The organism is Leifsonia sp. (assembly GCF_051955155.1).
Classification (GTDB): Bacteria; Actinomycetota; Actinomycetes; order Actinomycetales; family Microbacteriaceae; genus Leifsonia.
Map to the genome: position 1 here is coordinate 1 of NZ_JBQCGZ010000127.1, position 46,318 is coordinate 46,318.

The 46,318-nt window shown below is 71.5% G+C and carries 39 protein-coding genes and 1 pseudogene; 8 read left to right on the forward strand and 32 right to left on the reverse strand.

Annotation, left to right across the window (positions count from 1 at the left end; translation table 11 throughout):
* The 5 genes from ACTHMF_RS13665 to dusB form a co-directional block, all read right to left on the reverse strand.
* A partial coding sequence (locus ACTHMF_RS13665; protein WP_440318324.1) for an ABC transporter substrate-binding protein occupies positions 1-539 on the reverse strand: 539 nt, incomplete at its 3' end.
* A gap of 225 nt (positions 540-764) precedes the next feature.
* Complete coding sequence (dnaG, locus tag ACTHMF_RS13670) at positions 765-2,657, reverse strand: DNA primase (protein WP_440318326.1); 1,893 nt, start codon at positions 2,655-2,657, stop codon at positions 765-767.
* 57 nt (positions 2,658-2,714) lie between these two features.
* Positions 2,715-3,872: a DUF4282 domain-containing protein gene (locus tag ACTHMF_RS13675; protein WP_440318327.1), complete on the reverse strand. Its 1,158-nt coding sequence runs from the start codon at positions 3,870-3,872 to the stop codon at positions 2,715-2,717.
* Between the two features lie 81 nt (positions 3,873-3,953).
* Positions 3,954-5,243, reverse strand: a complete 1,290-nt coding sequence (locus ACTHMF_RS13680; protein ID WP_440318330.1) for a deoxyguanosinetriphosphate triphosphohydrolase — start codon at positions 5,241-5,243, stop codon at positions 3,954-3,956.
* Positions 5,233-6,450 (reverse strand): tRNA dihydrouridine synthase DusB, encoded by a 1,218-nt coding sequence (gene dusB / locus ACTHMF_RS13685; protein ID WP_314147439.1) that lies wholly within the window; start codon positions 6,448-6,450, stop codon positions 5,233-5,235. Before dusB ends, ACTHMF_RS13680 begins: the two co-directional genes overlap by 11 nt.
* 33 nt (positions 6,451-6,483) lie before the next feature.
* Between dusB and ACTHMF_RS13690 the strand changes: the two genes are divergently transcribed.
* Both ACTHMF_RS13690 and ACTHMF_RS13695 read left to right on the forward strand, forming a co-directional pair.
* Positions 6,484-7,026, forward strand: a complete 543-nt coding sequence (locus ACTHMF_RS13690; RefSeq protein ID WP_440318332.1) for an aminoacyl-tRNA deacylase — start codon at positions 6,484-6,486, stop codon at positions 7,024-7,026.
* Positions 7,027-7,336: 310 nt separating this feature from the next.
* A complete protein-coding gene (locus ACTHMF_RS13695; RefSeq protein ID WP_440318334.1) occupies positions 7,337-8,059 on the forward strand; it encodes an endonuclease domain-containing protein in 723 nt (240 codons plus the stop codon).
* A gap of 136 nt (positions 8,060-8,195) precedes the next feature.
* Here ACTHMF_RS13695 and ACTHMF_RS13700 read toward each other — a convergent pair whose 3' ends face one another.
* The 3 genes from ACTHMF_RS13700 to recO are packed head-to-tail and all read right to left on the reverse strand — an operon-like array spanning position 8,196 to position 10,461.
* Positions 8,196-8,867, reverse strand: coding sequence for a DsbA family oxidoreductase (locus tag ACTHMF_RS13700; protein WP_440318336.1), 672 nt, complete (start codon positions 8,865-8,867; stop codon positions 8,196-8,198).
* A 29-nt stretch (positions 8,868-8,896) separates the two neighbouring features.
* Positions 8,897-9,724: an isoprenyl transferase gene (locus ACTHMF_RS13705; RefSeq protein ID WP_440318338.1), complete on the reverse strand. Its 828-nt coding sequence runs from the start codon at positions 9,722-9,724 to the stop codon at positions 8,897-8,899.
* Entirely contained in the window at positions 9,721-10,461 is a 741-nt protein-coding gene (recO, locus tag ACTHMF_RS13710; protein WP_314147444.1) for a DNA repair protein RecO, read from the reverse strand. The genes ACTHMF_RS13705 and recO overlap by 4 nt, the downstream gene beginning before the upstream one ends.
* A 32-nt stretch (positions 10,462-10,493) precedes the next feature.
* Here recO and ACTHMF_RS13715 point away from each other — a divergent pair, with 32 nt between their 5' ends.
* Positions 10,494-11,243, forward strand: coding sequence for a trimeric intracellular cation channel family protein (locus ACTHMF_RS13715; protein ID WP_314147445.1), 750 nt, complete (start codon positions 10,494-10,496; stop codon positions 11,241-11,243).
* 127 nt (positions 11,244-11,370) lie between these two features.
* Here the strand turns inward: ACTHMF_RS13715 and leuA are convergent, their stop codons facing one another.
* From leuA to hrcA, 15 genes are all read right to left on the reverse strand, one after another.
* Complete coding sequence (gene leuA, locus ACTHMF_RS13720) at positions 11,371-13,146, reverse strand: 2-isopropylmalate synthase (protein ID WP_440318341.1); 1,776 nt, start codon at positions 13,144-13,146, stop codon at positions 11,371-11,373.
* A gap of 137 nt (positions 13,147-13,283) precedes the next feature.
* Complete coding sequence (locus tag ACTHMF_RS13725) at positions 13,284-15,860, reverse strand: bifunctional lysylphosphatidylglycerol flippase/synthetase MprF (protein WP_440318342.1); 2,577 nt, start codon at positions 15,858-15,860, stop codon at positions 13,284-13,286.
* On the reverse strand, positions 15,857-17,137 hold the full coding sequence (locus ACTHMF_RS13730) for an alpha/beta hydrolase (protein WP_440318344.1): 1,281 nt from the start codon (positions 17,135-17,137) through the stop codon (positions 15,857-15,859). The genes ACTHMF_RS13725 and ACTHMF_RS13730 overlap by 4 nt, the downstream gene beginning before the upstream one ends.
* Before the next feature lie 108 nt (positions 17,138-17,245).
* Positions 17,246-18,685 (reverse strand): FtsX-like permease family protein, encoded by a 1,440-nt coding sequence (locus tag ACTHMF_RS13735; RefSeq protein ID WP_440318346.1) that lies wholly within the window; start codon positions 18,683-18,685, stop codon positions 17,246-17,248.
* Positions 18,682-19,431, reverse strand: a complete 750-nt coding sequence (locus ACTHMF_RS13740; RefSeq protein ID WP_440318348.1) for an ABC transporter ATP-binding protein — start codon at positions 19,429-19,431, stop codon at positions 18,682-18,684. Before ACTHMF_RS13740 ends, ACTHMF_RS13735 begins: the two co-directional genes overlap by 4 nt.
* A 94-nt stretch (positions 19,432-19,525) precedes the next feature.
* On the reverse strand, positions 19,526-20,200 hold the full coding sequence (locus tag ACTHMF_RS13745) for a response regulator transcription factor (protein WP_314147451.1): 675 nt from the start codon (positions 20,198-20,200) through the stop codon (positions 19,526-19,528).
* Positions 20,197-22,053, reverse strand: a complete 1,857-nt coding sequence (locus tag ACTHMF_RS13750; RefSeq protein ID WP_440318350.1) for a sensor histidine kinase — start codon at positions 22,051-22,053, stop codon at positions 20,197-20,199. Before ACTHMF_RS13750 ends, ACTHMF_RS13745 begins: the two co-directional genes overlap by 4 nt.
* Positions 22,054-22,129: 76 nt before the next feature.
* The gene (gene era / locus ACTHMF_RS13755; RefSeq protein WP_314147454.1) at positions 22,130-23,023 is read right to left on the reverse strand and encodes a GTPase Era; all 894 of its coding nucleotides are present in this window, start codon (positions 23,021-23,023) and stop codon (positions 22,130-22,132) included.
* Complete coding sequence (locus ACTHMF_RS13760; RefSeq protein WP_440318352.1) at positions 23,020-24,456, reverse strand: CNNM domain-containing protein; 1,437 nt, start codon at positions 24,454-24,456, stop codon at positions 23,020-23,022. Before ACTHMF_RS13760 ends, era begins: the two co-directional genes overlap by 4 nt.
* 8 nt (positions 24,457-24,464) lie before the next feature.
* On the reverse strand, positions 24,465-24,926 hold the full coding sequence (gene ybeY / locus ACTHMF_RS13765; RefSeq protein WP_314147456.1) for an rRNA maturation RNase YbeY: 462 nt from the start codon (positions 24,924-24,926) through the stop codon (positions 24,465-24,467).
* A 10-nt stretch (positions 24,927-24,936) separates the two neighbouring features.
* Positions 24,937-25,947, reverse strand: a complete 1,011-nt coding sequence (locus ACTHMF_RS13770; RefSeq protein WP_314147467.1) for a PhoH family protein — start codon at positions 25,945-25,947, stop codon at positions 24,937-24,939.
* Between the two features lie 109 nt (positions 25,948-26,056).
* Positions 26,057-26,419 (reverse strand): histidine triad nucleotide-binding protein, encoded by a 363-nt coding sequence (locus ACTHMF_RS13775; protein ID WP_314147457.1) that lies wholly within the window; start codon positions 26,417-26,419, stop codon positions 26,057-26,059.
* A gap of 71 nt (positions 26,420-26,490) precedes the next feature.
* Positions 26,491-27,219, reverse strand: a complete 729-nt coding sequence (locus ACTHMF_RS13780; protein ID WP_440318355.1) for a 16S rRNA (uracil(1498)-N(3))-methyltransferase — start codon at positions 27,217-27,219, stop codon at positions 26,491-26,493.
* A gap of 1 nt (position 27,220) precedes the next feature.
* Positions 27,221-28,330, reverse strand: a complete 1,110-nt coding sequence (dnaJ, locus tag ACTHMF_RS13785) for a molecular chaperone DnaJ (protein ID WP_314147459.1) — start codon at positions 28,328-28,330, stop codon at positions 27,221-27,223.
* A gap of 31 nt (positions 28,331-28,361) precedes the next feature.
* Positions 28,362-29,381, reverse strand: coding sequence for a heat-inducible transcriptional repressor HrcA (hrcA, locus tag ACTHMF_RS13790; protein WP_440318357.1), 1,020 nt, complete (start codon positions 29,379-29,381; stop codon positions 28,362-28,364).
* A gap of 157 nt (positions 29,382-29,538) precedes the next feature.
* Between hrcA and ACTHMF_RS13795 the strand changes: the two genes are divergently transcribed.
* On the forward strand, positions 29,539-30,072 hold the full coding sequence (locus tag ACTHMF_RS13795) for a DUF4870 domain-containing protein (RefSeq protein WP_440318359.1): 534 nt from the start codon (positions 29,539-29,541) through the stop codon (positions 30,070-30,072).
* A gap of 87 nt (positions 30,073-30,159) precedes the next feature.
* Positions 30,160-30,540 (forward strand): DUF4870 domain-containing protein, encoded by a 381-nt coding sequence (locus ACTHMF_RS13800; RefSeq protein ID WP_314147462.1) that lies wholly within the window; start codon positions 30,160-30,162, stop codon positions 30,538-30,540.
* On the opposite strand, the gene hemW is transcribed toward ACTHMF_RS13800, so the two are convergent.
* The 4 genes from hemW to ACTHMF_RS13820 all read right to left on the reverse strand — a co-directional run bounded on the left by hemW (position 30,533) and on the right by ACTHMF_RS13820 (position 35,704).
* Positions 30,533-31,780 carry a radical SAM family heme chaperone HemW gene (gene hemW, locus ACTHMF_RS13805; protein ID WP_314147463.1) on the reverse strand — a complete coding sequence of 416 codons (1,248 nt, stop codon included), beginning with the start codon at positions 31,778-31,780 and terminating at the stop codon, positions 30,533-30,535. The two genes, ACTHMF_RS13800 and hemW, sit on opposite strands and share 8 nt — an antisense overlap.
* Positions 31,780-32,427, reverse strand: coding sequence for a DUF1990 family protein (locus ACTHMF_RS13810; protein WP_440318361.1), 648 nt, complete (start codon positions 32,425-32,427; stop codon positions 31,780-31,782). Before ACTHMF_RS13810 ends, hemW begins: the two co-directional genes overlap by 1 nt.
* 92 nt (positions 32,428-32,519) lie before the next feature.
* Positions 32,520-34,370: a translation elongation factor 4 gene (gene lepA / locus ACTHMF_RS13815; RefSeq protein WP_440318363.1), complete on the reverse strand. Its 1,851-nt coding sequence runs from the start codon at positions 34,368-34,370 to the stop codon at positions 32,520-32,522.
* Positions 34,371-34,483: 113 nt separating this feature from the next.
* Positions 34,484-35,704: an amidohydrolase gene (locus ACTHMF_RS13820; protein WP_440318365.1), complete on the reverse strand. Its 1,221-nt coding sequence runs from the start codon at positions 35,702-35,704 to the stop codon at positions 34,484-34,486.
* 65 nt (positions 35,705-35,769) lie between these two features.
* Between ACTHMF_RS13820 and ACTHMF_RS13825 the strand changes: the two genes are divergently transcribed.
* Complete coding sequence (locus ACTHMF_RS13825; RefSeq protein ID WP_440318367.1) at positions 35,770-36,657, forward strand: NAD-dependent epimerase/dehydratase family protein; 888 nt, start codon at positions 35,770-35,772, stop codon at positions 36,655-36,657.
* Positions 36,658-36,840: 183 nt separating this feature from the next.
* Positions 36,841-37,101, forward strand: coding sequence for a 30S ribosomal protein S20 (gene rpsT / locus ACTHMF_RS13830; protein WP_348787766.1), 261 nt, complete (start codon positions 36,841-36,843; stop codon positions 37,099-37,101).
* A gap of 127 nt (positions 37,102-37,228) precedes the next feature.
* Here rpsT and holA read toward each other — a convergent pair whose 3' ends face one another.
* From holA to pabB, 5 genes and pseudogenes are all read right to left on the reverse strand, one after another.
* Positions 37,229-38,266, reverse strand: a complete 1,038-nt coding sequence (holA, locus tag ACTHMF_RS13835) for a DNA polymerase III subunit delta (protein WP_440318368.1) — start codon at positions 38,264-38,266, stop codon at positions 37,229-37,231.
* Between the two features lie 260 nt (positions 38,267-38,526).
* Positions 38,527-40,635, reverse strand: a pseudogene (locus tag ACTHMF_RS13840) (ComEC/Rec2 family competence protein); the annotation flags it as partial.
* A complete protein-coding gene (locus tag ACTHMF_RS13845) occupies positions 40,635-41,270 on the reverse strand; it encodes a ComEA family DNA-binding protein (RefSeq protein WP_440318370.1) in 636 nt (211 codons plus the stop codon). The gene ACTHMF_RS13845 and the pseudogene ACTHMF_RS13840, both read right to left, overlap by 1 nt.
* Before the next feature lie 111 nt (positions 41,271-41,381).
* The gene (gene leuS / locus ACTHMF_RS13850) at positions 41,382-43,976 is read right to left on the reverse strand and encodes a leucine--tRNA ligase (protein ID WP_440318372.1); all 2,595 of its coding nucleotides are present in this window, start codon (positions 43,974-43,976) and stop codon (positions 41,382-41,384) included.
* Between the two features lie 88 nt (positions 43,977-44,064).
* Entirely contained in the window at positions 44,065-45,408 is a 1,344-nt protein-coding gene (gene pabB / locus ACTHMF_RS13855; protein ID WP_440318374.1) for an aminodeoxychorismate synthase component I, read from the reverse strand.
* Between the two features lie 17 nt (positions 45,409-45,425).
* On the opposite strand from pabB, the gene ACTHMF_RS13860 reads away from it, so the two are divergent.
* The gene (locus tag ACTHMF_RS13860) at positions 45,426-46,211 is read left to right on the forward strand and encodes an aminotransferase class IV (RefSeq protein WP_440318375.1); all 786 of its coding nucleotides are present in this window, start codon (positions 45,426-45,428) and stop codon (positions 46,209-46,211) included.
* Positions 46,212-46,318: the final 107 nt, after the last annotated feature.

Here is a 46,318-nt window from a genome sequence, read left to right on the forward strand (position 1 = left end):
ACGATCGGGCCGGCGGGGCTGGAGAGCACCTGCGCGAAGGTCTGGTCGTTCGGCACCTTGAGCTTGAAGACGGCCGTGGTCTTGTCCGGCGTGCTCACGCTGTCCAGGTTGCCGAGCAGCGAGGCGGGACCGTTCGGGTCGTTGATCTTCAGCTGGCGGTCGAAGGTGAACTTGACGTCCTCCGAGGTCAGCGGGTGGCCGTTGGCGAACTTGAGGTCCGGCTTGAGCTTGACCGTGAACTCGGTCGGCGAGGTGAACTTCGCGCTCTCGGCGATGTCCGGCTTGACGTCGGGGCTGCCGTACGGGCTGTTCAGCAGGAACGGGTAGACCTGGTTCATCACCGCGAACGAGCCGTTGTCGTACGAGCCGGCGGGGTCGATCGACGTGATCTTGTCGGTCGTGCCGACGGTCAGGGTGCCGCCGCCTCCCCCGGAGCTGTTGTTGTTGCTCCCGGAGCAGCCGGCGAGCACCAGCGCCGCGGCCGCGAACGCGGCCGACACGGCGAGCAGGCGCCGGCCGCCGATGTGTGCGGATCTCATATCCGATTACCTCTTCCTGGTGTGGGGACACTGACGCGGCGTGGGCGCACGGGAAGAGCGCCATCGCCGGATCGCGTAGGACTGTCCTAGCATGAAACGCTGGTATTCCATGCATTCGGTGAGGAATCGAGCCGAGATCTTTACCTCCGCGCAACAATCCCGCGCTCGTTCGCGCAATCGGGTGCGGAATCCGTCGTGGCGCGCTCGCGTCGCGCCGGTGCCGTGCTACTCGCCGCGCAGGCGCATCCGCTCGCGGTCGATCGACGCGAGAGCGGTCTGCAGCGAGCGGCGCAGCTCGGTCTCGGCGGGATCGGTGCGGGCCAGCCGCCCGGTCAGCTCCGCCTTCTCGCGCAGCAGGTCCCTGTCGATGAGCCCGTCGAGGATCGAGCGGGCGTAGCGGCCGGCCTCGCCCGCCGCCTGCGGCAGCGCGGCGACGGCGAGCCCGTTGACGGTGGACGCGTACGCGGCGGGGACCTCCGCGAGCACCCGGTCCACCCATCCCGGCTGGTCGATGGTCGCCAGCTGGCTGGCGATCGCGTCCTTCACCACGGCGTGCGTCGGGTTCACGAACGGCACCTGCACGGCGCGTGCTGCGCGCTCCGCGCCCACCTCGCCCGGGAGCTGGAGCAGCACCATCAGGCTCTCGCGCTCGGTGCGCTGCGTCGGGTCGGTCAGGTCGGCGGGGCGGATGTGCGCGACGGCGGCCTCCGGAGCCCCCGCGTCCTGCGCGTCCGCGTACGGCCGGTCCTGGCCGGGCTGCTGGCGCTGGCCGCGGTTCTGGGCGTCGCCGCGCACGCCGCGCTGGGCGGACCGGACGGCGCGGACGGCGTCCTGCAGGTCGGCGCCGGAGAGCCGCGCGAGTTCGCGCGTGTAGCCGTTCTGCGAGGCGGGGTCGCGGATCGAGGCGACGATCGGCGCTCCGGCCCGCAGCGCCGACATCCTGCCCTCGACCGAGTCGAGGTCGTAGCGCTCCACCACCTGGCGGATCATGAACTCGAACATCGGCTTCTTCGCGTCGATCATCCGGCGCACCGCGTCGTCGCCCTTCGTGAGCCGCAGGTCGCACGGGTCGAGCCCGTCCGGGCCGACGGCGACGTAGGTCTGGGCGGAGAATCGCTGCTCCTCGCCGAACGCGCGCGCCGCCGCCTTCTGACCGGCCGCGTCCGGGTCGAACGTGAAGATGACGGAACCGGAGCTGTTGTCGTCGCCCATGATCCTGCGGATGACCTTGATGTGGTCGACGCCGAACGCGGTGCCGCAGGTCGCAACGGCGGTGGTGATGCCGGCGAGGTGGCACGCCATCACATCCGTGTACCCCTCCACGACGACCACCTGGTCGTTGCGGGAGATGTCGCGCTTGGCGAGGTCGAGGCCGTAGAGCACCTGGGCCTTCTTGTAGACGGGCGTCTCCGGCGTGTTGAGGTACTTGGGGCCGTTGTCGTCCTCGAGCAGCCGGCGGGCGCCGAAGCCGATGGTCTGGCCCGTCACGTCGCGGATCGGCCACACCAGCCGGCCGCGGAACCGGTCGTAGACGCCGCGGTCGCGCTGCGAGACCAGCCCGGCGGCGAGCAGCTCCTCCGGCGTGAAGCCCTTGGAGCGCAGGTGCTTCGTCAGCTCGTCCCAGCTCTTCGGGGCGTACCCCACGCCGAAGTGCGCGGCGGCGGCCGCGTCGAAGCCGCGTTCGCCGAGGAACCGGCGTCCCGGATCGGCGCCGGGCGTGCTCAGCTGGTCGCGGAAGAACTCCTCGGCGGCGGAGTTGGCGGCGAGCAGCCGCGCGCGGTTGCCGCCGGACTCGCTCGGGCCTCCTCCGCCCTCCTCGTAGTGCAGCTGGTAGCCGATCCGGCCCGCCAGCCGCTCGACGGCCTCGGTGAAGGACACGTGGTCCAGCTTCACCAGGAACTCGTAGACGTCGCCGCCCTCGCCGCAGCCGAAGCAGTGGTAGCGGCCGACGCCGGGCCGGACGTTGAAGCTCGGGCTCTTCTCGTCGTGGAACGGGCAGAGACCCTTGAGCGAGCCGACGCCGCCGGGCTTCAGGCTCACGTAGTCGCCGATGATGTCCGCGATGTTGGTGCGGGCCTTGACCTCTTCGATGTCGCTCTGTCGAATCCGGCCGGCCATGCCTTCGATTCTAGTGAGCCGGACCGACGTCCATCGCCGCGGGGGTCGTCGTGAGCGTCACCGCGGCGGGCGTCTGCGGCCCCTGGTGTTCTGCGCGATCTCGATGATGGCGCAGAAGACCTCGATCGTGACGCGCAGCAGCAGGACGCTGAGGACGGCCGCGACGAGCGTCACGAGCACACCGAGCAGGAACACGAACGCGCCGACGGGCGAGTTGGTCGCGATGGCGATGCCCAGGCTGTTGGCGAACCCGACGACGATGCCGAGCCCGATCAGCACCAGCCCGACCACGTACACCGGACCGGCGAGCTTGCGGGTCACGTAGGAGGTGAACGTGAAGTCGAACAGCGACGAGAAGAACCGCGAGTCGTCCAGGCGGTCCGCGATGTCGTTGACGCTGCGGTAGCCCGCGGCGTGCGCCTCGTCCTCCGCGCTCGGGGCGGTGGGGGCCGTTGGCGTCGACGCGGCGCCCGCCGTGGGCACCTCGGTGGGCGCGGCTGCGGGCACCTCGGTGGATGCGGCAGCAGGGACTTCGGTGGACGCGGCAGCAGGGACTTCGGCGGACGCGGCAGCAGGGACTTCGGCGGACGCGGCCACAGGGGCCGGCTGCGCGGCATCGACCGGAGCAGCCTCATCAGCCTGGTTCGCAGCGACCGCCTCCGCGGGGTTCAGCACCTCGGTCGTCTGGGTCGGGGGCGTCGTCGCGGCTGCATCCATCTCGGCCGCATCGGCCCCGGTCGTCGTGCCGGCGGCGTAGAACTCGCTCGCGGTCGGCAGCACGGCGGTCTGGGCCGCGGTGTCGACGGTCGCGTCCTGCTCCGTCGGAACCGGCTCCGCGGGCGACGAGGACGTGTCCGCCGTCGGGGTCGTCTTCCCGAGCATCGCGTCCAGGATCTCCGGCGCCTCGCCCGCGGGCGAGATCGGGGTCTTCGCCGTCGAGCGCTTGCGCGGGGCCGGCGTGCGCTTGGCGGGCAGCTCGGCGTCCTCCGGCTTCTTCGCGGCGGCGCCGCGGGCGGCCGTCGTCCGGCCGGTTCCCGCACGCGAGCCGCCGGCAGCGGGCGAGGACGTCGCGGACGCCCCGGCGCGCGGCGTGCGCTTCGCGGGTGCCCGCTTGGCGGCGGGTGGGGTCACGGCCTCGGGCGCCACCGTCTCCGGTGCGGCCTCCTGACCCTCAGCGGGCCGGTCGCCGTCCGACGGTGGCTGTGCGGTGCTCATGCGTCTCCCTCCGATGCCGTTCCTCAAGCATTCTGCACGCGGCCCCGGGTTTCAAGCCCGCACGCCGCTCGGCTGCGCGCCTCAGTGCTGAACGAGCCGCTCGTACCAGCTGAGCGCGGACTGGTCGGTCAGGCTCGCCACCTGGTCGACCACGACGCGCTTGCGCGCGGCGTCGTCCCTGGCGAGCCGCCAGTCCTCCTGGAACCCGGGATCGAGCTCCTCGGGACCACGCGAGAGCAGCAGGTCGGCGAGCGTGGTGAGGATCTGCCGCTGCTGCGCGTAGATCGGCTGGCGGGTGTTCCGCGACATCACGAACGTGGCGACGATGCCCTTGAGCACGGCGATCTCGGCGCGGATCCCGGCCGGCACCACAACGTCGGCGCCGAAGCGCAACAGGGCCGTCCTGCCGGAGGTCTCCTTGGTGGCGTGCACCGCCGCGTGTGCGAACCGGCCGATCAGCTGGCTCGTCAGGTTCTTCAGGTGCGCCTGGGCGCGCCTGCTGCCGTCCCAGCTCTCCAGCCAGATGTCCAGGCTGTCGAGCCGGTCGAACGCCGCGATCAGCTCGTCGTGGCTGAACTCGCCGCCGACCCACTCGTACATCGAGCGGACCAGGTCGTCGTGGTCGACCCGGCTGCCGAGCGCGGCGACGTCGATGTAGCCGTTGACCACCGCGTCCTCGAAGTCGTGCACCGAGTAGGCGATGTCGTCGGAGAGGTCCATCACCTGCGCCTCGATGCAGCGCTGCCGATCAGGCGCGCCGGCGCGCATCCACTCGAACACCGCGTGATCGTCCGCGTAGAAGCCGAACTTCGCGCGGCCGCTCGGGTCGGCGACCGAGGTCGACTCGGGCCACGGGTACTTGCAGCTCGCGTCGAGGCTCGCGCGCGTGAGGTTCAGGCCGTACGGGTGCCCGTCCCTGCCGAACACCTTCGGCTCCAGCCGGGTGAGCAGCCGGAGCGTCTGCGCGTTGCCCTCGAAGCCGCCGATATCGGCGGACCAGCTGTTGAGCGCCCGCTCGCCGTTGTGGCCGAACGGGGGATGCCCGATGTCGTGCGCGAGGCACGCCGTGTCCACGATGTCCGGGTCCAGCCCGAGGCTGTTGGCCAGCTCGCGGCCGACCTGGGCGACCTCGAGCGAGTGGGTGAGCCGGTTGCGGGCGAAGTCGAGCCCGGCGGTCGGACTGAGCACCTGGGTCTTGGCCGCGAGCCGGCGCAGTGCGCTGGAGTGCAGCAGCCGGGCGCGGTCGCGTGCGAAGTCGCTGCGTCGGTTGGAGTGCTGCTCGGGCAGCCACCGCTCCCGGTCGTGGTCCGTGTACCCCGCGGCGGGACCGGACTCGGTCCGCACCCCGGCGGCCGTCGCGCTATCCGCCACTGTTGTGCACCTCCGCCTCGGCGACCTCGGCGCGGGATGCGCCGTCCAGCTCGCGGCTGTTCAGCCAGCCCTCCGGCAGCGCCGGCTTCTTGGGCGAGCCGGCGCGCCCGCGCTGGCCCTCCGCCGCCTCGCCCGGGTACTCCTGGTCCCAGTCGAGGGTGGCGAGCAGGTCGTCCAGGTGCGCCAGCGTGTCCACCGTCGCCAGGCTCGCGCGCAGGTCGCCGCCGACCGGGTAGCCCTTGAAGTACCACGCGACGTGCTTGCGGATGTCGCGGCAGCCGCGCTCCTCGCTCTCGAAGAACTCGACGAGCAGCTCGGCGTGCCTGCGGAACGTCGCGGCCACCTGTCCGAGCGTCGGGTGCGCCTGAGCGCGCTCCGCCTCCTCCGCGCTGATCTCGCCGGCGCGGGCGCGGAACGCGGCGGCCAGGTCGCCGAACAGCCACGGCCGGCCGAGGCAGCCGCGGCCGACCACGACGCCGTCGCACCCGGTCTCCTCGACCATCCGGATGGCGTCCGCCGCCGACCAGATGTCGCCGTTGCCGAGCACCGGCGTCCCGGTGATCGTCTCCTTGAGCTTCGCGATCGCCGACCAGTCGGCGTGCCCGGAGTAGAACTCGGCGGCGGTGCGGGCGTGCAGGGCGATCGACGCGACGCCCGCGCCCTCCGCGGCCTTCGCCGCCTCGATGTAGGTGAGGTGGTCGCTGTCGATGCCCTTGCGCATCTTGACCGTGAGCGGGATGCTCCCGGCGGCCGCGACGGCGCCCTCCACGATCTCGCGGAAGTGCGTGAGCTTCCACGGCAGGGCCGCTCCCCCGCCCTTGCGCGTGACCTTGGGCACCGGGCAGCCGAAGTTGAGGTCGATGTGGTCGGCGCGGTCCTCCGCGACGAGCATGGTGACGGCCTCGCGCACCGTCTTCGGGTCGACGCCGTAGAGCTGGATGCTGCGCGGCGTCTCCGATTCGTGGTGCGTGATGAGCCGCAGCGACTCCGGCGTCCGCTCGACGAGCGCGCGCGAGGTGATCATCTCGCTGACGTAGAGGCCGGCCCCGAACTCGCGGCAGAGCCGGCGGAAGGCGGTGTTCGTGATGCCCGCCATCGGCGCGAGCACGACGGGAACGTCGAGCGCGAGCGGTCCGATGGACAGCCGCGACGACGGCGTGGTGCCCGTTAGAGTGGCACCGGGAGTGAAAGTGGCGGTAGTAGACATCTGATTCGATTCTCCCAGAAAGCGCGGCGGTGCATGTCCGAGAGCCCGGAACCTGTGGATGTCGTGCGCGAGTCGTCGGCTGTGGAGGACTCGGCGCCCGCCGACGCCGCCGACGGTCGCGCCCGCGTCGAGGCCGATGCCCGTGCGCGGGGCGTCGAGATCCGGATCGTCGAACGACCGGCCGCCCGCAGCCTGGAGGAGGCCGCGAGTCTGCTGGGAATCCAGCCATCGGACATCGTGAAGACGCTCGTGGTCAAGCGCAGCGACGACACCTTCGTGTTCGCGCTGGTCCCCGGCGGTCGCAAGATCTCCTGGCCGAAGCTGCGCCGCGTCCTGTCGGTGAACAAGCTGCAGCTGCCGGACGCGTCCGTCGCGCTGGCCGCGACCGGCTACGAGCGCGGCACCATCACGCCGTTCGGCAGCACGACGGCGTGGCCGGTCGTCGCCGACGCCAGCATCCCCGGCCGCACCGTCTCGATGGGCGCCGGAGCGCACGGCTACTCGCTCTTCGTCGACGCCGACGCTCTGGTCGCCGCCTTCGACGCCACCGTGGCCGACATCACCGACCCCGAGTAGCCCGCCGGGGGCACGACACGCCGCGCCCCCTCAGTGCAAACGGCGCCTCGCGCCCCCTCTGTGAAAGCCGGCCTGTGGATAACGGGGGAACCGTTGCACGAGGGTGCCATGGTGAGGCATGCCGACACCCGCTCCGCTCCCCGACCACCTGCCACTCGACGGATTCTCCACCCGCGCCGCCCGCGAAGGTGGCGTGCCGGCGGGGCGCTTGCGCCGCTCGGACTTGATCGCACCGTACCGGGGGACTCGGGCGGCTCGTGCCGAGTACGACGCTGGACTCCACGCACGCTGCCGCGTGTACGCGGCGCGAATGCCTCCGTCGCAGTGTTTCAGCCATGCGACGGCGGCGCACCTTCTCGGCATCGTGGTGCCGCCGCGGGTGGTCACCCCAGACCGGTTGCACATCGCCAGCACCGCATCCGGGCGTACTCCGCGAGGCGGTGGCATCGTCGGGCACCGGCTCGCCCTCGAGGCGGGTAACACTGCGATCGTGGACGGGTGCAGGGTGCCGCCAGCCTGCGAGGTCTGGTGCCAGCTCGCGGCCGAGCTGACGGTGGCCGAGCTGATCGTCGCCGCCGACTCCTGCCTTCGCAGACACGATCCCCTGACGACCCTCGGAGCGCTCGCAGACGCCGTTCATGCGTCGGCACGCCGCGTGGGCGTCCAACGCCTGCGTGCAGCGCTCCCTCGGGTTCGTGCCCGCACCGACTCGCCCATGGAGTCCATCCTCCGCCTCGCGATCGTCGATGCCGGGCTTCCGGAACCGCTGGTCAACCACCCGGTCGATGTCGGCGCTCGGATGCTGCACGGGGACCTTGTCTACCCCGCGCAGCGGATCATCATCGAGTACGACGGCGATCATCACCGCACAGACGAGCGTCAGTACCGCGTCGACATCGACAGGGTATGGGCACTCCAGTCGCACGGTTGGACGGTTCTGCGGATCAACCGCAGCCACCTGGCCGGCCGCGCCCGCGTCGCCCTCCACCGCATCCAAACGGCGCTCACACAGGGGGGACTGGACACGCCGTGAGACGGTCAAGCCCGCGGCGTGTCCGGTCCCCTCTGAGCGGCCTACTCTGGCGTCGCCGCGGGCGGGAGCTCGCAGCTGTCGCCGTCGCAGACGACGGCCGCGGGGTCGCCCAGCGGGATCAGGGACGGCCCGCCGGTCATGCTGACACCTCCTCGCGCTCGGACCAGACCTGCTCGAGGACCTGGGCGAACGTCTGCGCGTCCTGCGCGCCGGACACGCCGTACTTGCCTTCGATCACGAAGAAGGGGACGCCGTTGATGCCGAACTCGGCCGCCGTGCGCTGGTCGTCGCGGACCGCCTCCAGGTACTCGCCCGACTCCAGCGCGGCGAGGGCGGCGTCGCGGTCGAGGCCCACCTCGGCGGCCAGATCCGCGAGGTCCTCGGCGCGGCCGACATGACCGCCCTCGACGAAGTAGGCGCGGAACAGCCGCTCGGCCAGCTCCAGCTGCTTGCCGTTCGCCTTCGCGAAGTGCAGCAGCTCGTGGGCCTTCACCGTGTTGGTGTGCTTGAGTTTGTCGAAGTCGTAGTCGAGGCCGACGGAGGCCGCGATCCCGGTGACGCGCTCGAGCATCTGCTGGACCTGGCCGGCCGGCATGCCCTTGTGGCCGGCGAGGAAGTCCACCTCGCTGCCGTCGAAGTCGACGGGGGTGTCCGGCGACAGCTCGAAGGAGTGGTACTCGACCTCGACGCCACGGCCATCGCCGCCGCCCGCGAACAGGCCGCTGCCCGCCTCGAACTTGCGCTTGCCGATGTAGCACCACGGGCACGCGATGTCGGACCAGATGTCGATCTTGATGGGTTCGCTCACACCGAGGTCAACATCGTGCAGTGCTGCAACTATTCCGCGAGCCGGGCGGCGTCCGCCGGATCCGGCGCGTCCACCGCGCCGCCGAAGCGCCGGTTGCGGCGCGCGAACAGGTCGATCGCCTCCCACAGGTCGGTGCGGCTGAAGTCCGGCCAGAGCCGGTCCAGGAACACCATCTCGGCGTACGCGCTCTGCCAGAGCAGGAAGTTGCTGGTGCGCTGCTCCCCCGAGCTGCGCACGAACAGGTCGACGTCCGGCATGTCCGGCAGGTAGAGGTGGCGCTGGATGGTCTTCTCCCCCACCGCGGACGGCTTCAGCCGGCCGGCGGCCACCTCCTCCGCGATGCCGCGGACGGCGTCGGCGATCTCGGTGCGCCCTCCGTAGTTCACGCACATCGTCAGCGTCAGCACGTCGTTGCCAGCGGTCAGCCGCTCCGCGTACTGCAGCTCCTTGATGACCGAGGACCACAGCCGCGGCTTGCGGCCGGCCCAGCGGACGCGCACGCCCCACTCGTTGAGCTGGTCGCGCCTGCGGTGCAGCACCTCGCGGTTGAAGCCCATCAGGAACCGGACCTCGTCCGGCGACCGCTTCCAGTTCTCCGTGGAGAACGCGTACACGCTGAGGTGCTTCACGCCGACCTGGATGGCGCCGGCCACCACATCCAGCAGCGACGCCTCCCCGGCGCGGTGCCCCTCGATGCGGGTCAGCCCCTGCCGGTTCGCCCACCGGCCGTTCCCGTCCATCACGATCGCGACGTGCTCGGGGACGGCGCTGGGCGGGAACGCGGGCGGGTAGACGCCGGTCCAGTCCACGGGGCGGTACGCGACCGCGTCCTTGTGCGTGTACGGCTTGGGGGTCATCCACTCGCCTTCTGATCGTGCTGGACATGCTGCAGGGAGCGCAGGCCGCGTTCGAGGTGCCACTGGGTGTACGCGGCGACGATGCCGTTCGCCTTCGACCGGGTGGCATCGTCCGCCGCCTCCGCGGTCTCCCAGTCGCCGCTGAGGAGGGCGCCGAGCAGTCCGATCGTCTGCGCGTCGACGCGCGGCGCACCCTGCGGTGCGCAGTCCGGGCAGACGACGCCGCCGAGCTGGACGACGACCTGGTCGTGCGGGCCGGGGGTGCCGCAGCGCGAGCAGTCCAGGAAGCTGGGCGCCCAGCCCGCCAGGGACAGCGCGCGCAGCAGATACGAGTCGAGCGTCAGCCCGGCGCCGTGCTCGTGCCGGGACAGCGACCGCAGCGCGCCGACGAGCAGCAGGTACTGCTGGAGCGACGCCTCGGCATCGGTCAGCCGGTCCGCCGTCTCCACCATCGCGTTCGCGGCGGTGTAGCTCGCGTAGTCGTCTGCGATCAGCGCGCCGTAGGCACCGAGCGTCTCGGCCTGGGTGATCACGTCGAGGCTGCGGCCCTCGTACAGCTGCACATCCGCGACCATGAACGGCTCCAGCCGGGACCCGAACTTGGACGCCGTGCGCCGCACGCCCTTGGCGACCGCGCGGATCTTGCCGTGCTGCCTGCTGAGCATGGTGACGATGCGGTCGGCTTCCCCCAGCTTGTGGGTGCGGAGCACGACGGCTTCATCACGGTAGACAGGCACGACTCCAGTATCCCGCGTGATACAAGTGTCAGGTGACAACCGCCGCCTTCTCGATTCCCCTCTGGGGCGACCTGGTGGCCGTCGGCGTCGGCAGCCTGCAGGGCGCCATGTTCGCCTCCGGCTTCCGCGACCGCAGGCTCGACCTGCTCGGCGTGGCGATCATCGGCGTCGCGACCGGGGTCGGCGGCGGTCTGCTCCGCGACCTGGTGCTCAACGTGACGCCGGTGGCGCTGCAGTCCAACTGGTACCTGCCGGCCACCGTCGTCGCCGCGCTGGTCGGGATGCTGCTGATCCGGCTGTTCCGGCGGCTGGACCCGATCATCACCTTCCTGGACGCGCTGACGATCGGGCTCTTCGGCGCGATCGGCGCGACCAAGGCGCTGGCGCTCGGGCTGCCGGAGGTGCCGGCGGTGTTCGTGGGGGTGGTGTCGGCGGTCGGCGGCTCGATCCTCCGCGATGTGCTGCTCAACCTGCCCATCGCGCTCATGCACGTCGGGTCGCTGTACGCGGTCGCGGCCGGCGCGGGGACGGTGGTGCTGGTCGTGCTGGTGGACCTCGGCGTCCCGGCCACGATCGCGGCGCTGGTGTGCGTGATCGTGACGCTGATCATCCGGCTGCTGGCGGTGCGGTTCGGCTGGAGCCTGCCGGAGCAGCGCGAACTGGGCCGCATCCGCACACCCCGCTGGATGGCCTTCGGCCGCCGCCCGAGCGACGAGCGCACGTTCGAGCGCACCGACACCGGCGCCATCCCGCGCTACCGCATCGACAAGCCGGACGCCTGAGGGCCCGACCCGTCGATTACGGAGGACTCTGCACCCGATCCCGGCCCGAACGCGACGAAGGGAGGAGATTCACGGCCGGAATGGCCGGAGCTCCTCCCCTCGTGACGGGCGACGGATGCCGGGACGGTTACGCGCCGACCAGCTCGGCCTCGGAGGCGTGGCCGGAGGAGGCGCGCACGGCGCGGTTGACCGCGGAGACGACGGCCTTGAAGGAGGCGGTGGTCGTGTCCGCGTCGATGCCGACGCCCCACAGGCGCACGCCGTCCACGTCCAGCTCGACGTAGGCCGCCGCCGACGCCGACTCGCTCGCGGAGAGCGTGTGCTGCGAGTAGTCGTAGAGGTGCGCGTTGATGCCGCGGGCGTTCAGGATGTCGAAGAACGCCGCGATCGGGCCGTTGCCCTCGCCGGTGGCCTTCGACACCGAGTCGCCGTCGCGCAGCGTCACCGTCAAGGTCACGTGCTCGCCGGACTCGTTGGTCGTGCTGGTGCTGCCCAGCTCGAACCGGCCCCACTTGGCGTCGGCGTCCGACGCTGGCGCCGGCAGGTACTCGTCCTGGAAGATCGCCCAGATCTCGTCGCTGGTGATCTCGCCGCCCTCGGCGTCGGTCTTCGCCTGCACGACACCGGAGAACTCGATCTGCAGTTTGCGCGGCAGGTCCAGCGCGTGGTCGTTCTTCAGGAGGTACGCGACGCCGCCCTTGCCGGACTGCGAGTTGACGCGGATGACCGCCTCGTAGCTGCGGCCCAGGTCCTTCGGGTCCACCGGCAGGTACGGGACGGCCCAGACCAGCTCGTCGACGCTCTTGCCCTCGCGCTCGGCCTGCGCGGCCATCGCCTCGAAGCCCTTCTTGATCGCGTCCTGGTGCGACCCGCTGAACGCGGTGAAGACCAGGTCGCCTCCCCACGGGCTGCGCTCGCCGACCGGCAGCTGGTTGCAGTGCTCGACGGTGCGCTTGATCTGGTCGATGTCGCTGAAGTCGATCTGCGGGTCGATGCCCTGCGTGAACAGGTTGACGCCCAGGGTCACCAGGTCCACGTTGCCGGTGCGCTCCCCGTTACCGAACAGGCAGCCCTCGATGCGGTCGGCGCCGGCCATGTAGCCGAGCTCTGCCGCCGCGACGGCGGTGCCCCGGTCGTTGTGCGGGTGCAGCGACAGGATGACGTTCTCGCGGTGGTTCAGGTGCCGCGACATCCACTCGATCGAGTCGGCGTAGACGTTCGGCGTCGCCATCTCGACGGTGGCCGGCAGGTTGATGATGACCTTCCGCTCCGGCGTCGGCTCGAAGATCTCGAGCACCTGGTTGCAGATGTCCGCCGCGAACTCCAGCTCGGTGCCGGTGTACGACTCGGGCGAGTACTCGTAGTAGATCTCGGTGCCGGGGACGGTCGACTCGAACTGCTTGCACAGCCGGGCGCCGGAGAGGGCGATGTCGATGATGCCCTGCTTGTCGGTGCGGAAGACGACGTCGCGCTGCAGGATGCTCGTCGAGTTGTAGAGGTGCACGATGGCCTGCTTGGCGCCCACCAGCGACTCGTACGTGCGCTTGATGAGGTGCTCGCGGGACTGCGTCAGCACCTGGATGGTGACGTCGTCCGGGATCGCGTCCTCCTCGATGAGGCTGCGGACGAAGTCGAAGTCGGTCTGGCTGGCCGACGGGAAGCCGACCTCGATCTCCTTGTAGCCCATGCGCACCAGCAGGTCGAACATGATCCGCTTGCGCTCGGGGCTCATCGGGTCGATCAGCGCCTGGTTGCCGTCGCGCAGATCGACGGCGCACCAGCGCGGCGCCTCGGTGATGCGGGCGGACGGCCAGGTGCGGTCGGGCAGGTCGACGCGGATCTGCTCGTGGAAGGGCCGGTACTTGTGGATCGGCATGGCGCTCGGCGCCTGGGTGTTCTTCATGGTCTTCGATCTCCTCGCGGTGTGGTGTGGAGAGCCAACGACGAACTCCGCGACGAGGGAGGCCCGGAACTAGGACTCGTCGCGGCAGCTAAGAAGGAGCAGACCGTACACAGAAACAACGGTACCACGGCGGTTCATCAGCCGCGTCCCACCGCCAGCGAGGCGGCCTGCGCCACCGACAGGTCGGGCAGGTAGGCGCGCACCAGCGCGACGCCGATCGTCGGCAGCGCGACGGGATCGGGGTAGGCCATGATCACCGGATGCAGCTCGGGCTGGAACTTCTGCTTGAACTTCAGCAGCGAGCGGAAGCCGTACACCGGCTCCAGCGAGCTGCTCAGGTAGCCCAGGATGCGGTCCATGCCGCTGGGGTCGCCGTCGCCGGCGCCGGCGGTGTGCGCGAGCGGTGCCGCGGACAGGCTCATGAACTCGACACCGTCCTCCTTCATCCTGGTCGCGGCCTCGGCGATCAGGAACTCCATCACGCCGTTGATGCTGCCGGGGCGCCTGCGCATGAAGTCGAGCGTCCAGCCGATCACGATGCCCTCGCGGTAGCTCGGCAGCCAGCTGGTGACGCCTTCGATGCGGCCGTTCTCGTCCACGGCGAGCATCAGGCGGACGGCGGGGTCGCGAAGCTCGTCCAGGCCGCCGAGCGTGAAGCCCATCTCCGGCAGGTCCTTCTCCGCCACCCACTGCTCGGAGATGTCGGAGAGCTGGACGGCGGCGCTCAGCGGAAGCGCGGCGTACGTCGTCCACTCCGACCGGATCCCAGCCCGCTGCGCGCGGTTGATCGAGCTGCGGACGTCCTGCCACTTCTTGCCGGTGGTCGCCCACTGCTGCGGGCGGATCACGGTCTCCTCCGCGACGGTCATCGTCGACCAGCCCATCCGGTGGAACAGCGGCTCGTAGGTCGACTCGACGCTGTAGAAGACCGGGATCCAGCCGTGGTCGTCGCAGAACTGCGCGAAGTGCTCGATCGCGGCGTCGTGCGGGGGCGGACCGCCGAACGGGCCGCCGGTGGTGAGCGCGACGCGCCCGACGACGCGGTACGCGATCCCGCGCCCGTCGACCGGGTCGAACCAGTAGCTGTTGCCCGGCCAGGTCGCCATGAACGAGATGGCGTCTCCCCCGCCGCGCTCCAGCAGCGCCCTGGCCCGCGCGCTGTCGCCGCTGGTCCTGCGCCACGAGCCGGAGCCGAGCATGAGCGGGATGGCCGCGACGATCACCACGAGCCAGAAGACGGTGCCGATGTTGTGGTAGACGAAGGTGGCGAGCGGGGTGGTCGGCAGGTACTGCACCGGCTCCCTGCGCAGGAAGCTCACCGGGACGAAGCGCTCCAGGACGTCGTCGAACAGGTCGCTGAGCTCGATCGGCCGGGTGAACCCGGTGTCCTTCTGCAGCCAGCCGATGAGGACGTACGCGACCACCAGGCCGATCCCGGTGAGCACGACCGTGAGCACGTACCTGCGCACCGCGCGCGCCGAGGGCAGCACCGTGAAGTGCCTGCGGTAGACGATCAGCAGCACCGCCATCGTCAGCGGGACGAGGGACGACAGCGACAGGATCGCGGTCACCTCCCAGTAGCGCGGCGAGAAGTCGGGGTGCGCGTTCGCGAGCGGCAGGATGCCGAAGTACAAGGCGGAGAGCACCGCGAGCAGCCCGTTCACGGCGACGCCGAGCCACACCGCGAAGCGCCGGCCGCGCAGCAGCCCGTAGGCGGCGACGAGCAGTACGAGCAGCGGCAGCACCGACAGCAGCACCGGCCCGAGGCCGTTGATGCGGACCAGGGTGAGGTCCTGCACGCAGTCGCGCGTGACCGCCCAGGCCTGGCAGCGCTCCAGGACGCTGCCCTTGTCCGGGACGCCGGAGGTGAAGAGCAGCCCGATCGGGGACAGCATCCCGTAGCGGGACTTCGACAGCAGGCCGATCACCGGCCCGAGCGCCGAGATGGTGACGGCCGAGGCGAGCAGGACCCTGACCTCGTGATGGGAGCTGCGCCGCCAGCCGGCGATGCGCTTGCTCGGCCGCAGCAGCACGCCGAGGCCGAGACCGGCGAGGACGGCGAGCAGCCGGTACAGGTCGGACGGCAGCCCCGAGTAGAGCACGTACATGATCGCGACGAGGAGCGTCACCACCCGGATCCGGCGCCGCCACAGCGTCCCCGCGAACGCGCTGGCGGCCATGATCGTGCCGCCCAGGGCCGTGAACACGTCCAGGACGACGAGGTGGTGCACGTTGCGCGCCCACATCTCCCCCGCGTGCGAACCGAGCAGCTGGAGCCCGGCCCCGACCGCGATGCCGGCGACCGCCGTGCCGAAGAACGCCAGCGCGGTCCGCCAGGTTCCCATCAGGCGCTCGGCGGCGCCGACCAGGACGACCGTGAGCGCGAGCGCGACCAGCAGCTCCCCGAGGTTGTCGGTGAACAGCACGGCAGTGACCGGCGACCACCAGTGCCCGGCGGCGAGCTGGTCTGCGCCGGTACCGAGCCACCCGCGCAGCGGCCGGTGCGGGCCGTGCAGCGGGCCGGTCGCCAGCGCGAGGACGAGGACGAGGAGCGTGATGCCGGTGGTGAACGGGTGCCGCGCGACCAGGCGCCCCGTGCGGCCGAGCCACGCGGGGGCGCGTCGCGGGGTGCGCTCCGGGGCCGGGGCGGGAGCGCCCTCGGCGCGTCCCTCCGCGGCCGGGTCGTCCGCGGTGGAGGTGGCGGGATCGGTCATCGGGTCAGCCCCATCTGCGCGGCCATGAACGGGAAGCCGGCCACGATCGTGTGGCGGACGGTGTTCCAGTCGTGCGCGGTGCCTGGCGAGACAAGCAGTTCGCTGCGCATCCCGGCCTGCAGCGCCTGCGCGTTCAGCGTCCGGGCGAAGGCCGTGTACTTGGCGTCGTTCTGTCCGACGCCGAACACGATCAGCGAGTCCTGGTACGGCGTGTGCGCCTTCATCATCGCGGCGGGCTGGGCGCGTTCGTACGCGGACCTGGAGCCGTCGAACCCGGTCTGGATGGTGAGGTGCTCATCCCCCAGGGTCGGTCCGAGCTCGGTCGAGGAGGCGATCGCCGAGCCGAAGAGCTCGGGGTGCCCGGTGGCGAACTGGGTCGCGCACGTCGCCCCCTGCGAGTAGCCGACGATGCCCCACGCCCGCGGATCGCTGCTGACCCGCAGGTGCGAGGTGATCCAGTCGCGCACGTCGGTGAGCAGGTAGGTCGCCGAGTTCCCGTACGCGCGCGAGTCGACGCACATCGGGTTCCTGCCGGGGCCGCCGAGCTGGTCGGGCGCGACCACGATCGGCGCGTAGCCCCCGTGCGCGGCGGCGAAGGTGTCCATGACCGCGCCGACGCGTCCGGCGGTGAACATGTCGGCGGGCGCGCCCGGCTGCCCCGAGAGCGCGTACAGCACGGGCAGGGCAGGCGGGTTGGGTCCGAGCGCGATCGGCGGCAGGTAGACGACCGCCGGGCGCGCGGGGAACCCGGAGCGCGTCGCGGGGATGCGCACCGTGCCGATCTCGCCCTTGGCGGGCGGGTCGGTCTGCGGGGTGGTCGCCCGGTAGTCGACGCCGGCGACCACCTCGCCGCGCTCCGCGTGCAGGTCGAGTGCACGGTACGGCACCACCCCGAGCGCGTCGTTCAGGTTGCGGTAGGCGCCGAAGTCGACGTTCACCCCGGCGAACGCCGCGAGCAGGAACACCGGGATGCTGACCACGGCGATCAGCTTCCGCCACCACCGCGAGCGGAACAGGTTGGCGACGGCGAGGCAGACCCCGGCGAAGCCGAGCGCGACCCACATGGTGGTGACCGGGGTCAGCCCGACGCCGAACACGTTCATGACGTCGTCCGTGTACCAGACGATCAGCCAGCCGAGCAGCCCGCCGCCGACGGCGGCGATCAGTCCCGCCAGGGTGCGGCGCCAGGTGGGACGGATCAGCAGGTAGAGCGCCAGGACGGCCGCGATGGCGTACACCGTGATGAGGAACGGCGGCTTGTCGATCCTCAGCGTCATGAGCCAGTTCAGGGCGGGTCCTCTCTCTCAGCCGGCAGGGGTCAGTATGGATCACACAGCCTGCGGAGAGCTGAGGCTTGATGAGCGTCCAGGAACCTTGGAGCGCACTCACTCCACCGCGAGGGCCTCGACCGGCGAGACGCGCGTGGCCCTGCGGGTCGGGGCGATGGAGGCGCCGACCGCCAGCACCGCCGCCGCGACGACGATCAGGGCGAGGAACAGCCACGGCACGGCGGGCACGACGAGTCCGCCTCCCGGGATCTGACCGAGCAGCGCCTGGGCGCCGATCCAGCCGTACGCGGTCCCCAGCACCAGGCCCGTCAGAACGGCCGCGACGGTCAGCTGGACGCTCTCGGCGAGGATCATCCTGCGCACCTGCGCCGCGCTCAAACCGAGGGCGCGCAACAGCCCGAGCTCCCTCCTGCGCTGCAGGACGCTGAGCGAGAGGCTGTTCACGACGCCGACGGCGGCGATCAGCGCCGAGAAGCCGACGAGCACGCTGAAGACCAGCATCGTGACCATGAGCACACTCTCAGTGCCGGCGTAGAGCTCCGGTTCGTTGCGGGCGGCGGCACGGATCATCTCGAGCCAGGACTGGATCGCGACGACGAACATCGTGACCAGCGTCACGCCGATCACCAGGCCGATCGCGGTGCGCGAACTGCGCTCCGGGTTGCGGACGGCGTTGGCGGCGGCGAGGCGGCCGGCGGCATCCCGGCTGAAGGCCATCCCGACCAGGCGCAGCACGGCGGGGAGGAACAGCGGAGCGGCGAGGATGATGCCGGTGAACGAGAGGATGCCGCCGAGCATCGCGACCAGCACGCCGTACGGGCCGAGCTCGATCAGGACGACGATCCCCGTGCCGTCGAAGGCGCCGAGGCCGAGGAGCACGCCGGCGACGAGGAGCACGACGCCGGGCAGCAGCAGGACGAGGGAGACCGTCACGCGAGCGCGGCTGCGCACGGTCTCGGCCGGGCGCTCCTGCGCCGCCCCGAGCGCCTGGATGGGCGTCACGGTCAGCACGCGCCGGCTGCCGACCCACGAGGCGAGCCAGGTGGTGAGGACCACCGCGGCGACCGGCACGATCAGCACCGGCGTCAGCACCGGATACTGCAGGTCCGGCAGCACGCCGGCCGCGGTGAACCCGCGCACGGCGACGAGCGCAAGCACGGCCGCAGCCGCTCCGCCGGCCACCGCGCCGATGAGGCCGACCGCCAGTCCCTCCCCCGCGACCGAACGGCGCTGCGCCGTGGCGCTCGATCCGATCAGTCGCAGCAGGGCGATCGTCCTGGTGCGGCCGGCGATGACCGTCGCGAACGTGTTCGTCGTGACGATGGCGCCGACGTACACCGCGATCACGAAGAAGATCCCGGCGACGATCGCGAGCACGATCGTCACGGTCTTGCTGGCGCCGAGCTCCGTCGAGCGGATGTAGGCGGACAGGACGTTCGTGGTGGCGAGCAGGGCGACGCCGAACGCGGAGCTCAGTGCGGCCACGAGCACGCTCGCGCGGTGGTCGCGGGCGTTGGCCCGGAACGCGGTGATCACGCGTTCGCCTCCATCCCGAGCATGAAGGCGGAGATGTCCTCGGCGCTGGAGCGCTCGCGCTGCGCGGCGATCCGGCCGTCCGCCAGGAACACGGTGGTGTCGGCGTAGCTGGCGGCCACCGGGTCGTGCGTGACCATCGCGATGCTCTGGCCGTAGCCGGCGGCGGCCTCGCGGAGGATCGTGAGCACCTCCCTGCCGGTGCGGGAGTCGAGGTTGCCGGTCGGCTCGTCCGCGAAGATGAGGTCGGGCCGGGTGGCGAGCGCCCGCGCGATGGCGACGCGCTGCTGCTGGCCGCCGGAGAGCTCGTGCGGCCGGTGGGTGAGCCGGTCGGCGAGCCCGAGCGAGTCGATCAGCTGGTCCATCCAGTCCTGCTGCACGACGGTCGGCCTGCGGCCGTCGATCTCGAACGGCAGCCGGATGTTCGCCCGCACGTCGAGGGTCGGCACCAGGTTGAACGACTGGAACACGAACCCGACCCTCCGTCGCCGGAGGACGGTCAGCTCGGCGTCGCCGAGCGTGGTGATCTCGGTGTCGCCCAGGAACACCCGGCCGGCCGTCACGCTGTCCAGGCCCGCCATCACGTGCATGAGCGTCGACTTGCCGGAGCCGCTCGGGCCCATGATCGCGGTGAAGCGACCGGACTCGATGCCGAGGCTCACCCCGTCCAGTGCGTTGACGCGCCCGGCGCCGTTTCCGTAGGTCTTGGTGGCGGCCTCGACGCGGGCCACGAACGCAGGATTCTCCATGCCTCAACGCTAGGAAGCGCGGCGGGCCCGGCGGATCGGTCTGAGGTTTCTGCCGCGTCCCTCCCGAGGATGATTCGCCGTGGGACCCGGGACCTCAGGCGGCGTCGGTCAGGCCGTGCTCGAACGCGTAGACGACCATCTGCACGCGGTCGCGCAGCCCGAGCTTGGCGAGGATGCGGCTGATGTGCGTCTTCACGGTCGCCTCGCTCAGGAACTCCGACCCGGCGATCTCCGCGTTGCTGAGGCCGCGGGCGGCGAGCACGAAGATCTCGCGCTCGCGCGAGGTCAGCGTCCCGAACTCGGCGGGCTCCGGCTTCACCCGGCGGTCGTTCGAGAAGTGCTCGAACAGCTCGCGCGTCGCACCAGCGGCGATCACCGCGTTGCCGGCGTGCACGGTGCGGATGGCCGCCAGCAGGAACTCGGGCTCCGCGTCCTTCAGCACGAACCCGCTCGCGCCGCCGCGGATCGCCCGCGCGGCCGCCTCGTCCAGGTCGAACGTGGTGAGCACCACGATCCGCGGCGGCGTTCGCCCCTCGCGCTCCGCCTCGGCGACGATGGTGCTGGTCGCCGCGATGCCGTCCATCACGGGCATCCGGATGTCCATCAGCACCACGTCCGGTCGCGCGGCCCTGGCCAGCTCGACGCCCTCGCGGCCGTCCGCCGCCTCGCCGGCGAACTCGAGGTCCGGCTGCGAGCCGACGAGCATCCGCACTCCGGCGCGGAACAGGGCCTGGTCGTCGACGAGAGCGACGCGGATCGGCTCGCTCATGCGCCCGCCCCCCGCGCTCCGGCGGGAAGGAACGCGGAGACGAGGAACTCGCCGCCCGTCGTTCCCGCCGAGAGCGTGCCGCCGGCGAGGGCGGCGCGCTCGCGCATCCCGGGCAGGCCGTGCCCGATACGCGGCACCGAGCCGGTGGCCGATGGTTCCTGGACCTGGGTCTTCATGGTGTTCCTCACGGTGATGTGGATGCCGGGGCCGCCCGCGTCCGTTCCGACCTCGGCGAGGCCGACGGTGGCGGGGCGGGAGGTGTCGCCGTGCCGGAGCGCGTTGGTCAGCGCCTCCTGCACGATGCGGTACCCGGCGATCTGCTGGGCGGAGCCGAGCCCGGCGAAGTCGCCCGACCGCTCCAGGACGACGTCGAGGCCCGCGGCGCGGATCTGCTCGACGGTCTGCTCGATGTCCGCGAGGCCCGGCTGGGGCCCCTCCGGCTGCGACTGCCGCAGCTCGGCGAGCAGGACGCGCACGTCGCCGAGGGCGCTGCGCGCGGTGGCGGCGATGGTCTTCAGCGCCTCGTCCACCGCCTCCGGGTCGCCGTGCCTGGCGTACCGGGCGCCGTCGGCCTGCGCGATGACGACGGCGAGCGAGTGCGCGACGACGTCGTGCATGTCGCGGGCGATCCTGGTGCGCTCCTGCTCGACCACCACGTCCTGCTCGGCGCGGTTCCTGTCGATCTCCGCGGTGATCTGCGCCTGCCGGGAGAACCGGGCGTTGCGCCAGGTGCGCATCAGCAGGCCGAGCACCCAGGACAGGCCGAGGACGGTCGCGCTGACGACGAAGAGGAAGGCGAACTGCAGCGCGAAGCTCGTGAACGCCGTGGACAGCAGGTCGAAGTAGCCCTGGCCGAGCGCCGCGGTGAGCGAGAGGTAGAGGGCCGCGACGAAGGCGCCGATCCCTGCCGAGATCAGGCCCGCGTACCTGACCACCCGGTCGCCGTACGCCGCCGTGGCGTACAGCACGATCAGCACGCCGATGTCGCTGACCAGGATGTTGTGCCCGGTGACCATCTGCAGGACCGCGGCGAGCCAGGCGGTCGCGAGGGCGACGACGGGCGCCATCCTGCGCAGCGCGACCGCGACGGCGAACATCATGAGCACGATGAAGGTGCTGCGCCCGCCGTCGGAGAGCGCGAGCGGGAAGTCCACCACGAGGCAGAACGCGACGAACGCCACCGCACCGCCGACGTCGAAGCCGAGCTGCCGCCGGGTGAGGCGGTGCACGAGCCCGGCGCGGTCGGGATCCTCCGGCGTCACGGCGACTCCGCCGGACGAGGCGAGCCAGACCAGCACGGACGATCCCTGCGTCGCGGTCGCCCGCTGCCGGGCGACCAGGTAGCCGAGCAGCCACGCCGTCACGAACACGACGGCCAGCAGCAGGCTCATCAGCAGCAGCCCGACGCCCTGGCTCGTGTAGTAGCCGCCGATCACCGGGCCGAACTGCGGGAACTTGATCTCGCCGCGCACCGTGAACAGGTACGCCATCGCCGGCGCCCAGAGCAGGCCGGAGGCGAAACCGATCCAGCGCACCGCAGCCCCGCCGTGCGAGGCGAGCCCGAACAGCGCGATGAGCACCGCGACCGCCGAGATCACCCGGAACGGGGCCGGCATGACGGCCGACTCGGTCAGGTCAGCGAGCACCGCGAACCAGATCAGGCCGAGCGAGACCCCCGGCAGCACCCGGGAGACGGCCACACCCGCGCAGTAGAACAGCACGGCGAGCGACGCACTGAGGTCGAACGGCAGCCCGCTCACCAGCCAGGCCAGGAACAGCGCGAGAGCGAGCGCGGGCTCCAGCACCCAGCGGTGCGGGGCGAGCGCGCTCGTCAGGCGGGTACGGTCCGGCATCCCTCTACGGTACGCAGAACGGCCGCCGCGACACGCATCGGCGGCGCGGAATCATCCTGCGGATGTACGCGCGGCATCAGAAGCCGAGCCGGCCGAGCTGCTTCGGGTCGCGCTGCCAGTCCTTGGCGACCTTCACCCGGATCGACAGGAACACGTGCCGGCCGAGCAGCTGCTCGATCGGGACGCGCGCCGCCGCGCCGACCTCGCGGATGCGGCTGCCGCCCTTGCCGATCACGATCGCCTTCTGGCTGTCGCGCTCGACGAACAGGTTCGCGTACACCTCCACCAGGTCCTTGTCGTCGCGCTCCACCATGTCGTCGATCGTGACGGCCAGCGAGTGCGGCAGCTCGTCCTCGACGCCCTCCAGCACCGCCTCTCGGATGTACTCCGCGATCCGGTCCTCCAGGCCCTCGTCGGTCACCGCGTCGTCCGGGTAGAGCGGGCCGGGCGACTCCGGGAGCAGGCGCACCAGCTCGCTGGTGAGCGTGTCCAGCTGGATGCTGCTGGCCGCCGAGATCGGGATGATCGCCTCCCACTCGCGCAGCGCAGAGACCGCGAGCAGCTGCTCCGCGACCTGCGGCTTGCTCGCGCGGTCGATCTTGGTGACGATCGCGACCTTCTTCGCGTTCGGGTAGTCGTCGAGCTGGTCGTTGATGAAGCGGTCGCCGGGGCCGATCTTCTCGTCGGCGGGGACGCAGAAGCCGATCACGTCCACATCGCCCAGCGTCGACTGCACGAGCGTGTTCAGCCGCTCGCCGAGCAGGGTGCGCGGGCGGTGGATGCCCGGGGTGTCCACCAGGATCAGCTGGCCGTTCTTCTGGTGCACGATGCCGCGGATCGCGCGGCGCGTGGTCTGCGGCTTGGAGCTGGTGATCGCGACCTTCTCGCCGACGAGCGCATTGGTGAGCGTCGACTTGCCGACGTTCGGGCGTCCGACGAACGAGACGAATCCGGCGTGGTATGCGGTCACGAGCGTGCCTCCTTGGGCTGCTTGTCTGTGCGCTCCTTCTCGGGGCGCTGCTTGTCTGTGCGCTCCTTCTCGGGGCGCTGTTTCTCGGGGCGCTGCTTCTCGGCGCGCACGTGCTTGTCGGTGCGGGCGTGCCGCTCGCTCCTGGTCCGCTGCGGCCGGTCGTCCGGGAGCGGGAGCAGAGCCGGGTCGCGCTCCACGAGCACGGTCGCCACGTGCTTGTGCCTGCCCTCGATGCGGTCGACCGTGAACAGCAGGCCGTGCACTGCGACGGAGGATCCCACCTCCGGCAGCCGGCCGAGCGCCTTCGCGACCAGTCCGCCGACGCTGTCCACGTCCTCGTCCTCGATCTCCAGGTCGAACAGCTCGCCCAGGTCGTCGATCGCGAGCCGGGTCGCGACGCGGTAGCGTCCGTCGCCGAGGCGCTGGATCAGCTCCGGCTCGTGGTCGTACTCGTCGGAGATGTCGCCGACCAGCTCCTCGATCAGATCCTCGAGCGTGACCAGCCCGGCGATCCCGCCGTACTCGTCGACGACCATCGCGAGGTGGTTCGACTCGCGCTGCATCTCGCGCAGCAGTGCGTCGGCCTTCTGCGACTCCGGCACGAACAGGGCGGGCCTGGTCAGCTCGCCCACCGTGATGCTGTCGGCGCCGAGCGCGCTCTCGAAGCTGAGCTTGGCGACGTCCTTGAGGTACAGCACGCCGACGACCTCGTCCGGGTCGCCGTCGATCACCGGCATCCGGGAGACGCCCTTGGAGAAGAACAGGCCCATCGCCGTGCCGATCCCGGCTGTGGTGTCCACGGTGATCATGTCGGTGCGCGGGATCATCACCTCGCGCACCACGGTGTCGCTGAACTCGAAGATCGAGTGGATGAGCTCTCGGTCGTCCTCCTCCAGCACGTCGAACTCGGTCGCCTCGTCGACGATGCTGAGCAGCTGCTCCTCGCTCGTGACCGGCGCGGAGCGGGCGCGCGATGGCGTCACGCGGTTGCCGAGAGCGACCAGGCCGCCGGGGATGGGCCCGAGCACGACGCGCACGAAGCGCACGATCGGCGCGGTCAGCCGCAGCAGGAACGTGGAGTTGGCCCTGCCGACGCTGCGCGGGCTGGCGCCGACCAGCACGAACGAGACGCCGGTCATGATCAGCGCGGAGAGGATCAGCGAGATCCACCACTCCTCGAAGATCTGCTCGAACGCGAGCGTGACCAGCACCGCCGCGGTGGTCTCCGCGATGATGCGGCTGAAGTTGACGGCGTTCAGGTACGGGCCGGGATCCTCGGCGATCGCGGCGAGCGACTTCTTGGCCCTCGACGTCTCCGCCAGGTCGGCGATGTCGCCGCGCGACTGCACGGTGAGCGCCGAGTCGACCGCGGCCATCAGGCCGCCGAACGCGACGAGCAGGAAGGCGACGACGAAGAACAGCGCCTGGAGCATCCCGCCGCCTAGCGCTGTCGGTCGTAGCGCGAGAAGCCGACCAGGATGTCGCGCTGGATGCCGAACATCTCCCGCTCCTCCGCCGGCTCCGCGTGGTCGAAGCCGAGCAGGTGCAGGATTCCGTGCGTCGTCAGCAGCAGCAGCTCGTCCATCAGCGTGTGGCCGGCCGTCTCCGCCTGCACCTGCGCCACCTGCGGGCACAGCACGACGTCGCCGAGCAGGCCGGCCGGGGACGGCTCCTCCTCGGTTCCGGGGCGCAGCTCGTCCATCGGGAAGCTGAGGACGTCGGTCGGGCCCGGCTCGTCCATCCACTGCACGTGCAGCTGCTCCATGGCCGCCTCGTCGACGAGCACGATGGCGAGCTCGGCGTCCGGGTGCACGTGCATGATGTCCAGCGCGTAGCCGGCGAGGCGCTGCAGGGCGGCCTCGTCGACCTCGATGGCCGACTCGTTGTTGACTTCGATGCTCACGGGTGCGGTCCTATCGTCGCTTCGGGAGGTGGTCGCGCGGGCCGGGCCGGCGGCGTTCGGCGCGGTTGGCGAACTCGGCGGCCTGCTCGCGCTCGAACTGGCGGGCCTGCTGCTTGGCGTCGTACTCGGTGTAGGCGTCGACGATGCGGCCGACGAGGCTGTGCCGCACGACGTCCTCGCTGGTCAGCCGCGAGAAGTGGATGTCGTCGATGTTCCCGAGCACGCGCGTCACCAGCCGCAGACCGCTCGCCGCGTTCGGCAGGTCGATCTGGGTGATGTCGCCGGTGACCACCATCTTTGAGTTGAAGCCCAGGCGGGTGAGGAACATCTTCATCTGCTCGGGCGTGGTGTTCTGCGCCTCGTCGAGGATGATGAACGAGTCGTTCAGCGTCCGGCCGCGCATGTAGGCGAGCGGCGCGACCTCGATGGTCCCCGCGGCGAGCAGCTTGGGGACGAGCTCCGGATCCATCATCTCGTTGAGCGCGTCGTAGAGCGGCCGCAGGTACGGGTCGATCTTGTCGGTGAGGGTGCCGGGCAGGTAGCCCAGCCGCTCCCCCGCCTCCACCGCCGGCCGCGTCAGGATGATCCGGTTGACCTCCTTGCGCTGCAACGCCTGCACGGCCTTGGCCATCGCCAGGTAGGTCTTGCCGGTTCCGGCGGGGCCGATGCCGAACACGATGGTGTTGTGGTCGATGGCGTCCACGTACTGGCTCTGGCCGAGCGTCTTCGGCCGGATGCTCTTGCCGCGCGCGGTCAGGATCGCCTGGCCGAGCACGTCGGACGGGCTCAGGTTGAGACCGGTCTGCAGCATCCGTGCCGAGCTGGTCACCTCCGCCGGGCTGATCTCCTGGCCGTTGCGCACCATCAGCAGCAGCTCTTCGAGCAGCCGCCGGGCCGCGTCCACCTGCGCCGGGTCGCCGGTCAGGCTGATCTCGTTCCCGCGCACGTGCACGTTCACGAGCGGGTACTGCCGCTCCAGCGTCGTCAGCAGCCGGTCCTGGGGACCGAGCAGCCGGACCATCTGGATGCCGTCGACGCTGAGTCGCGCCTCCGCACCCGCCTGCGCCGCACCGTCCTGCGCCGCCGTCTGCCCCAGCTCGGCCGCGGCCGATTCCCCCTGTGTCGGATCCTTACTCGGCAAGGCTTCCTTCCTCGAGCCCGCCCTCCGGCGAGCCCAGAACGTGGGCGTGCACGTGGAACACGGTCTGTCCCGCGCCCGCCCCGGTGTTGAAGATCAGACGGAAATCGCCGTCCGCGTGCTCGTCGGCGAGCCGCTTCGCGGTGGCGACGAGCTCGGCCAGCAGCGCCGGGTCGCCGGCCGCCAGCTCGACGACGTCCCGGTACTGCTCGGTCTTCGGAACGACCAGCAGGTGCACGGGAGCCTTCGGCGCGATGTCGCGGAACGCGATGATCCGCTCGCTGTCGAACACGATGTCGGCGGGGATCTCCCCGGCGATGATCCGCGAGAAGATCGAGGGCTGAGCGGTTTCCATGACGTCCATCCTATTCGCCCGGGGCGTCCCGCCTCCCTCGGAATCGCTGTCGGCGGACGCGGGCGCTGGGATCACCAGCGGCCGAGAGCGGCGTTCAGGACGGCGATGGCGGCCGGTCCCGCTGTGGAGGTGCGCAGCACGGTGGCGCCGAGCCGGACGATCTCGCCGCCCGCGTCGCGGAGGGCGTCCAGCTCGGCGGGGGCGATCCCGCCCTCCGGGCCGACGACGAGCGCGAGCGCGCGCCCGTCCGGGCGGATCGAGGTCAGCGGCGTCCCACCGGTCGGCTCGAGCACCAGCAGCCGGTGCGTCGCACCGAGCGCGGCGACCTGGCGGGTGGAGGCCAGCTCGCCGACCTCGGGCGTCCAGGCCCGGATGGACTGCTTGCTCGCCTCGCGCACGATGGCACCCCAGCGGTCGCGCCCCTTGGCGACCTTCTGGCCCTCCCAGCGCGACACCGAGCGGGACGCGGCCCACGGGACGACGGCGTCGATCCCGAGCTCGGTCGCCGCCTGCACGGCGAGCTCGTCGCGGTCGCCCTTCGCGAGCGCCTGGACGAGGGTGATCGACGGCTCGGCGCGCTGCACGCGCTGCACGGAGGCGACGTCGATGGTCAGCTCGGTGTTCGTGGCGACGAGCACCTCGCCCTCGGCGACCAGGCCGCGGCCGTTGCCGATCAGGATGGTCTCGCCCGGCCGGGTGCGGTTGACGGTCGCGGCGTGCTTCGCCTCCGCGCCGGTGAGCGACAGCCGGGCGCCGACCTCGACGTCCTCCAGGTCCTCGCGCAGGTAGAGGGAGCTCATCTCAGAGGTTCAGGAACCGGTCGCGCAGCTTCGCGAACAGCCCCTGCTGGAACCGCGCGAGCGACGGCTCGGCGGCCTTGTGGCTGGACGCGAACTTCTTGATCAGCTCCTTCTCCTTGTGGTCGAGCTTCGTCGGCGTGACCACCTGGATGCCGACGCGCAGGTCGCCACGGCCCTGACCGCGCAGGTGCGTGATACCGCGGTCCTTGACCGTCACGATGTCCGCGCTCTGCGTCCCCGGCTTCAGCTCCAGGCGGATGTCGCCGTCCAGCGCCTTCACGTTCGCGACCGTTCCGAGGATCGCGTCCACCATCGACACCTCCAGCGTGCACAGCAGGTCGTCGCCGTCGCGGCTGAACACGTCGTGGTGCTTCACCTTGATCTCGAGGTAGAGGTCGCCGTTCGGGCCGCCGGCCGGGCCGGCCTCGCCGGAGCCTGGCATCTGCAGGCGCAGGCCGGTGTCGACGCCGGCGGGGATGTCGACCGGGACGGTCCGGCGCGCACGCACGCGGCCCTGGCCCTGGCAGGTGACGCACGGGGTGGCGATCACGGTGCCGTAGCCGCGGCAGGTGCCGCACGGGCTCGAGGTCATCACGTTGCCGAGCAACGAGCGCACCGAGCGCTGGATGCTGCCGGTGCCGTGGCAGATGTCGCACGTGACCGGAGCGGTGCCCGGCTGACAGCACGAGCCGTTGCAGGTCTCGCAGACGACGGCGGTGTCCACCTCGAGGTCGCGGTGCGTGCCGAAGATGACCTCGTCGAGGTCCACCTCCACACGCAGCAGTGCGTCCTGGCCGCGCTCCCGGCGCGAACGCGGACCGCGCTGCGAGCCGCCTCCGCCGAAGAACGTCTCGAAGATGTCGCCGAACCCGGTGAAGTCGGCGCCGCCCCCGCCGCCGAAGCCGGTGGAGCCGCCGAGGTCGTACTGCTGCCGCTGCTGCGGGTCGCTCAGGACGTCATAGGCATGCGTGACGAGCTTGAAGCGCTCCTGCGCCTCGCTGCTCGGATTCACGTCCGGGTGGAGTTCGCGCGCGAGTCTGCGGTACGCCTTCTTGATCTCGTCAGGGGTGGCGTTGCGGTCAACGCCGAGGACTTCGTAATGGTCGGCCACGTACGGTGCGTTCCTTCGTTTCGTTTCGTGTTCAGTCGCCGAGGAGGCGGGAGAGGTAGCGGGCGACGGCGCGCACGGCGGCCATGTTGCCCGAATAGTCCATCCGGAGCGGGCCGAGCAGCCCGACGCGGGCGATGTCCGATCCCGCCGAACTGTAGCCGCTGGACATGACAGAGGTCTCAGCGAGCCCGAAGCCGGCGTTCTCGCGCCCGATGCTGACCGCGACGCCGTGCTGGTCGTGCGCCATCTCGTCGAAGAGCCGCAGCAGCACCACCTGCTCCTCGATCGCCTCCAGGACCGGGGTGATCGTGCCGGGGAAGTCGGTCTCGGTGCGGACCAGGTTCGCGGCGCCGGCCATCATCAGCTTCTCCTGGCGGTTCGCGGCGATCTGGTCGAGCAGCGCGCTCGCCACCGGCGCGACGAGCGTGCGGGTGCGCTCGGTCAGCGCGTCCGGCAGTTGGCGCAGGCGCGCGGCGGCGTCCGCGAGCGACAGGCCGGCGGCGGCGCCGTTGATCGCGCCGCGGATCTCGGCGATGTCCGCGTCCTCGAGCTCCTCGTTCAGCTCGATGACCCGCTGCTCCACCGCTCCGGAGTCGGTGATCAGGACGCTCAGCAGCCGGCGCGGGGCCAGGGCGACCAGCTCGATGTGCCGGATCCGGGAGCGCGCGACGGAGGGATACTGCACGAGCGCGACCTGGTTGGTCAGCTGCGAGAGCAGCCGGACCGTGCGCGAGAGCACGTCGTCGAGGTCGAGCGACTGCCCGAGGAAGGTCTCGATGGCCGTCCGCTGCGCAGGGCTGAGCGGCCGGGCCTCCGCCAGGTGGTCGACATAGAGCCGGTAGCCCTTGTCGGTGGGGACGCGTCCGGACGAGGTGTGCGGAGCGGCGATCAGCTCCTCCTCCTCGAGCAGCGCCATGTCGTTGCGGATCGTCGCGGCGGAGACGCCGAACGAGTGCCGCTCGACGATGCTCTTCGACCCGACCGGCTCGCGCGACTCGACGTAGTCCTGGACGATCACGCGAAGCACCTCGAGGCTGCGTTCCGAGACCATGCGGCCGCCTCCCGTCGTTCGTTAGCACTCAACGTTCCTGAGTGCCAATCATATCCCGCGGAACCCGGTAACGGATGATTGCCCACAGTGTCGGCCGGCAGTACTGTGTGCCCACCGGTTCGACAGAGGTCGCAACCGACCAGGAAAGGGTTCCGACATGACAGACCCGAATCAGCCCCCGGCCGACGGCCAGGGCGACGTCCCCCCGTCACAGCCCTACGGCCAGCAGCCCTACGGACAGCAGCCATACGGCCAGCCCGCCGGACAGCCGGCGGGGGCCGTCCCTCCCCAGCAGCCGTACGGAGCGGCGCCCGGCGCCGCAGCCCCCGGCGCGCCGCTCACCGCCGAGCAGGACAAGCAGTGGGCGTCGTTCGCCCACCTTGGCGGCATCCTCTGGTTCCTTCCGTCGCTGATCATCTGGCTGGTCTTCAAGGACCGCGGCCGGCTGACCGACCAGGAGGCGAAGGAGGCCCTGAACTGGCAGATCACCTGGATCATCGCCTGGGTGGCTTCGCAGATCATCGGCGTCATCATCGGCTCGTTCACCTTCGGCATCGGCTGGCTGCTGTTCAGCCTGCTCATCCCCTGGGCCCTGTACGTCGTGAACCTGGTGTTCTCGATCCTCGGGTTCGTGCGAGTGAACAGCGGAGGCGCGTACCGCTACCCGATCAACTTCCGGTTCATCAAGTAGGGAAACACTCTCGGCGTCTTCTCAGATTCACCCTCGGCCCCCTAGGCTGAGAGCCGTCAACCGTTCCCCATGGAGGAGAAGAGACCCATGTCCGCAACGCCCCCGCCGCCGCCCCAGCAGCCGTACGGAGGTGCAGCGCAGCAGCTGAGCCCGGCCGACGAGAAGCTCTGGGCCACCCTGGTGCACGTCGGCGGCATCCTGTTCAACTGGATCCCCGCCCTCATCGGCTACCTCGTGCTCAAGGACCGCGGACCGTTCGTCCGCGCCCACACCGCGACCGCGCTGAACTTCCAGATCACGCTGTTCATCGCCTACGTGGTGGGCTGGATCCTGTCGATCGTCGGCATCGGACTGCTGATCGTCGCCGCCGTCTGGGTCGTCAACATCGTGTTCAGCATCATCGCGGCCGTGAAGGCCAACCAGGGCGCGTACTACACGTACCCGATCGCGATCAAGTTCATCAGCTGAGCACGGAGGACTCGTCCTCCGGCAGCAGCCGCCGAACAACGGCGTCCGCCAGAAGCCGCCCTCGCAGGGTCAGCACCACCGACCCGGCGAGGGCGGCTTTCGCGTCCACCAGGCCGTCCGCGATGAGCCCGGCCACGGCCGTCCGGCCGGAGGCCTCCAGCTCGGCGACGCTCAGCCCGTCGCGGATGCGGGTGAGCAGCAGGACGCGCTCGACACGCCGGGTCTCCGCATCCAGCGTCTCGCGCCCGGCGGCGGGAGACTCCCCCGCCAGCACGCGCTGGGCGTACGCGGCGGGATGCTTCACGTTCCACCAGCGGACCCCGCCGACGTGGCTGTGCGCGCCGGGGCCGACGCCCCACCAGTCGTGGCCGAGCCAGTAGGACAGGTTGTGCCGCGAACGGTGCGCGTCGTCCTTCGCCCAGTTGCTCACCTCGTACCAGCCGTAGCCGGCCGCGGCCAGCCGCGCGTCGGCGAGCTCGTACATGTCCGCCTCGAGGTCGTCGTCCGGCTCCGCGACCTGGCCGGAGCGGATCTGCCTGGCGAGCTTCGTGCCCGGCTCCACGATCAGCGCGTACGCGGAGAGGTGGTCGGGCGCGCACGCGAGTGCGGTGTCCAGCGAGCGCTCCCAGTCCGCGAGCGACTCCCCCGGCGTACCGTATATGAGGTCGAGGCTGACCTGGAGGCCGGCCTGCCTCGCCCACTCGACGACCAGCGGGATGCGCTCCGGGTCGTGGGTGCGCTCCAGCGTCGCCAGGACGTGCGGGACGGCGGACTGCATCCCGAACGAGACGCGCGTGAAGCCGGCGTCGGCGAGCCGGCGCAGGTCGTCGGCGTCGACGGAGTCCGGGTTCGCCTCCGTCGTCACCTCGGCGCCGGGCGCGAGGCCCCAGGCGTCGCGAACGGCGCCCAGCATCGCGCCGAGGTCGCCCGGCGGGAGCAGGGTCGGCGTCCCGCCCCCGAAGAACACCGTGGAGACGGGCCGCGCGGGGAGGCCGCTGGCCTCGAGCGCGCGGGCGGCGAACTCCACCTCGCGCACCGCGTGCCCCGCGTAGTCGGACTGCGAGACGCCGCGCAACTCCGTCGCGGTGTAGGTGTTGAAGTCGCAGTAGCCGCAGCGCACCCGGCAGAACGGCACGTGCAGGTAGACGCCGAAGTCGCGTCCCGCGGCGCCGTCCGCCGCGCTCGCGGGCAGGAGGCCGTCGGCCGGGGCCGGATCCCCCAGCGGAAGCGTGCTCGGCATCAGACGGACCGGGCGGGGTGCAGCGAGCGGAGGTAGCGCTTGGTGAACCGGTTCTGCTGCATCCGCAGCACCGGGTAGCCGATGCGGTAGAACGCGTTGGACGGCCGGGAGAACGCGCGCAGCACGAACCAGACGGTGCCGTCGTCGCGCCGCTCGACGAGGAACGCCTCCTCGCCGCTCTGCGGGTGGCCGTGCAGCGTCCCGTAGCCGAAGCCCTTGCGGTGCGGCTCATCCACCACGTAGACGATGCGGATGGGCGCTTTGACGTGGAACGGGCCGAACGGGACGCGCAGCACCGCGGTCATCCCGTTGCGGATGTACGGCGACCCGTCGTCGGCGAAGACGTCCTCCTCGACGCGGTGCTCGCGCATCCCGCGCGGGGAGCCGTCGGCGTTGAACTCGATGCCCTCGTACTGCACGCCGGTGCCCTCGTCCACCTGGGTCACCTGGATGCCGCTGCCGCGCTGCACGCCCCACGTCATCAGGGACGCCGCGGCCGACTCGAAGCGCTCGTCACCGCTGCCCAGCCGCACTTTCCGCTCCAGCGGCCGATAGCCCTTCGGCGGATAGTAGAGCAGGTCGTCCGCCTGGGTGCCGCCGACGGCACCGTACGTGACGGGCTGATCGGTGAAGGTGGTCCTGCGCATGCTGCAACTCTACTTGCGACGTGACTGTTGCTGTTCGGTACGTTGCGACCGTGCTCGCGCAGGGGCAGTCGTACCGAGCCGGCTCAGTCGCGCTACTTCTTGTCCTTCTTCTCGGTGTCGCCGGAGAGCGCGGCGATGAACGCCTCCTGGGGGACCTCGACGCGGCCGACCATCTTCATGCGCTTCTTGCCCTCCTTCTGCTTCTCCAGGAGCTTGCGCTTGCGCGTGATGTCGCCGCCGTAGCACTTGGCGAGGACGTCCTTGCGCATCGCGCGGATGTTCTCGCGCGCGATGATCCTGGCGCCGATCGCCGCCTGGATGGGCACCTCGAACTGCTGGCGAGGGATCAGCTCGCGCAGGCGCCCGGCCATCATGGTGCCGTACGCGTACGCCTTGTCGCGGTGCACGATCGCGCTGAACGCGTCCACCTGCTCGCCCTGCAGCAGGATGTCGACCTTCACGAGGTCCGCCTCCTGCTCGCCGAACGGCTCGTAGTCGAGCGAGGCGTAGCCGGCGGTGCGGCTCTTGAGCTGGTCGAAGAAGTCGAAGACGATCTCGCCGAGCGGCATCGTGTAGCGGATCTCGACGCGGTCCTCGCCGAGGTACTCCATGCCGAGCAGGGAGCCGCGGCGGCTCTGGCAGAGCTCCATGATCACACCGACGTAGTCCTTCGGGGCGAGGATGGCCGCCTTGACGATCGGCTCCTCCACCTTGTCGATCTTGCCGGTCGGGAACTCGCTGGGGTTGGTGACCGTGACCACCTTCTTGTCCTCGGTGGTGACCTCGTAGATCACGCTCGGGGCGGTGGTGATCAGGTCGAGCCCGAACTCGCGCGAGAGCCGCTCGGTGATGATCTCCAGGTGCAGCAGGCCGAGGAAGCCGCAGCGGAACCCGAAGCCGAGGGCGACCGAGGTCTCCGGCTCGTAGACGAGGGCGGCGTCCGACAGCTTGAGCTTGTCGAGCGCCTCCCGGAGCTCGGGATAGTCGCTGCCGTCGATCGGGTAGAGGCCGGAGAAGACCATCGGCTTCGGCTCGGTGTAGCCGGCCAGGGCGTCGGTCGCGGGCTTGGCGGCCGAGGTGACGGTGTCGCCGACCTTCGACTGGCGGACGTCCTTCACGCCGGTGATCAAGTAACCGACCTCGCCGACGCCGAGGCCCTTCGACGGCGTCGGCTCCGGGGAGGAGACGCCGATCTCGAGGATCTCGTGGGTGGCCCTGGTGGACATCATCTGGACGCGCTCGCGCGGGCTGAGCTTGCCGTCCACCATGCGGACGTAGGTGACGACGCCCCGGTAGCTGTCGTACACGGAGTCGAAGATCATGGCGCGGGCGGGTGCGTCGGCGACGCCGACCGGCGCCGGGATCTCCTGCACGACCCGGTCGAGCAGAGCGTCGACGCCCATCCCGGTCTTGCCGGAGACGCGCAGCACGTCCTCCGGCTTGCCGCCGATCAGGCTGGCGAGCTCCTGCGCGTACTTGTCGGGGTCAGCGGCGGGCAAGTCGATCTTGTTGAGCACGGGGATGATCGTCAGGTCGTTCTCGAGCGCGAGGTACAGGTTCGCGAGCGTCTGGGCCTCGATGCCCTGTGCGGCGTCGACCAGCAGGATGGCGCCCTCGCACGCGGCGAGCGAGCGGGACACCTCGTAGGTGAAGTCGACGTGACCGGGCGTGTCGATCATGTTCAGGGCGAAGGTCTGCCCGTCGAGCTCCCACGGCATCCTGACGGCCTGGCTCTTGATCGTGATGCCGCGCTCGCGCTCGATGTCCATGCGGTCGAGGTACTGCGCCCGCATGTCGCGCTCGGCGACGACGCCGGTGATCTGCAGCATCCGGTCGGCCAGGGTCGACTTGCCGTGGTCGATGTGGGCGATGATGCAGAAGTTGCGGATGGAGGCCGGATCGGTCGCGGCGGGCTCGAGGGCCTTCAAAGCTCGTGGTGACATCGTGCGCTCATTCTCCCATGAACCGCCCCCACCTCCCGAAACAGCCGAGTACGCAGAAAGTGCGGCCGAAACGGCCGAGTACGCAGATGATCTGCGTACTCGGCCGTTTCGGGTCAGGCGAAGCGGGTGGAGCGCTCGGTGACGTGGGGGGCGCCGTCCTGCCAGCGGTAGACCTCGGTGCCGTCGATGAAGACGCGCTCGGCGCGCGAGTTCACATCGAGCGGGTCGCCGGACCAGACGACCACGTCGCCGTCGAGTCCCGGCTTCAGGGCGCCGACGCGGTCGTCCAGTCCGAGGAACGAGGCCGGGTTCACGGTCAGGGCCTCCAGCGCCGTCTGCCGGGGCAGCCCCTCCTTCACGGCGAGCGACGCCTGGTGCACCAGGAAGTTGATCGGGACGACGGGGTGGTCGGTCGTGATCGCGACGCGGACGCCAGCGGCGGCGATCTTCGCGAGGTTGCCGATGGCGCGGTCGCGCAGCTCGACCTTGGAGCGCGAGGTGAACATCGGCCCGAAGATCACGGGAATGTCGCGCTCGGCGAGCACGTCCGCGATCTTGTGGCCCTCGGTGCCGTGGTTGACGACGAGCCGGTAGCCGAACTCGTCCGCGAGGCGGATGGCGGTCGCGATGTCGTCGTGGCGGTGGGTGTGCTGGTCCCAGACCAGCTCGCCGTCGAGCACCCGCACCAGGGTCTCCTTGGCGAGGTCGCGCGCGAACGGCTTGCCCTCGCGCTCGGCGTCGTCGCGCTGGGCGCGGTAGTTCTGCGCCTCGACGAAGGCCTCGCGGATGATCATGGCGACGCCGAGGCGCGTGCTCGGGGTCTGGTTCTTGCCGCCGTAGACCCGCTTGGGGTTCTCGCCGAGCGCCGACTTCACGCTCACGGCGGCGCGGATGACCTGCTCGTCGATCGTGCGCCCGCCCCAGCTCTTCAGCGCGACGGACTGGCCGCCGATCGGGTTGCCGGAGCCCGGCTTGACGACGATGGCGGTCACGCCGCCCGCGAGCGCGTCGCGGAAGCCCTCGTCGTCGATGTTCACGGCATCGATCGCGCGGACGGCCGCGGTGTTCGGGGTCGTCATCTCGTTGGTGTCGTCGCCGGCGGGGCCGTTCGCCTCCTCGTGGATGCCGACGTGGCCGTGCGCCTCGACGAAGCCGGGGAGGACCCACTTGCCTGCGGCGTCGAGGACGGTCACGCCCTCCGGCACGGTGATCTCGGCCGCGGTCCCGACGGCGGCGATCCTGCCGTCCTGGATGAGGACGGTCCCGTTCTCGATGGGCTCCCCCGCGACGGGGACGACGTAGGCGCCGACGATGGCGATGCTGGATGCGGTCATGGCGTCGAGCCTACGCTCGCGCCGGTGCCGGGAATGCGGCCGGGGGCGCTGCGTTGTCCCCTCGCATGAGCATTCTCCTGACCGGCGCGACCGGCTACATCGGATCCTCCGTCCTCCCCCGCCTCCTCGAGGAGGGCCACACCGTGACCGCCCTGGTCCGCGACGACGCGAAGGCGGAGGCCGTCAGGGCCGCCGGCGCCACCGCCGTCGTCGGCGACGCGACGGACGCCGCGCTGGTGGCCCGGCTCGCGGCGGAGAGCGACGGCGTGATCCACCTCGCGTCCGCCTCCGACGTCGACCCCGGGTTCGTCGCCGCCATCCTGGAGGGACTGGGCGAGAGCGGCAAGCCGTTCGTGCACACGGGCGGGATCTGGACGTACGGCTCCAACGCGGACATCGCGGAGGACTCCCCCGTCGCCCCGCCGGCGCTCACGGCCTGGCGTGGCGCCAGCGAGGCGGTCGTGCTCCGCGCGTCAGGCGCACGTGGCATGGTCGTCGTGCCCTCCATCGTCTATGGCCGCGGCGCCGGGCTCGCGCGGCTGATCGTGGACGCGCCGCGCGGCGAGGGCGTCGCGCCCGCGCTGCGCCTGATCGGCGACGGGACGCAGCACTGGGCGACCGTGCACGTGGACGACCTGGCCGCGCTGTACGTGCTCGCGCTGGAGAACGGCGAGGCGGGCGCGGTGTACATCGGCGCCAGCGGCGCCAACCCGACCGTGCGCGAGCTCGGCGAGCTGGCGGCGCGCGCGGCCGACGTCGCCGGCGGCGTGCAGGAGGAGACGGTCGAGGAGACCTCGGCGCGCCTCGGCTCCGGGCTCGCGGAGGCGCTGCTGCTGGACCAGCAGGCGCGCGGCTCGAAGGCGCGCATCGACCTGGGCTGGGAGCCGAACGGTCCGGCGCTCGCGGATGAGATCGCCGCGGGCTCCTACGCCCCGGAGACGGCGCGGGCCTGACCCCGCGCCCCCGCGGTCGCCGCCGACATCGCCCGCGGCGGCGACCGCGTTTTGGGAACCCGGGAGCGCGCTGCTAAAGTTGTTTGTTGGCTTGCGTGTGGTGTACCGCACGAACGCCGCGAGGCGCCCTCTCTCGCTGAGCGGCACATCCGAAACTCACCTTACGAACGAAAGTAACCATCCGTGGCAAACATCAAGTCGCAGATCAAGCGCAACCGCACCAACAAGAAGGCGCAGGAGCGCAACAAGGCCGTCAAGAGCGAGCTGAAGACCGCCGTGCGCGCCGCGCGCGAGGCCGTCGTCGCCGGTGACAAGGAGAAGGCGACCGCGGCGCTGCGTCTCGCCACCAAGAAGCTCGACAAGGCCGCCAGCAAGGGTGTGATCCACAAGAACCAGGCGGCGAACCGCAAGTCGGCCATCGCCAAGCAGGTCTCCGCGCTCTGACGCATCGACTCCGCGGGCACTGACCCGCGCCGCGACGAGCCCCCGTCCCGAGGACCCCGGTCCCAGGGAACGGGGGCTCGTTGCATGTCCGGGTGGTCGCGCGGGCCGCGGCGGCCGCGACTGGCGCTCAGCCGCGTCCGCGCGCGCTGACGATGCGGATCATCCGTTCGAGCGCGAACACCGGGTCGCGGCCGCCGCCCTTCACGTTGGCGTCCGTCTCCGCGAGCACCTCGATGACCCGGCCGAGCCCGTCCTCGCTCCAGCCCGCCAGATCCCGGCGCGCACGATCCACTTGCCACGGCGCGAGACCGAACTGCTGGGCGAGCTGGCCGGATCCGCCGCGCGCTCCGGACAGCTTCGCCATCGTCCGGATCTTGCTGGCGAACGCGGCCACCATCGGAACCGGGTCGGCACCGGAGGCGAGGGCGTGCCGCATGGTGACCAGCGCCTCGCCGTGCCTGCCGGCGATCGCGGCGTCGGCCACCTGGAACGCGTTCGTCTCCACGCGGCCGCCGTAGTACTTGTCGACCGTCGCCTCCGTGATCTGCTCGGCGGAGTCGGACAGCAGCTGCTGGCAGGCCGCCGCGAGCTCGGCGAGGTCGTCGGCGAACGCCGAGGTGATGGCGCGGAGCGCTCCCGGGGTGATCTTGCGACCGGCCGCCTGGAACTCGGCCTGTGCGAACTCGTACTTCTCGGCGTCCTTCTTGAGCTCCGTGCAGACGACCTCGATGCCGCCGCCCGTGCCCGAGCGGATCGCGTCGAGCAGCTTCTTGCCTCGCACCCCTCCGGCGTGCCGGAGCACGACGACCGTGCCGTCCGCCGGGGCGGGCAGATAGTCCAGCATCTCGGTGAGGAACGCGTCCCCGCACTTCTCGACGGCGTCGACCCGGATGAGCCGCGGCTCGCCGAACAGGGAGGGGCTCGCGAGCGTGAGCAGCTCGCCCGGCGCGTAGTCCGCCGCCGAGATGTCGCTGATCTCGAGGCTGGCGTCCTCCGCCTTGAGCGCGTCGCGCAGCATCCGCCCGGCGCGGTCGGCGAGGAAGCCCTCCGTCCCGGAGATGAGGACGACCGGAGCCGGCCGGATCTGGTTCCACGCGAGCTGCGGGATCGCGCTTGCCGTCCGTCCCTTGCTCGCGCCGGCTCTGCTGTTGCCTCTGGTCGCCACGTTCCTCCTCGTCCGTATCCAGGATAGAGGCGACCACCGGCACCGGAGTCCGCTGCCCGCTCCGTCCACAGTCGCGGTCCGTCCGGTCCAGGCGAGACCAGCAGCAGACCGGAGAGATCGGTGCGCGCCACCGCGGTTCCCGTCGCCGCGAGCGTGGCGAGCGCGCGAGCCGTCGGATGCCCGTAGCCGTTGTCCGCGCCGACCGACACCAGCGCGAGGCGCGCACCGAGCGCCGCGTACAGGCGCGCGCTCTGGTCCGAGGAGCCGTGGTGCGCGACCTTGACCACGGAGGCCTGCCGGACCGTTCCGGTCGCGAGCAGCGCATCCTGCGCCCCGGCGTCGAGGTCGCCGAGGAAGACAGTCCGCAGCCCGTCGCCCTCCGTCTCGACGACGAGGCTGCCGCTGTTTCCCGAGACCGGCGGCCCGGCGCGCGGCGGCGCCAGCAGGCGCCAGTCGACGGAGCCGCTCCCGCCGGCGTCGCCCGGGGGGCCGGGGGCGTCGCGCGCGTCCGCGAGCTCGCGAAGGATGGCCTCGTCGGCCGGCCGGTCCGGCTCCCCGACGTAGGCGCGGCCGACCCGGCCCAGAACGCCGGAGAGCCCGCCGACGTGGTCGGCGTCGTAGTGGGTGAGGACGAGCATGCTCAGCCGGCCGATCCCGAGCCGGTCGAGGCAGGCGACGGCGGGCTCCGGCTCGCGGCCGACGTCGATCATCGCGACCTCTCCCCCGCTCCGGACCAGCAGGGCGTCGCCCTGGCCGACGTCGCACGCGGCGACCTGCCAGTCCCGAGGGAGGGCGAGCGCCCCGCCGAGGGCCGTTCCGCCGGTCACGCCGGCGTAGACGAGCCCGCCGCCGGCGAGGGCGAGCGCAGCGGACGAGCCGACCGCCTTCGGCAGCCGACGCCGCGCGAGCAGCACGCAGACCAGGACGACCGCCACCACGGCGAGCCCCGCGCCGGCACCGCCCGCCGGCCACGGCAGCGCGTGACCCGGCAGCCCCGCGGCGAGGTGCGCGACCGCGGCGATCCACGCCGAGGGCGCCCAGGCGAGCCACACCAGCCCCTGCCCGAGCAGGGGCGCCCACGGCAGCAGGAGGCACGCGAGGCAGCCGAGCACAGTGGCGACCGGCGCCGCGGGCGCGGTGACCAGGTTCGCGAGCACGCCGTACAGCGGGATAGCCGGGGCCAGCAGCACGAGGACCGGCTGACAGGCGAGCTGCGCGGCCGCGGGGATCGCCATGGCCGCGGCGACCGCGTGCGGCATCCAGCGCGTGAGAGCAGCCGTGAACGGACCGGCGAGCAGCAGGAGACCGGCGGTCGCCAGGGCCGACAGGGCGAAGCCGTAGTCGCGCGCGAGCCACGGATCGTGCACGAGCAGCACGATGGCGGCGAGCGCGAGGGCCGGCAGTCCGTCGGCCGGTCGCCCCCTGGCGAGCCCGAGCAGCACCACGCCGGCCATCGTGGCGGCGCGGAGCACGCTCGCGCCAGGCCCCACCAGGAGGACGAAGAGCAGCAGCACGACGCACGCAGCGAGGATGCGGGTCCGTCGGCCGGCCCCCAGCCACGACGCCACCAGGAAGGCGAGCCCAGTGACCAGGGCGCAGTTCGCGCCGGACACCGCGGTCAGATGACTGAGCGAGCTCGCCTTCATCGCGGCGTCCAGGGGCGCGCCGACGGCCGTCTCGTCTCCGATCGCCAGGCCGGGGAGGAGCGCGCCGCCGTCTCCGGACGTCCGCGCGGCGGCGCGCGCGAACGCGACGTGCACGGGCGTCGTCCACGCGAGCCATCCGGGCGGCGGTGCGATCGACGCCGGGCCGTCCGCGTAGACCGTGTAGGAGGCCGCGTCGCCGTCGTGGCGCTCCCGGATGGAGCCGGTGACGCCGAGCACGGCGCCGAGGCCGTAGCCGCGCACCGCGTCGACCGTGCCGGCGAGCACGACGTCGACGGGGACGGACGCCGACCCGCCGCCGTCGATCTCCGTCGCCGTTCCCCGGAGGCGCCAGCGCTGCTCCCCGTCGAAGCCCGCGTCCATGCCGCGCGGGGCGCTCTCGACGCGCACCGAGAGGGAGATCGGCGTTCTCGAGTCCACGGCCGCCTCCAGTCGCCCGTCCGTGCGGGACGGCGCCTGCGCCGCGACCGAGAACAGCCCGAGGCCGCACGCGGCGGCCGCCACGGCGCCGAGGACCAGGCCTCCGCGGAGCCGGGAACGACGGTCCGTCCCGGTCACCACGGCACACGCGACGCACAGGACCGCCGCAAGCCCGGCAGCGACAGCCATCCACCCCGCGGCCCACCCCGCCGCGGGGAAGCCGACCGCGAGCGCCGTCGCCGCCCACAGGGCGGCGGCAGGGATGGCGAGGCGCAGGTCCGGCATCACACCCGCACCCGGTCCTTCAGGCCGTCGAAGACCTTCTGTCCGATGCCCGTCACCTGCATCAGATCGTCGACGCTCGCGAAACCGCCGTTCGCCGTCCGCCACTCCAGGATCCGCTGGGCGAGCGCCGGGCCGATCCTCGGCAGCTCTTCCAGCTGGTCCTGCGTCGCCGCGTTGAGGTCGATCACTCCGTCCGACGGAGCGCCGGCGGCCGCGGGAGGCGCCGCCTCGCCGGCGTGCGGGACGCGCAGCTGCTCGCCGTCCTGCACCGGGCGGGCGAGGTTGATCCCGTCGGCGTCGGCGTCCTCGGCCAGCCCGCCCGCCGCGGCCACCGCGTCCACCACGCGCGCGCCCGCCTGAAGCTCGACCAGGCCGGGCGCGCGCACCGCACCCGCCACGTGCACGAACAGCAACGATGCTCCCGGCGAGCCGGACACCGCGGCCGGCGTGGCCGAGGACCGGCCCTTCCCGGCCGCGGCCACCGGGGCCGAACCACCACCGCCCGCAGCCGCTACGGAGACGAGCACGGCGACCACGAACGCGGCGACGAGCAGGACGACGGCGGCCCCGATCGTCACCCGCAGTCGCCGTCGCGGGCGCGTCTCCTGGTCGTGGTCGTCGGATCGATGTCGCATGCCCCGACGCTAGGCGGCGGGCGGCAGCGGCCGGCCCGGATCGCCGGATCGGTGCACAGACGACGACGGCGGCCCTCCTGTGGAGGACCGCCGCCGGAAAACGCAGCGTCGTCAGCCGCGCGGGCGCGTTGCGATGTTCACCAGTCGCGGAGCCCGGACGATGACGTTGACGATCTCGCGGTCGCCGACCGTCCGCACCACCGCCTCCGAGCCGCGGGCCAGCGCCTCCAGCTCGTCGCCGGAGATCTTGGGAGACACCTCCACCCGGTCGCGCACCTTGCCGTCGACCTGGATGATCGCGGTCACCGACTCCTCGATCAGCAGCGTCGGATCGGCCTTGCGCCACGGCACCAGGGCGATGGAGGGCTCGTAGCCGAGCTTCTCCCACATGTCCTCAGCGGTGTACGGCGCGAACAGGTTCAGGGCCATCGCGGTCACCTCGGCGGCCTCGCGCACCGCGGCGTCCGCGGGGCCGGCGCCGCTGTCGATCGTCTTGCGGGTCGCGTTGACCAGCTCCATCAGCCGGGCGACGACGACGTTGAACTTGAACGACTCGACCAGTCCGGGCGCGTCCGCCAGGAAGCGGTGCGTCACGCGCCGCAGCGCGGGATCGCCGGTCTTCCAGACCACGTCCGGCGCGCTGGTGACGTCGTGCGCGATGCGCCAGGCGCGGGCCAGGAACTTCGCGCTCCCGGACGGCGAGACGTCCGCCCAGTCGATGTCATCCTCCGGCGGGCCGGCGAAGGACATCGTCAGGCGCACCGCGTCGACGCCGTGCTCGTCCAGCTGCTCGGACAGCTTGACCAGGTTGCCGCGTGACTTGCTCATCGCGGAGCCGTCCATCAGCACCATGCCCTGGTTCAGCAGCGCGGTGAACGGCTCGGTGAAGCTGATCGAGCCCAGGTCGAACAGCACCTTGGTGATGAACCGGGCGTACAGCAGGTGCAGGATCGCGTGCGTCACCCCGCCGACGTACTGGTCGACCGGCGCCCACTTCTCCGCCTCGCGCGGGTCGAACGCCTGGGTGTCGTCGTTCGCCGACAGGAAGCGCAGGAAGTACCAGGAGCTGTCGACGAACGTGTCCATCGTGTCCGTGTCGCGCTTCGCGGGGCCGCCGCAGTTCGGGCAGCTGACGTTGACCCAGTCGCTCGCGGCGCCCAGCGGGCTCGTGCCCTTGGGCTGCAGGTCCAGCCCCTCGGCCGGTGGCAGCAGCACGGGCAGCTGGTCCTCCGGCACCGGGACCTCTCCGCACTGCTCGCAGTGGATGATCGGGATGGGCGTCCCCCAGTAGCGCTGGCGGGAGATCAGCCAGTCGCGCAGGCGGAAGTTCTTCGCAGGCGCGCCCAGGTGGGAGCCCTGCAGCGCCTCGGTGACCCGCCGGATCGCGTTCGACTTGCTCAGCCCGTCGAACGGCCCGGAGTTGATCAGCCGGCCATCACCGGTCAGTGCGACGCCGGTCTCGGCCGGGCTCTCCAGCGGAGCGGACTCCGGCAGGATCGGCTCGCCCGTCTCCGGGTCGGTCGGGATGATCGGCATCGCGCCGGTGACCGGCTGCGTCGTGTCCACCACCACCCGCACCGGCAGGTCGAAGGCGCGCGCGAAGTCCAGGTCGCGCTGGTCGTGCGCGGGCACGGCCATGATCGCGCCGTGACCGTAGTCGCTCAGCACGTAGTCCGCCGCCCAGATCGGGATGCGCTCGCCGGTCAGCGGGTTGGTCGCGTGCCGCTCCAGGAAGACGCCGGTCTTCTCGCGCTCAGTGCTCAGCCGGTCCATCTCGGTGGTGCCACGCACCGCCTCCAGGTACGAGTCGAAGCGGGCCCGCACCTCGGGCCGCGCGTCCTCGACCAGCTCGGCGGCCAGGTCGGAGTCCGGCGCGACCACCATGAACGTCACGCCGTACAGCGTGTCCGGCCGCGTGGTGTACACGGTGACCGGCTCGTCGCGGCCCTCGATGGCGAACTGGACGTCGGCTCCCGTGGAGCGGCCGATCCAGTTGCGCTGCATGGAGATGACCTTCGACGGCCAGGCGCCCTCCAGCTGGTTCAGGTCGTCCAGCAGGCGGTCCGCGTAGTCCGTGATGCGGAAGTACCACTGGGTCAGCTTCTTCTTGGTGACCAGGTTGTCGCAGCGCTCGCAGCGCCCGTTCACGACCTGCTCGTTCGCCAGCACCGTCTGGTCGAACGGGCACCAGTTCACCTGGGACGCCTTGCGGTACGCCAGGCCCTTCTCGTACAGCTTTAGGAACAGCCACTGGTTCCACTTGTAGTACGACGGGTCGCAGGTCTGCAGCACGCGGTCCCAGTCGAAGCTCGGCGCGTAGCGGCGCATCGAGGCCTTCTGCTGGGCGATGTTGTCATATGTCCAGCCGCGCGGGTCCAGCCCGCGCTTGATCGCGGCGTTCTCCGCAGGCAGGCCGAACGCGTCCCAGCCGATCGGGTGCAGCACGTTGAAGCCCTGGTGGCGCCAGTAGCGGGCGATCACGTCGCCCAGCGCGTAGGCCTCCGCGTGGCCCATGTGCAGGTCGCCGGAGGGGTACGGGAACATGTCGAGGACGTACTTGCGCGGACGCTTGTCGTCCGGGTCGTCCGTCGCGAACGGCTTCAGCTCGTCCCAGACCGGAAGCCACTTCCGCTGGATCTCGGCGAAGTCGTAGTGCGCACCGGTCTCTGCGACCGGTGCCGTTCCTGCATCGTGCTCGTGTGCCACGTGACTCTCTCTCGAATGGCGCCGCGGCCCTGTGCTGGCGTATCGCGCGGCGAGAAGACGTCGGGCCGGAGCCCGAGCTTCCAGAGTACTAAACGTTGGAGGCGTTCAGTCCGTTCCCAGCGCGCTCGAAGCCGACCGCCCGGAACAGCGCTGCGGCCTTCACGCCCACCTCGTCGAGCTCCTCCTCCGGCACCGAGAGGGCGGTGATGCCTCCGCCCGCCCCGACCGTCGCCGTCCCCGCCCGGAACCGGATGCTGCGGATCACCATCGCGAGGTCGGCAGACCCGTCGGCGCCCAGCATCCCGAAGCACCCGGCGTAGACGCCGCGCGGACCGTGTTCGAGCCGCGACAGGATGCGCATCGCGCTGAGCTTCGGGGCCCCGGTCATCGACCCGGCGGGAAAGCACGCGGCGATCGCGTCCACCGCACAGAGCCCCGGCCGCAGCCGGCCCTCGACCGTGCTGACGAGCTGGTGGACCTGCGCGTACGACTCGACGGCGAGCAGGGCGGAGACGGACACCGACCCCACCTCGCAGACCCGGCCGAGGTCGTTGCGCATCAGGTCGACGATCATCACGTTCTCGGCGCGCTCCTTCTCGCTCGCCTCGAGCTCTGCGCGCAGCCGGACGTCGTCCGCGACGGTCGTCCCGCGCGGGCGCGTCCCCTTGATCGGCTTCGTGCGCACCAGGCCGGTCGGCTCCACCCGCAGGAACTGCTCCGGCGACGAGCTCACCAGCGTCTCCCCCGCGATACGGACCAGCCCGCCGTGATGCGAGGGGCTCGCGCGCCGCAGCCGCAGGTGCACCGCGAGCGGATCCGCCGCGGTCGCCCCGGTCGCCGTGTTGGTGAGGCAGAGCTGGTACGCGTCGCCGGCGCGGATGGCGTCCTGGCAGGCCCGGATGCGGGCCAGGTAGTCGGCGTCGCCGTGCCGCCAGGTGGCCGTCGCGGCGGGGACCGGGTGGGCCGCCGCGTAGGCGTCGGCCGTGCCGGCGGCGGCGCGCAGCGCACGGACGGCGGCGTCGAGCCAGCCGTCCTCCGCCTCGGACCCAGCGCGTGCATCCACGACGTCGACCGCGCCGGTGGCGTGGTCGACGACGACCAGTCGGTCCACGAACAGGAACGCGACATCCGCGCCGCCGTCGCGCTTCACGGGCACGCCCAGCGCGGCCGCGCCGGCCTCGTAGCCGATCCAGCCCATCCAGCCGACGGGATTCTCGGCGGCGGCGCCCGCCAGCGGCGCGCGCAGCGTGTCGAGCACGCTCAGGTCGGCACCCGTCACGACTCGGCCTCCGGTTCCGAGGATGCTCCTGCCGGTCGTCGCGCCCGGTCCCGCGTCCAGCCACACCGCGTCCCCGTCCGCGAACAGCGCGACGAAGGCGTCGGCCGAGTCGACCGCGACGTCGAGCCGGTGCACGCGGGGGGTGGTTGGCACTGCATTAGCCTAGGCGAATGGATGCGACCGCCACCCTGTACGACTGGGCCGCCGGGGAGCTGGCCGTCCGCGACGACTGCGAGCTCGCCGAGACCGAACTGCTGGTGGCCGATTCCTTCCTGGTGGACGAGGGACGCGTGCTCGCCCTGCGGCTGCACCGCTCGCGCTTCCTGGAGTCGCTGCGGGAGCAGGGTCACACGGACCGCGCGGACGCCGCCGCCTTCTGGGATGCGGGCGTCGCACTGCTGCCGCCGACCGGCCGGTGGTTCCCGCGGTTCGAGCTGGTGCGCAGCCGCGACGCCCTGCGCCTGCGCTTCCGGCTGCGCACGGCGCCCGCGCTCGGCGAGACGCTGGTCGTCGCCACCGCCTCCGGCGACCCCCGGCAGCTGCCGCACCTGAAGGGTCCCGACATCGAGCGACTGGGCGTGCTCCGGCAGCTGGCGCAGAAGCGCGGAGCCCAGGAGGCTGTCATCCTCGACGGCGGTCACGTCTCCGACGGCGCGACCACCGCGCTGCTCTGGTGGCGCGGGAACACGCTCTACGCTCCCCCGTTCGAGCTCGAGCGCGTCGACAGCGTCGCGGCCCGCACCGTGCGCGGGATCGCCGCGGCGCTCGGCGTTCCGGTCGACGAGGAGACCGCGCGCCCCGCGGAGCTCGCCGGCGCGAACCTCTGGGCCGTGAACGCCCTGCACGGCATCCGCGAGGTGACCTCGTGGGTCGACGGCCCCGCGCTCGCGCGCGACCCCGCCCGCGCGGCCTCCTGGCGCACCCGCTTCACCGCCCTCTCCCGCCCCCTCCCCTGACCGGGGGGGGGGGCGCGGCAGGGAGTGGGGCGCGCCGGGGGTGGGGGGGGGGGCTGGCTGGGGCGGGCGGGGGGGGGGGGCGGGGCTGGGGTGGGGGGGGGGGGGCG

Coding starts and splice junctions, on each gene's coding strand:
- leuA (WP_440318341.1), bottom strand. CDS start 13,146: ATGAAGAACACCCAGGCGCCGAGCGCCATGCCGATCCACAAGTACCGG.
- ACTHMF_RS13705 (WP_440318338.1), bottom strand. CDS start 9,724: ATGACCCCCAAGCCGTACACGCACAAGGACGCGGTCGCGTACCGCCCC.
- hemW (WP_314147463.1), bottom strand. CDS start 31,780: ATGCCGAGCACGCTTCCGCTGGGGGATCCGGCCCCGGCCGACGGCCTC.
- ACTHMF_RS13770 (WP_314147467.1), bottom strand. CDS start 25,947: ATGGTCCGGCTGCTCGGTCCCCAGGACCGGCTGCTGACGACGCTGGAG.
- ACTHMF_RS13690 (WP_440318332.1), top strand. CDS start 6,484: ATGTCCGAGAGCCCGGAACCTGTGGATGTCGTGCGCGAGTCGTCGGCT.
- ACTHMF_RS13725 (WP_440318342.1), bottom strand. CDS start 15,860: ATGACCGATCCCGCCACCTCCACCGCGGACGACCCGGCCGCGGAGGGA.
- ACTHMF_RS13810 (WP_440318361.1), bottom strand. CDS start 32,427: ATGCGCAGGACCACCTTCACCGATCAGCCCGTCACGTACGGTGCCGTC.
- ACTHMF_RS13675 (WP_440318327.1), bottom strand. CDS start 3,872: ATGAGCACCGCACAGCCACCGTCGGACGGCGACCGGCCCGCTGAGGGT.
- ACTHMF_RS13825 (WP_440318367.1), top strand. CDS start 35,770: ATGAGCATTCTCCTGACCGGCGCGACCGGCTACATCGGATCCTCCGTC.
- ACTHMF_RS13845 (WP_440318370.1), bottom strand. CDS start 41,270: ATGCGACATCGATCCGACGACCACGACCAGGAGACGCGCCCGCGACGG.
- ACTHMF_RS13695 (WP_440318334.1), top strand. CDS start 7,337: ATGCCTCCGTCGCAGTGTTTCAGCCATGCGACGGCGGCGCACCTTCTC.
- ACTHMF_RS13800 (WP_314147462.1), top strand. CDS start 30,160: ATGTCCGCAACGCCCCCGCCGCCGCCCCAGCAGCCGTACGGAGGTGCA.
- ACTHMF_RS13750 (WP_440318350.1), bottom strand. CDS start 22,053: ATGCCGGACCGTACCCGCCTGACGAGCGCGCTCGCCCCGCACCGCTGG.
- ACTHMF_RS13730 (WP_440318344.1), bottom strand. CDS start 17,137: ATGACGCTGAGGATCGACAAGCCGCCGTTCCTCATCACGGTGTACGCC.
- lepA (WP_440318363.1), bottom strand. CDS start 34,370: ATGTCACCACGAGCTTTGAAGGCCCTCGAGCCCGCCGCGACCGATCCG.
- hrcA (WP_440318357.1), bottom strand. CDS start 29,381: ATGGTCTCGGAACGCAGCCTCGAGGTGCTTCGCGTGATCGTCCAGGAC.
- ACTHMF_RS13795 (WP_440318359.1), top strand. CDS start 29,539: ATGACAGACCCGAATCAGCCCCCGGCCGACGGCCAGGGCGACGTCCCC.
- ACTHMF_RS13820 (WP_440318365.1), bottom strand. CDS start 35,704: ATGACCGCATCCAGCATCGCCATCGTCGGCGCCTACGTCGTCCCCGTC.
- ACTHMF_RS13860 (WP_440318375.1), top strand. CDS start 45,426: ATGGATGCGACCGCCACCCTGTACGACTGGGCCGCCGGGGAGCTGGCC.
- ACTHMF_RS13760 (WP_440318352.1), bottom strand. CDS start 24,456: ATGCTCCAGGCGCTGTTCTTCGTCGTCGCCTTCCTGCTCGTCGCGTTC.
- ACTHMF_RS13775 (WP_314147457.1), bottom strand. CDS start 26,419: ATGGAAACCGCTCAGCCCTCGATCTTCTCGCGGATCATCGCCGGGGAG.
- ACTHMF_RS13740 (WP_440318348.1), bottom strand. CDS start 19,431: ATGGAGAATCCTGCGTTCGTGGCCCGCGTCGAGGCCGCCACCAAGACC.
- dusB (WP_314147439.1), bottom strand. CDS start 6,450: ATGTCTACTACCGCCACTTTCACTCCCGGTGCCACTCTAACGGGCACC.
- ACTHMF_RS13780 (WP_440318355.1), bottom strand. CDS start 27,219: ATGAGCTCCCTCTACCTGCGCGAGGACCTGGAGGACGTCGAGGTCGGC.
- ACTHMF_RS13745 (WP_314147451.1), bottom strand. CDS start 20,200: ATGAGCGAGCCGATCCGCGTCGCTCTCGTCGACGACCAGGCCCTGTTC.
- dnaG (WP_440318326.1), bottom strand. CDS start 2,657: ATGGCCGGCCGGATTCGACAGAGCGACATCGAAGAGGTCAAGGCCCGC.